Annotated in this window: 50 protein-coding genes, 1 tRNA gene, 1 pseudogene and 1 riboswitch (2 of these 53 cut by a window edge); of the genes and pseudogenes, 25 read left to right on the forward strand and 27 right to left on the reverse strand. The window is 68.2% G+C overall.

The window, feature by feature from the left end; translation table 11 throughout:
- On the reverse strand, positions 1-203 hold the start of the coding sequence (locus QSK31_RS35245) for a phosphotransferase (RefSeq protein WP_285688982.1). It extends 676 nt beyond the left edge of the window; only the first 203 of its 879 coding nucleotides appear in the window; it begins with the start codon at positions 201-203; the stop codon falls past the left edge of the window.
- 176 nt (positions 204-379) lie between these two features.
- Positions 380-1,489, reverse strand: coding sequence for a hypothetical protein (locus tag QSK31_RS35250; RefSeq protein ID WP_285688983.1), 1,110 nt, complete (start codon positions 1,487-1,489; stop codon positions 380-382).
- A 577-nt stretch (positions 1,490-2,066) separates the two neighbouring features.
- On the opposite strand from QSK31_RS35250, the gene QSK31_RS35255 reads away from it, so the two are divergent.
- The 7 genes from QSK31_RS35255 to QSK31_RS35285 all read left to right on the forward strand — a co-directional run bounded on the left by QSK31_RS35255 (position 2,067) and on the right by QSK31_RS35285 (position 7,004).
- Positions 2,067-2,510, forward strand: coding sequence for a hypothetical protein (locus QSK31_RS35255; RefSeq protein WP_285688984.1), 444 nt, complete (start codon positions 2,067-2,069; stop codon positions 2,508-2,510).
- A 384-nt stretch (positions 2,511-2,894) separates the two neighbouring features.
- The gene (locus tag QSK31_RS35260; protein ID WP_285688985.1) at positions 2,895-3,446 is read left to right on the forward strand and encodes a hypothetical protein; all 552 of its coding nucleotides are present in this window, start codon (positions 2,895-2,897) and stop codon (positions 3,444-3,446) included.
- Positions 3,443-3,865 carry an S-adenosylmethionine decarboxylase gene (gene speD / locus QSK31_RS35265; protein ID WP_285688986.1) on the forward strand — a complete coding sequence of 141 codons (423 nt, stop codon included), beginning with the start codon at positions 3,443-3,445 and terminating at the stop codon, positions 3,863-3,865. Before QSK31_RS35260 ends, speD begins: the two co-directional genes overlap by 4 nt.
- Positions 3,865-4,098: a DUF397 domain-containing protein gene (locus QSK31_RS35270; protein ID WP_285688987.1), complete on the forward strand. Its 234-nt coding sequence runs from the start codon at positions 3,865-3,867 to the stop codon at positions 4,096-4,098. Before speD ends, QSK31_RS35270 begins: the two co-directional genes overlap by 1 nt.
- Positions 4,099-4,359: 261 nt before the next feature.
- Positions 4,360-5,106, forward strand: a complete 747-nt coding sequence (locus tag QSK31_RS35275) for a hypothetical protein (protein WP_285688988.1) — start codon at positions 4,360-4,362, stop codon at positions 5,104-5,106.
- 195 nt (positions 5,107-5,301) lie between these two features.
- Positions 5,302-5,640 carry a hypothetical protein gene (locus QSK31_RS35280; RefSeq protein ID WP_285688989.1) on the forward strand — a complete coding sequence of 113 codons (339 nt, stop codon included), beginning with the start codon at positions 5,302-5,304 and terminating at the stop codon, positions 5,638-5,640.
- A gap of 152 nt (positions 5,641-5,792) precedes the next feature.
- Positions 5,793-7,004, forward strand: coding sequence for an MFS transporter (locus tag QSK31_RS35285; protein WP_285688990.1), 1,212 nt, complete (start codon positions 5,793-5,795; stop codon positions 7,002-7,004).
- Positions 7,005-7,390: 386 nt separating this feature from the next.
- Here QSK31_RS35285 and QSK31_RS35290 read toward each other — a convergent pair whose 3' ends face one another.
- Both QSK31_RS35290 and QSK31_RS35295 read right to left on the reverse strand, forming a co-directional pair.
- The gene (locus QSK31_RS35290; protein WP_285688991.1) at positions 7,391-11,674 is read right to left on the reverse strand and encodes an NACHT domain-containing protein; all 4,284 of its coding nucleotides are present in this window, start codon (positions 11,672-11,674) and stop codon (positions 7,391-7,393) included.
- 22 nt (positions 11,675-11,696) lie between these two features.
- The gene (locus tag QSK31_RS35295) at positions 11,697-12,722 is read right to left on the reverse strand and encodes a hypothetical protein (RefSeq protein WP_285688992.1); all 1,026 of its coding nucleotides are present in this window, start codon (positions 12,720-12,722) and stop codon (positions 11,697-11,699) included.
- A gap of 237 nt (positions 12,723-12,959) precedes the next feature.
- Here QSK31_RS35295 and QSK31_RS35300 point away from each other — a divergent pair, with 237 nt between their 5' ends.
- The gene (locus QSK31_RS35300; RefSeq protein WP_285688993.1) at positions 12,960-13,148 is read left to right on the forward strand and encodes a hypothetical protein; all 189 of its coding nucleotides are present in this window, start codon (positions 12,960-12,962) and stop codon (positions 13,146-13,148) included.
- A gap of 517 nt (positions 13,149-13,665) precedes the next feature.
- Here QSK31_RS35300 and QSK31_RS35305 read toward each other — a convergent pair.
- Positions 13,666-15,141, reverse strand: coding sequence for a hypothetical protein (locus QSK31_RS35305; RefSeq protein WP_285688994.1), 1,476 nt, complete (start codon positions 15,139-15,141; stop codon positions 13,666-13,668).
- Positions 15,142-15,280: 139 nt separating this feature from the next.
- Here QSK31_RS35305 and QSK31_RS35310 point away from each other — a divergent pair, with 139 nt between their 5' ends.
- Together QSK31_RS35310 and QSK31_RS35315 are read left to right on the forward strand one after the other, a co-directional pair.
- Positions 15,281-16,102: a TIGR02391 family protein gene (locus tag QSK31_RS35310; RefSeq protein WP_285688995.1), complete on the forward strand. Its 822-nt coding sequence runs from the start codon at positions 15,281-15,283 to the stop codon at positions 16,100-16,102.
- An 86-nt stretch (positions 16,103-16,188) separates the two neighbouring features.
- Positions 16,189-16,638 (forward strand): type II toxin-antitoxin system Phd/YefM family antitoxin, encoded by a 450-nt coding sequence (locus tag QSK31_RS35315; protein WP_285688996.1) that lies wholly within the window; start codon positions 16,189-16,191, stop codon positions 16,636-16,638.
- Here QSK31_RS35315 and QSK31_RS35320 read toward each other — a convergent pair.
- From QSK31_RS35320 to QSK31_RS35330, 3 genes are all read right to left on the reverse strand, one after another.
- Positions 16,601-16,972: a hypothetical protein gene (locus QSK31_RS35320; RefSeq protein ID WP_285688997.1), complete on the reverse strand. Its 372-nt coding sequence runs from the start codon at positions 16,970-16,972 to the stop codon at positions 16,601-16,603. The genes QSK31_RS35315 and QSK31_RS35320 overlap by 38 nt on opposite strands.
- Before the next feature lie 213 nt (positions 16,973-17,185).
- Positions 17,186-18,475 carry an AlbA family DNA-binding domain-containing protein gene (locus QSK31_RS35325; RefSeq protein ID WP_285688998.1) on the reverse strand — a complete coding sequence of 430 codons (1,290 nt, stop codon included), beginning with the start codon at positions 18,473-18,475 and terminating at the stop codon, positions 17,186-17,188.
- A gap of 178 nt (positions 18,476-18,653) precedes the next feature.
- Positions 18,654-19,370, reverse strand: coding sequence for a hypothetical protein (locus tag QSK31_RS35330; RefSeq protein ID WP_285688999.1), 717 nt, complete (start codon positions 19,368-19,370; stop codon positions 18,654-18,656).
- A gap of 197 nt (positions 19,371-19,567) precedes the next feature.
- Between QSK31_RS35330 and QSK31_RS35335 the strand changes: the two genes are divergently transcribed.
- Positions 19,568-20,509, forward strand: coding sequence for a hypothetical protein (locus QSK31_RS35335; protein ID WP_285689000.1), 942 nt, complete (start codon positions 19,568-19,570; stop codon positions 20,507-20,509).
- Positions 20,510-20,592: 83 nt separating this feature from the next.
- The gene (locus tag QSK31_RS35340) at positions 20,593-20,997 is read left to right on the forward strand and encodes a hypothetical protein (protein ID WP_285689001.1); all 405 of its coding nucleotides are present in this window, start codon (positions 20,593-20,595) and stop codon (positions 20,995-20,997) included.
- An 83-nt stretch (positions 20,998-21,080) separates the two neighbouring features.
- Here QSK31_RS35340 and QSK31_RS35345 read toward each other — a convergent pair whose 3' ends face one another.
- The 3 genes from QSK31_RS35345 to QSK31_RS35355 all read right to left on the reverse strand — a co-directional run bounded on the left by QSK31_RS35345 (position 21,081) and on the right by QSK31_RS35355 (position 23,713).
- Positions 21,081-21,425, reverse strand: coding sequence for a histone-like nucleoid-structuring protein Lsr2 (locus tag QSK31_RS35345; RefSeq protein WP_285689002.1), 345 nt, complete (start codon positions 21,423-21,425; stop codon positions 21,081-21,083).
- Positions 21,426-21,636: 211 nt separating this feature from the next.
- Positions 21,637-22,173 carry a hypothetical protein gene (locus QSK31_RS35350; RefSeq protein WP_285689003.1) on the reverse strand — a complete coding sequence of 179 codons (537 nt, stop codon included), beginning with the start codon at positions 22,171-22,173 and terminating at the stop codon, positions 21,637-21,639.
- Between the two features lie 196 nt (positions 22,174-22,369).
- Positions 22,370-23,713, reverse strand: coding sequence for a tyrosine-type recombinase/integrase (locus tag QSK31_RS35355; protein WP_285689004.1), 1,344 nt, complete (start codon positions 23,711-23,713; stop codon positions 22,370-22,372).
- Between the two features lie 193 nt (positions 23,714-23,906).
- On the opposite strand from QSK31_RS35355, the gene QSK31_RS48930 reads away from it, so the two are divergent.
- Positions 23,907-24,374 (forward strand): helix-turn-helix domain-containing protein, encoded by a 468-nt coding sequence (locus QSK31_RS48930; RefSeq protein WP_352244529.1) that lies wholly within the window; start codon positions 23,907-23,909, stop codon positions 24,372-24,374.
- A 494-nt stretch (positions 24,375-24,868) separates the two neighbouring features.
- Here QSK31_RS48930 and QSK31_RS35360 read toward each other — a convergent pair whose 3' ends face one another.
- From QSK31_RS35360 to QSK31_RS35370, 3 genes are all read right to left on the reverse strand, one after another.
- On the reverse strand, positions 24,869-25,858 hold the full coding sequence (locus tag QSK31_RS35360) for a tyrosine-type recombinase/integrase (protein ID WP_285689005.1): 990 nt from the start codon (positions 25,856-25,858) through the stop codon (positions 24,869-24,871).
- 34 nt (positions 25,859-25,892) lie between these two features.
- Positions 25,893-26,333 carry a hypothetical protein gene (locus QSK31_RS35365; RefSeq protein ID WP_285689006.1) on the reverse strand — a complete coding sequence of 147 codons (441 nt, stop codon included), beginning with the start codon at positions 26,331-26,333 and terminating at the stop codon, positions 25,893-25,895.
- A gap of 159 nt (positions 26,334-26,492) precedes the next feature.
- A tRNA-Leu gene (locus QSK31_RS35370) sits at positions 26,493-26,579 on the reverse strand.
- A 200-nt stretch (positions 26,580-26,779) separates the two neighbouring features.
- Here QSK31_RS35370 and QSK31_RS35375 point away from each other — a divergent pair.
- The 6 genes from QSK31_RS35375 to QSK31_RS35400 all read left to right on the forward strand — a co-directional run bounded on the left by QSK31_RS35375 (position 26,780) and on the right by QSK31_RS35400 (position 36,643).
- Entirely contained in the window at positions 26,780-28,150 is a 1,371-nt protein-coding gene (locus QSK31_RS35375; RefSeq protein ID WP_285689007.1) for a tetratricopeptide repeat protein, read from the forward strand.
- A gap of 118 nt (positions 28,151-28,268) precedes the next feature.
- The gene (locus QSK31_RS35380; protein ID WP_285689008.1) at positions 28,269-30,872 is read left to right on the forward strand and encodes a fibronectin type III domain-containing protein; all 2,604 of its coding nucleotides are present in this window, start codon (positions 28,269-28,271) and stop codon (positions 30,870-30,872) included.
- A gap of 14 nt (positions 30,873-30,886) precedes the next feature.
- Positions 30,887-31,867 (forward strand): AAA family ATPase, encoded by a 981-nt coding sequence (locus QSK31_RS35385; protein WP_285689009.1) that lies wholly within the window; start codon positions 30,887-30,889, stop codon positions 31,865-31,867.
- A complete protein-coding gene (locus QSK31_RS35390; protein ID WP_285689010.1) occupies positions 31,864-32,985 on the forward strand; it encodes a DUF58 domain-containing protein in 1,122 nt (373 codons plus the stop codon). The genes QSK31_RS35385 and QSK31_RS35390 overlap by 4 nt, the downstream gene beginning before the upstream one ends.
- A complete protein-coding gene (locus QSK31_RS35395) occupies positions 32,979-35,210 on the forward strand; it encodes a transglutaminase TgpA family protein (RefSeq protein WP_285689011.1) in 2,232 nt (743 codons plus the stop codon). The genes QSK31_RS35390 and QSK31_RS35395 overlap by 7 nt, the downstream gene beginning before the upstream one ends.
- A 179-nt stretch (positions 35,211-35,389) precedes the next feature.
- On the forward strand, positions 35,390-36,643 hold the full coding sequence (locus QSK31_RS35400; RefSeq protein WP_285689012.1) for a TolB family protein: 1,254 nt from the start codon (positions 35,390-35,392) through the stop codon (positions 36,641-36,643).
- 4 nt (positions 36,644-36,647) lie between these two features.
- Here the strand turns inward: QSK31_RS35400 and QSK31_RS35405 are convergent, their stop codons facing one another.
- From QSK31_RS35405 to QSK31_RS35425, 5 genes are all read right to left on the reverse strand, one after another.
- Positions 36,648-37,424, reverse strand: a complete 777-nt coding sequence (locus tag QSK31_RS35405) for an SAM-dependent methyltransferase (protein WP_285689013.1) — start codon at positions 37,422-37,424, stop codon at positions 36,648-36,650.
- Between the two features lie 40 nt (positions 37,425-37,464).
- Positions 37,465-38,838, reverse strand: coding sequence for an FAD-binding oxidoreductase (locus tag QSK31_RS35410; protein ID WP_502873061.1), 1,374 nt, complete (start codon positions 38,836-38,838; stop codon positions 37,465-37,467).
- A gap of 71 nt (positions 38,839-38,909) precedes the next feature.
- Positions 38,910-40,535: a diguanylate cyclase gene (locus QSK31_RS35415; protein ID WP_285689015.1), complete on the reverse strand. Its 1,626-nt coding sequence runs from the start codon at positions 40,533-40,535 to the stop codon at positions 38,910-38,912.
- Positions 40,536-40,575: 40 nt separating this feature from the next.
- Positions 40,576-41,040: an SRPBCC family protein gene (locus QSK31_RS35420; RefSeq protein ID WP_285689016.1), complete on the reverse strand. Its 465-nt coding sequence runs from the start codon at positions 41,038-41,040 to the stop codon at positions 40,576-40,578.
- 23 nt (positions 41,041-41,063) lie between these two features.
- Positions 41,064-42,005 (reverse strand): LLM class F420-dependent oxidoreductase, encoded by a 942-nt coding sequence (locus QSK31_RS35425; protein WP_285689017.1) that lies wholly within the window; start codon positions 42,003-42,005, stop codon positions 41,064-41,066.
- A gap of 119 nt (positions 42,006-42,124) precedes the next feature.
- Here QSK31_RS35425 and QSK31_RS35430 point away from each other — a divergent pair, with 119 nt between their 5' ends.
- Entirely contained in the window at positions 42,125-42,721 is a 597-nt protein-coding gene (locus tag QSK31_RS35430) for a TetR/AcrR family transcriptional regulator (protein ID WP_285689018.1), read from the forward strand.
- On the opposite strand, the gene QSK31_RS35435 is transcribed toward QSK31_RS35430, so the two are convergent.
- The 8 genes from QSK31_RS35435 to QSK31_RS35470 form a co-directional block, all read right to left on the reverse strand.
- Positions 42,703-42,837 carry a hypothetical protein gene (locus QSK31_RS35435; RefSeq protein WP_285689019.1) on the reverse strand — a complete coding sequence of 45 codons (135 nt, stop codon included), beginning with the start codon at positions 42,835-42,837 and terminating at the stop codon, positions 42,703-42,705. The two genes, QSK31_RS35430 and QSK31_RS35435, sit on opposite strands and share 19 nt — an antisense overlap.
- Before the next feature lie 321 nt (positions 42,838-43,158).
- A complete protein-coding gene (locus QSK31_RS35440; RefSeq protein WP_285689020.1) occupies positions 43,159-43,986 on the reverse strand; it encodes a hypothetical protein in 828 nt (275 codons plus the stop codon).
- Positions 43,980-45,029, reverse strand: coding sequence for a hypothetical protein (locus QSK31_RS35445; protein ID WP_285689021.1), 1,050 nt, complete (start codon positions 45,027-45,029; stop codon positions 43,980-43,982). Before QSK31_RS35445 ends, QSK31_RS35440 begins: the two co-directional genes overlap by 7 nt.
- A gap of 143 nt (positions 45,030-45,172) precedes the next feature.
- Complete coding sequence (locus QSK31_RS35450) at positions 45,173-45,475, reverse strand: hypothetical protein (protein ID WP_285689022.1); 303 nt, start codon at positions 45,473-45,475, stop codon at positions 45,173-45,175.
- A 10-nt stretch (positions 45,476-45,485) separates the two neighbouring features.
- On the reverse strand, positions 45,486-45,872 hold the full coding sequence (locus tag QSK31_RS35455; protein WP_285689023.1) for a hypothetical protein: 387 nt from the start codon (positions 45,870-45,872) through the stop codon (positions 45,486-45,488).
- Positions 45,873-46,104: 232 nt separating this feature from the next.
- The gene (locus QSK31_RS35460) at positions 46,105-47,334 is read right to left on the reverse strand and encodes a hypothetical protein (protein ID WP_285689024.1); all 1,230 of its coding nucleotides are present in this window, start codon (positions 47,332-47,334) and stop codon (positions 46,105-46,107) included.
- Positions 47,335-47,913: 579 nt separating this feature from the next.
- Positions 47,914-49,041: a cobalamin B12-binding domain-containing protein gene (locus tag QSK31_RS35465; protein WP_285689025.1), complete on the reverse strand. Its 1,128-nt coding sequence runs from the start codon at positions 49,039-49,041 to the stop codon at positions 47,914-47,916.
- Complete coding sequence (locus QSK31_RS35470; protein ID WP_352244530.1) at positions 49,038-51,182, reverse strand: bifunctional diguanylate cyclase/phosphodiesterase; 2,145 nt, start codon at positions 51,180-51,182, stop codon at positions 49,038-49,040. The genes QSK31_RS35465 and QSK31_RS35470 overlap by 4 nt, the downstream gene beginning before the upstream one ends.
- Before the next feature lie 331 nt (positions 51,183-51,513).
- Positions 51,514-51,587, forward strand: a riboswitch (cyclic di-GMP riboswitch).
- A 15-nt stretch (positions 51,588-51,602) separates the two neighbouring features.
- Here QSK31_RS35470 and QSK31_RS35475 point away from each other — a divergent pair.
- The 5 genes and pseudogenes from QSK31_RS35475 to QSK31_RS35495 form a co-directional block, all read left to right on the forward strand.
- On the forward strand, positions 51,603-52,016 hold the full coding sequence (locus QSK31_RS35475) for a hypothetical protein (RefSeq protein ID WP_285689026.1): 414 nt from the start codon (positions 51,603-51,605) through the stop codon (positions 52,014-52,016).
- Positions 52,017-52,132: 116 nt separating this feature from the next.
- Positions 52,133-54,184, forward strand: coding sequence for a DUF5305 family protein (locus tag QSK31_RS35480; protein WP_285689027.1), 2,052 nt, complete (start codon positions 52,133-52,135; stop codon positions 54,182-54,184).
- Positions 54,185-54,381: 197 nt separating this feature from the next.
- Positions 54,382-55,778, forward strand: a pseudogene (locus QSK31_RS35485) (PAS domain-containing sensor histidine kinase); the annotation flags it as partial.
- Positions 55,775-56,605 (forward strand): response regulator, encoded by an 831-nt coding sequence (locus tag QSK31_RS35490; RefSeq protein WP_285689028.1) that lies wholly within the window; start codon positions 55,775-55,777, stop codon positions 56,603-56,605. The pseudogene QSK31_RS35485 and the gene QSK31_RS35490, both read left to right, overlap by 4 nt.
- Before the next feature lie 2 nt (positions 56,606-56,607).
- Positions 56,608-57,671 carry the 5' portion of a hybrid sensor histidine kinase/response regulator gene (locus tag QSK31_RS35495; protein WP_285689029.1) on the forward strand. Its footprint extends 979 nt past the window's final position, so 1,064 of the gene's 2,043 nt are visible here — the first part of the coding sequence; the start codon lies at positions 56,608-56,610; its stop codon lies beyond the right edge, outside the window.

The raw sequence follows: 57,671 nt of genomic DNA on the forward strand, positions 1-57,671 counted from the left end.
ATCTCGTGAGCGAAGCGTTTGGCCCAGTGCCGTTCAGCGCTGCTCAGCTGCTTGACGACCACGTCATGGCCGCGCCAGCGGCCAGCGATGGTGACGGCCTTATCGGTTTGTCGCAGCTTCTCGCCTTGCTCCCAATCGGGAAGGTGATCGAGGGTGTCGACATCGGTGGAGGGCTGGGTCGGCGTGCTGGCCGTCTCGTGCACCCGACCATCCTGCTGACCGGCACGGCGCAAGTCGAGTACCCGCGCGCTGGAGCGGCGGCGTCGCTTCTCGTGTTCATCCGCCCTACTCAGGCCATGATCAGGCGAACGATGGCGAGCCCGCCGGCCGTGCTGTTTGCTCTAGCCAGTGGGCTCGCCACCCCGTTCGTCACCGTCTGTCAGCGCCGGGACGTGCGCCGATGGCCGGTGATTTGGTCGAGGTTCATCGCGACCTGCCGGTAGGTCTGCCGGCCTGTCACGGTCCGGTGGAACGGTGTGCCTTCGTCGGAGAAGTAGGGGATCGCGGTGTGCAGCAGTGTGACGGGGCTGGCGGTGGAGAGACGGCGCGCGATCGGTGTCCAATACTGGCTGCCGCCGTCGATGTCGTACCCGAGCACTGCGGTGCGATGCGCACGTTCGGGCAGGCCGAGGTAGTCGCGGTCGCCGAGGACTTTTTGCACCGAATCGGCGACTTCATGCAGGTAGGCGATGCTGCCGGGTTCGTCGAGCAGCGGCCGTCCCAGGTTCACCCACAGTGGGTACGACGACTCGTCGTTATTGTGGACGGCGATCCAGGCCGCGAACGCGTGCCAGCCCAGGGCGCGTTCGTACGCTGCGTCCCACACCTGCGGCCCGAACATCGCTCGGCCGTGCACCGCGGCCGGCGCCAGCCGGCGCCGAAGAAGACCGACTTGGTCGTGAACCCACCGCGCCAGGTCAGTTCGCCCGGCCGGCGGCGCGGGGAGCTGCGGGGCGCGGGCGGTGACCCATTCCTCGACCTGCTGCTCCTGGGGGTGAGCGGGCAGGCGGTTGTACTTCAGGCAGACGAGCGCAACGTCCGAGAAGGCGCCGCCGACCTGGTAGGCAGGTGTGAGGTTGTCCTCGTTGCCGGAGTCGATCAGCAGGTGCGTGTATGCGCCGCCGTCGCGATGCCGTCGTAGGAGCTCCAAGGTGTGGAACTCGTCGAAGTCGAGGTCCGCGGGAATCATCAGCAGGTCGACGTTGCGGGTGATCTGCTGCACCTGTCCGGGCACGAGCTGCTCCCACAGGGGCCTGAACACGACTTGGGCTTTGACGCCGCTGTCGGTCACGAGCAGGACTCGGCGCCCGGCCTGGGCCAGCGCGGCGGCGATCGGGCGGATGAACGGCAAGGTGTCCGTGTTGCCGTAGTTGTCGTCGTTCAGGAATGCCACGACGCTCACGTGAGCGTCGGCGATGCGTTGCCGGGCGACACGATAGGTCTCGCCGGTTGCCTGCGAGCGGGACACAGCGGTCTGGTTACGGCTCATGATGTCCTCCGAGTCCACGGAAGAACCCCCGGTGAGGGCCCCGCGCGGCCGATGTGAGGGTCCTTCGGACAGCAGAAGGAAACGCGTGGCACCAGGGCCTTGCTCCGTGTGGCTTCAAGGCGCGGGCGATGAGGCCGGAGGGGGCGTGCGTGTTAACGCCGTGGCAGCGACGGTAACAGCTGTGCACGTTCGGAGCGTGACAACGCGCCGGCGCATCCACCAGCTAGCAACTTCAGCTGGCAGGGCCAGTGACGCCTTGCAATGCCTGAGCCCGCCTGCGGATCGGTCGCGGGTCCGCGATCCCGCTGTGCCGAATCGGGTGGGGCCACCGGGCTGCAGGACAGCCCAAGACAGCTACGGACAGCTATATCGCTGAGATCCGAGCGGGCAGGGTCGTCAAGGAAGCGACCGACACCCAGCCCCGGGTATCCGTCTTGACCCACCGCATCCGAAGGCGCGGCTGAGGCAAGGCGGTGGACATCCGTCGGCGCGGTCGCGGCCGAGTCAGCAGACGGCGTCACCGATCACTGCTCGTGCCGCGATCCGGGGCTTACCCACCTCCCGGAATGAGGCAGCCATGAACAACACCCTCGCTCGTACCGCCGCTGTTGCCGCCGCAACGCTGGGCCTGACGTTCAGTGTGGCCACGCCTGCGCTGGCCAGCGCGGACAAGTGCAAGGGGGACGCCTACGCGAGCTGCGTGGCGGTCAACGGCAGCAAGCTGCACGTCAACTCGATCAAGAGCCGCGTCGCCCTGTACTCGCGAACGTGCCGGTACGGCCACAGCCAGGTGCTGATCAACGGCCGGCACTACGCCGACTCCAACGGCGGCAGGGACAAGGAGTACTGCTCCAAGTCGGTCTTCGGCGCCGAGGTCACCACCGGCACCTGGAACGTCAACCGCAACTACGCCAGGGGTACGAAGATCTGCTCGAAGTTCTGGTGGAGCAGCGGCTCGACCAAGCCCGGCAGCGTCAACGGGCACACCAGCTTCGGAACAGCCTGCGCCACCGTCGGCTGACCGTAGAGGCGCGGTGATGCTGCCGGCATCACCGCGCCTTGGAACCGACACCTCTCACGAGAACTCGTCTGCTGCCGCCGCGCCTCCCGGCTATGCGAGCAGCTCTTCGACTCCCGCCAACTGTCGGTAGCCCACATCGGCTTAAGCCCACGAGAACAAAGAAGGGTTCGGCATGCCATCAGCTCGATTCGGAGCCAGTCCCCACGGCTTCGGCGTCCGCGGCGTTCATCGTCGAGACAGTCCCCAGGTGTCGACCGATACCCGTCGGCAACTGCTCCGGCGAACGGATTTTCTCGGTCCGAACGGCGACGGCGCATTCGCGTATGGCCCTTCGTGCGCCGACCGCGGGCGCCTGGGCCAGCGCGGTGTGGCCGGGCGGTCGTCATGACAGCGGTCGCGCACTCTACGGTCGCCCCTCCGATCGAACAGGCCTGGGCGCTGTACGAAGAGGTCTTCGCCGAGATCAACGGCTTGGCCGCGCAGCGACACCTCATGACCCACGACGAATTCCAGGCCGTCTACCAGGACGACGAGATCCGCAAGTTCTACGCCCACGACAGGGCCGGCCGGTTGATCGGGATGGCCACCCTGACCAACAACTTGGCGGCCTGGCCGCTCATCTCACCGCCGTACTTCGCCCGCCGCTGGCCGCACTCCTACAACAGGCAGGCCATCTGGTACTGCGGGTTCGTCGGCGCCCGCCCGCACCAGCTGCACGCCTTCCGCGACCTGGTCACCGACATGTACCACCTCATCCGCAGCAACAACGGCATGGCCGTCATGGACTTCTGCACCTACAACATGATCACCCGCCGGTTGCCCGACGCGACGCTCGCACTGCTGAGCCGGCTCGACCCGACCACGCGCATGGAAGTGGCCGACCAGCAGAGCTTCATCTTCTACCGCTTCGGCACCGTCGATGGGCCGCGGCCATGACCACCACCACACAGCATCCAGGCCCGGGCGCCGAGCCCGACGGGCGCGGCATCGACGGGTTCGGCATGGAGTTGCTGCTCGATCTGTCCGGCTGCAACCCGGACGTGATCACCAGCGCCGCGCTGCTGAAAGCGTGGACGGTCACCCTCGCCGACGCGATCGGCATGACGCGCTGGGGTGAGCCGACCATCGCCCACTTCGGCGAAGGGGACCTCTACGGCTGGACCGTCATCCAGCTCATCACCACCTCCAACATCAACGTCCACGCCGTCGAAGGCAGCAACGACGCGTACATCAACGTGTTCTCCTGCCGTGGCTTCGACCCCGACGCCGCGACTGCGCTCACCGTCGAGTTCTTCGGCGCCACCGCCCACCACGCACGCGTCATCCAGCGACGCTCACCCGGAAAGGAATCCTGATGCGACACCACCTGGACACCGCCGAGTTCCGCAAATCCAGCTACAGCAACGGATCCGGTGGCAGCAACTGCGTCGAGGTAGCCCTTCAGGGCGCCGGCGGCGTTGCCGTACGCGACAGCAAGAACCCGCACGACGCGACGCTGTTGTTCACCGCCGCCGAATGGGACGCGTTCGTCGCCGGCGTCAAAGACGGCGAGTTTGACGTCGCCGGCAACCCGGGCCCGCGCACCTGACGGCACAACCCGCCCCACGCCACAAGCTCACCGTCCTGCGAGTCAGCCGACCAACCCGAATTGCGCGGCAGCGATACCAGTCCGCCGCCCTCGCAACCAGCACCGGCACCACTCACAGCGGCGGCTCAACGGACACCAGACGGGCGCGGCGAACGCGCCGCCACACCGTTGCGTCGGCCATCGGACCGGCCGTCAAGCACCCGCCGATGCATCCCACTGCCCGCGCCAACCAGATCAGAACCGACGGAGGACCACGTCACCATGCGACGACGGACCATCTCCAGGGCGATCGCCAGCCTTCTGACCGCCGCCCTGACGCTGACCGCCTGCACGACCGGCACCAAACCCGCTCCGCACCCCCGTAGCTCCTCAGCCAAGACTCCCGCGACCGCGCTCGCCGCCGCGGCGAACCGGCTCAAGGCCGACTCGTTCACGATGACCATGACCGTCAAGATCGACACAACCGACGCCGTCGTGGTCGGCGCCATGGACGCGGCCAAGAAGGCCGGCGCCTTCACGGTCACCACCACCCGCAACGGCGCCACCTCGATCAACGAATGGCGCATCCTGGGCGGCACCGTCTACCGCAAGAGCGAGGCCGCAAGCGCGCCCCGCAACGCGACCAGACCATGGCGGCGGATCAACCAAGCCGACGCCCCTGCCCTGGCCGCCAGCTTCGACGGCGCCACCATGGCCGGCCCCCTCACCCGAGCAACCGGCGTCCAGCGCACCAGCGACACCCACTTCACCGGATCGTTGACCACCACCGCGGTCGTCGACGCCCTCAGCCTGCCCACTCCCGCCACCAGCGCGAATACGTCGTTGGCACCCACCGTGGCATTTACCGCTGACCTCGACGAGCAGGGTCGCCTCATCCGCTACCACCTCGACATTCCCCGCCGCAACGGCACCACCTACCCGCTGGAGCTCACCTACGCCAAATTCGGCCAAGACGTGAGCGTCCAGCCACCGCCAGCCGACGAAATCAGCGGAGCACCAGGCCTCTGACACCCGCTGGCACCAGCGTCCGGCCGGTTCTCAACACCACCAAAGGCCGGCGGAATCGGGCCTCAGACGTGTAGTCGACAAGGACCGCACGGCCCGTCTCACAGCTCGCAAGATCACGCAGGAGGGAGAACCCCAACAACGACGAGTCGCAGCGCCATCCGACTTCTGTACCACCCACACTCGAAAGGACCAGCCATGAAAACTCGCATCATCCTGGGCGCCGCCGCGCCACTCGCCCTGGCCGGCGCGTTCATCCTCGGACCGGCCACCGCCGACGCCGCACCGTGCAAGGCCACCTCCCAGCCGGGTGCGGTGCCCATCGCCGCCGCCGGATTCATCGAGACCTCCCCGGCGTGGGTCAGCATGCGGGACGGAGCGCCGCCGTGGATCGGCGCGGCCGAGCCGACAACCGACGGCCGAGGACCGGTCGACGACCCGATCACTGTTCTGGCCGGCCGCGGCGGCTACAACAGGCTCACCGACCGAGGCTGGGGCCATACACAGGCTCCGGCGCCGGCGATGGCCTGCATGTAGAGGTCCAGGCTCGACGTCCGTGATCCGCCACCGGCGGCTGAACGCAGGGCGCGGTGATGCCGCCGGCATCACCGCGCCCTCGAGCCGGCACCGCATACAAGGCCCCGTTTGCTGCCGCCGCGCCGCCCCTGAACCTCTCGCGGAGACCTTCCATGACCACCGCCCTGCACCCCCAGCCCAGCACGACCACTGACGTCACCGATGTACTGCGCCGCTACCGGCTCGCGATCAGCCTGATGTTCGGCATCGCCGGCATGACCATCGGCACCTGGACCGCACGGATCCCCACCATCCAGCACAACATCAGGATGGCCGACAGCAAGCTGAGCATCTGCCTGCTCATCCTCGCCATCGGCGGCTTAGCCGGCATGCGCACCGCCGGCCGGTTCATCGACCGGCATGGCAGCACTACAGTCATGGTCCTGCCATCGCTGGCCCTCGGCGGGGCGCTCCTTCTCGCCGGGCACGCCCCGACGTGGACGATGCTGGCCGCCGCCCTGCTCACCTTCGGCATCCTGCACGGCACGCTCAACGTCGCGATGAACGCGGCGGCAGTCTCATGCCAGAACGCGTACGGACGGCCGATCATGACGTCCTTCCACGCGCTGTTCAGCATCGGCGGCGCCGCCGGAGCCCTGCTATCCGCCGCCCTCGCCCACATCGGCCTCAGCGTCTCCGACACCTTCGCCGCCGCCGCCGTCGCGTCCACCGCCGCGGCCGGATGGGCAATCCACCACCTCATCCCCGCACCGGTCCCGAGCCCCAACAGGCACGAGTCGACAGCCGCGGCCGGACCGACGCAACGCCGTCCGCGGACCCGGATCTGGTTACTCGGCCTGCTCGCTTTCAGCGCGCTGATCAGCGAAGGCGCCGCAGCCGACTGGGCCAGCACCTACCTCACCCGCCTCGGCGCGACCCCCGCCATGGCCGCCACCGCGTACGCGGCCTTCGCCGCGAGCATGACCATCGGCCGTCTCATCGGCGACCGCCTCACCGCCACCATCGCACCCGCCGCTCTGCTGCGCGGCTGCGGCCTGATCGGCGGAGGCGGCCTCGCCTTCGGCCTTCTGGGTGGCACCGCGGTCACCGCGATCGCCGGGTTCGCCTGCCTCGGCGTCGGCTTGTCTTGCGTCGTCCCCTTGCTGTATTCCACCGCCGGTGGCCTCGACCCGGCACGCCCCGGCGCCGCGCTGTCGCGGGTGGCCGCATTGGGCTACCTGGGCTATGTCGCCGGACCGGCCATCATCGGCGGCGCCGCCATGCACATTGGCCTCGGCAACGCCCTGCTTATCCTCCCAGTTCTCGCGACGCTGCTGGTCATCGCCGCCCCGGTTGTGCAACGCAGCCGTGGCCGGCACCACTGACCGGCGAATGCCCGCAGCCACATTAAGCTCGAGTCGGCCAAGAGTGACGGCACAGTACGTCTCATCAGTCAGGTCCTGGCGTCTGAGTTCACCACCAACAACATCGACCACCTGGTCACTGACCTCGAAGGAACCCTGCGAGGAACACCATCGTCGACAGCACCGCCACCATGTGAGCCGGCCACCTAGAGAGCCTCGTCTCCCAAGTCGCGCGTGGTGCGGTGAGCGCGCTGTCAATGGCCGGGATGGGCATCCGGATCGTTGTCCGTCAGGGCCTACCGGTAGGCATGGCCGACTCGTGCCGTGCCTCGGTGATGTCGACCCCCGGCGGAGTCCTGCATGCTGGTCGTGATCAGCCCGGTCGAGATATTCGGTACGGTGTGGTGTCAGGGATGCCGCTGTGGGGGCGGGTATATCTTCTCCAGACCAAGGACGCGTCTTTCGAGCGTTCCCGGCGCCGTCTTGTACATGACGCGGGTACGTCGTAGCTGGCCCATGCTGGTCGAGCCGCTCGATGTAGATTGGCCCGCGTGTTCCAGCCAGACCAGTGCGAGCTCGTTCCGGGAAAGCCATTCCGTGAGCCATTCGCTGTCGATAGTGAGCTCATTCCGCATTCCGCTGAAGTGGCGTGTTTGAGCGATCAAGGTCCTGTCTGCGGCCCTCCAGGAGCCGCTCCCGTCCCAACGCAGCTTTCCGGATTTAGCGCCGAACAGCGTCGGCGACGGCGCGAATAGGTGGTAGGAGGTGCGCTGGTCCTCGAACTCGCCGATGAGGGTCAGGGCGGCTGGCCACGGTGCTCGGTCGTCGGCGTGCTCGTACGGATACCGTTCGAAATCGTAGTGAATACCGAAGGGGTACTCGCCCACGTAACCGCTGGTCAGCTGTGGCCAGTGGCTGAGGTCATGGAAGTCGTGCTGTCCGGTCTCGAGCGCCTCGAAGAGCGAGGGCAGATTGGTAGTGGGTACGAGCACCGACGCCAGATCGAGCCAGATTTGCCGCCCAGCTGTGCTGTTTTGCTCGTCGGGTTTCCATCGGTACTGGCCGGCGAGGATCAGGTGCGGACGCCCGTCGATGACGGCGTTGTCCACGTCCAGGGACGGAATGGTCTCGTTGAAGACCCAGTCGCTGTCGGCCACCTGCGATGCAGCATCCCAGTTGTAGTCGGGTACCCAACTGCGCGGTTCCGGCGCCCGCCAGCCGGTGTCGAGGACCGTGGGATCGAGTCGGCGAAGGCGGACAGACTGTGGGCCACGGGGACCTCCGTCGGGACGTTCCCGCTCATCGCGAGAGCGAACGTGGTCCTGCACGACGCCGACGAGGCGTGCGAGCGCTATCCACTGGTACTTCTTGCCCAGCCGTTCGAGCCCTGCCGGAGCGTCGGGGTCGGGTTCCGTTCTGCCGGTGACGAATTGATCGAACGCGCCGTGCAGCGAAGGATCATATCCAATAGCCGCGGTGTCCAGCACAAGCCGGCGACCGACATCGATCGGATCGATGTCCTCGAAGTCGTCGAAGATCCACTCAATGACGTAGGTGTGAAAGTCTCCCTCGGTGCATGAGTGGTTGATCTGCGCGAACCCCTTCGCGTCAAGGTAGTGAAAGTCGGTATCGCTCGGCCATTCGATCGGCCAAGGGCTTTCATAGGGTGGTCTGACGTCGAGCAGCCGGCCCTCGTCGAGGGCACCTCGTTGTACCGCTGCTTCAATGACGGCGCGTCCGCTGTCACGGATCAAAGCATTGGTCGGCGGAGTACCGGCAAAAACGGCCTCCTGCACCGCTGCGGCGGTCTGCGCCCAGTCGGACACTTCGCCGGCCTCCAGGAGCGCGGCGTAGGCGATGATCAAGACTCGTTCGGCGATCCAGTCGTCGTCGACGTCGGCGAAGGCCGCCACCAAGTGCGGTGCCTGGTCTGGGCGTGTCGCCAGGAGGCGGCTCGCGGCGAGGGTTGCTCCGTCGCGCACTCGCCGGTCAGTGGCGCTGGTGCACCAGGCCAGGGCCATGATCCAGAGTCTGCAGGTATCGGCGTCCACCGCTCGAAGATCTTTGCTCAGGGCCCAACTGATCAGCCGCTTCAGCGATCCTCGGTTCTCCTGGGAGTGGTGTAACCAGGGGGCCAGGAACGCATCTCGGCGGCCCAGCGGCAATGTGCGCAGGGTTTCATGCAGAAAATCTGCGTTGAGGGGGTGGTGTGGCAGGGCGGCGTGGCGCAACAGGATGTCGAGCGCTGCGTCAGTCAGCTTCGGGTTTTCGAGCGCCGACACAACGACCATTCTTGTGTCAGCGGTGATGCTGGTGGGATCGCGCCACGGTAGTCCGGCGAGGGTCGCAGCTGTGAGGGATTCGCTGGCTGCCAAGGTGTCGGCGAGTACCGTCAGTTCGACGGCGAAACGGTCGGCAACAACAACCGACAGCGCCTCCAGCAGGCCTTGATCTGGGTGTTCATCGAGGCGTAGAAGCTGGCGCAGCGATCCCGTCGTGACGGCCTGTCGGAGCTCATCCAGCGTCGACAGATGGGAGAGCTGTTCGGAGATCACGAGGTGGTGTCCGAGCCGCTCGAACGCCATCTCAATGACATCGATCCTCTGGGACTGCTGGTTCGGTCGGCTGTACTCGGCGAGCAGGCCTTCGCTGAGCAGGGCTTCGAGCAGAGAGCTATCCACGGTGTGCTGAGACCAGACGGCCCCCAGCAGTTTGCGTGCTTCGCTGCGGGGCAGCGAGCCGTTCGTCTCGGCGCCGAGGCGGCGCGCGAGAACAGCCATCCCGTCCTGCACGATGCGGTCCCGCGCTGGCGCGCCAAGACTGCGGCTGATCGTCACGTTCTTCCTGGTCAGCAGGTGGTCAGATAGCTCACCGAGGCCCATCCGAGCTTGGCTCAAGGACAGCTGTCCAGCATCGCGCAGAGCTTCGCAGAACAATCGAAGGTATAGCGGATTGTCGAGTTCCCCGTGAACTGGTGGTGCGGCAGGTATCTCGAGGCCGTAGAAATCGGCGTACTCGTCGATCGCTTCGAACTCGACACCTTCAAATCCGCGGTGCTCGAAGCTGACCAAGTCGGTACCGTCGGGGATGACCTCTTCCTGGTAGTGCGATCGAACAGTGAACAGGACTCGGAGGTTTTCACACCGCGAGACCGTCGCGATCACACGATCCATTTGGTCGTGCCAGATGCGCCGGGGGCGCGTCTCGTTGATGGCGTCCACGACGAGCAGGACGGGCGTTCCGGCGGTCCGGCCGGCTTGGTCGAGCAGCTCGATCGCCTCTTCGCCGGTGAAGTCGGACGGCAGGTGGAGCTTCTCGCGTAGCTGCGTAAGGATGTCGGCGTCAGTGAACTCTCGTGCGTGGAGGAAGACGCTCGGGCGGCGTTCGGCCAGCCGGTCGTTGACCATGTCACAGGTTACGAACGTTTTCCCCGTTCCGGCCGCTCCGGTCATCAGCGCTGCTCGGGCCCCGAGGAGTTTGCCCATCGGTCCTGCCTGCTCGGCAAGTACCTGACGTGCGTAAGCGATGAGGGTACGCAGGGCGTCGACCGTGGCCGCTGGGAAGGCGGCCTGGTAGTTGGCATGCCACTGCCGCCAGCGCGGTGTATCCCACTCGTCCTCGAATCGCTGATCCAGAATGGCGACTTCGTTTCGTTCCGACCCGCTGGCCACATGCAGGAGGTCCGTGGCAGCCTGCTCGACCTGTTGATGCCGCGAGGCGTGCGGTCGGTCGCGAAGCTTGCCCAAGAGGTCGATCAACGTCGACGCGCTCGCACGTACCCGCTGGCCGGCCGCCGGGACAGCGCCCTGGAATGCTCTGTCGAGTGTGGAGACGTGGCCCTGGAGATCGGCAATCTGTGTGTCTATCCCGATCGCCCAGCTCGGGTCGCCGCAGAGCGCGGCAATGTGGGTGGCCGCCGGCACCGCGACGGTGAGCTCGGGCATGTAGCGTGGCCGGGCACCCTGCAGTGCCTCATCGAGCCGGCGTCTCCACCAGTGATCCGGCAGCAGCTCGACGTCGAACCAGTACCGGGTGCGAACGCCGCTCACATCGACCTTTTGCAGGCGGGCGATTAGTTGGGTGCGCCACTCGAGCACGAACTCGACCGGGTGGGAGAGGACCTTCGCCTTCCGTTCCCAGCTCTGTTTCCAGTCCTGTAGCTTCTCCAGAAGAGACTGGCCCGCCCGCGTCGTTGGCCCGGTCGGATCGACCGGGATGGCGATCACATACCGAGTCATCTGCGGGTGAACAAGTAAGGCCATATCGACGGACTTGTCGAGCTGCGCCTTGTCGACGCTCGCCTGATCGGTCCAGTATTTGGCCTGCCAACACACCTCCAGGCCGTCCGGGCGTGTCCAGAAGCATTCCACGCCGCCGTCGCCGCCCTCGCCATGAAGGCTCACGAAGCGCGCGCCGAGGTCCGGCTCATCAGCGATTGCCAGCTCGCAGACGAATTGTTCGAAGCCGGCACGTTGGCCCTGTGGTCCGAGTGATCGGATCTGTGAGAAGTCGAGGTCGGGCAGGCGCAAGGATCCTCCAACAGCAGCGTCGCGGGCCTTCTTCAGTTTGCCGGGTAGCCGCGGCGAGTGCGGTCCTTCGTACGGTATGGGGTCCGGCAAGTTGCGGACGGTCGGCCAGCCCGGCGTCGGCTCACAGTCGAAGCGGAGCGATTGCCAGGGGGTGCGTTCCATCGGCGACGTGTCACTGCTTGTCTCATCCGTGCTCGCCGGCGGTCGGCTGGTGCACGTCGGTGGGTAGATCGAGACAGCTTGTCACTCTGGGGAATGAGGCTTGCTCGAAGCCGCCGGGTCGCGTCCGGAACCAGTATGGCTGCAGCGGCTGCTGCCTAGGTCGCTTCATGATCGTGCCGTCGGGGCGGCGGGCGGGGGCGTCCAAGCGCTCAACAAGCCCATACGCGGCGAGCTGTCGGTGGGTGGCGTAGACATCGCGGTGGATGCCGTACCAGCGCCTTCGCTGGGGGTCGTTGGCGTAGACGCCTTCGCCGGCCGCGGTCGGGTAGCGAGCCTCGAGGTCGCACAGCATCAGGTAGGTGGTGATCTCGGCCGCGGACAAGACATGAACCCAACCGTTGACGAAGAACGTCGCAGGAACGGTGACCACCGCGCTGCGTCCGCTTACTGGCCCAGGCGGGCGGATCCAGGCCGGATCTATCCCACCGGTCTCACCAGCCCTCGGGATCGTATAAATGGCGTCCAGGCCTTGGCTCGGCATGGCGGCTTCCTGTAAGAGCCGGAAGTAGTTGTATCTGCCCCTGAAGTCAGGATTGCCGAGGACGACAAGGTTTTCTCTCTCCAGCACGGCCAACGCCCGGACCAGCTGGCGTCGCATACCGGCCGAGCGTTGCCCGGTCCTCGTGGCAGCAGGTAATAGGTCGACCCAGGCGGCCAGCTGCTCAGTTCGATGCAGCAGCGGTCGCGTGTTGTCGACGCCGGACCCTGGCTGCCGGCGGGCTTGGGCCTCGAACAGCGCGATCAAGTACAGCTGCAGCGCCCATCCCTTCAACGAGGCCAGCGCTGCAGCCGCAGACGCCACCACGACATCCTCCGGCCCTGGAGTCCGCGCCCGGATGAGGTCCCGGCGGACCTCATATGACGCCCGGTTCTGCCCACCGCCTTCGTGAATCCTGCGCAGCTCCTGCCGGGCACGCTCAAAGGAACGACGATGTGCATACATGGCTTCGGCCCGATCACGATGGCGCTGTTTGTCGCGGACATTCACGACCGCCAAGAATATTGTGACCGATCAGCCGAACCAAGAAGTTCCTTCGCTGAAAGGCCTACGAGGAGGCTGAGCCAATCCGCTGTCCGACCTGCTGGGACGGCCGCCGGGTATACGCGGCTGATCGGTCATAGTGCCGTTTGGCCTGCAACTCGTGCCGGTGTCATCGTTGCCCAGACCTCGAGAAACGGTGCTGGCGGATCGCCGGACCGGGAGACTCGGCGAAGGGATATGTCCGTGCAGAATCTGGTACTGATTGGGTTGTACGCCGCAGTGGCTCTGCTCATGGCGGCAGTCGTCGGCACGATCTCCGGATGGTTGTCGTGGCTCGATGACCGCCGCGTCCCACGAGCCGTACTTGTTGGCGGTTCGGCCTCCGGCGCCGCCCTTGTCCTCGCCGTCGCCGTCGCGGCCTTGCTGACCTGACACCTCCTCAGTTCCGTCAGCCCATAAGGCTCGTACTCAGCCGTAGCCAGCGAAAAGCGGGATCGCCGAAGGTCGAGCCTCGGGGCATGCCACACGGATAATGAACTGGAACAAGCGGTGATTGAGGCCGGGGGCGTCATCGACCGCGTTGCACCCCGGGATCAGACCGTGCTGCTGATGAGCTGTGTGTCGCCCAGCGTGAGGTGCTGGCCAGGCCGCCACGCATCGCCGGTTCTCCGCCGCGATCGCGCTGAAGTCAACGGTATCGACCGTCGTTGAGACGCCGTCGTAGGTTCTTCCACCGTGGAACTCACAACGGCGTCTCGCTCGCTCCGCCTCGGGCGAAGAGGTCCCGCCGAGCTCTCAAGACCTACCGAGATACGAACTATCGCAAAGTGGGGAGCGATCGCGCGCTACGGCAGCGACCACTGGCGTTAAGGCTGCGGGGAGCGCGCCTGATCGCCGACGTGGACGATCTTGACGTGTTGCGGTGGGCGACGCCCTGGCCCGGTAGCGATCAACCTTGCTGGGTCTCCGAGAAGGGGAGACGCTCCCACACCTCGGTCAGTAGGGGGTTTCGGTCGGCTGGATCGCGGAAATCGTTGAGGGCAACACCCAGTTCCCACGTCTGGCGTTCGTCACCGGTACGCGTGATCTCGTGGAGGACAGCCGCGACCGACCGTCGCTGTCCAACTGCCACCAGGTGCTCAATGTCTCGCACGGACGCGACGATCGTCGGTAGGCCTGGGGACGGCAGGAAGTCGCGGCCAAAGCTATTAGCGATGTACCACGGGTCCAAGGTCGCGACCATCCCCACGATCGGACGGCCGTCCGGTATGTGGGCGAACTCTGGTGCACGGTCGCGGACCTTGCCGAGGGTGCGGTCGAGCTGCTTAAACGCCTTGCCAAGCGTTCGCTGGTACTGCTCTTGTGCTGAAGCGTCAGCGGCGCGGGCCGCGAGCGGAGACCGGCCGGCTTTAGCCTCGATCAGGACCACGAGGTCGTGAAAAACGAGGAACTTGTCGATGCTCTTCAGGTTGTCCCTGCCCTCGCGGTAGGCGATCTCCGGGAACACAGTCACATCCGGGAGGGTGGCGAACTGGCGGCCGACGTAGTCCTCAAGCAACTCACCCATGTCGCGCGCGAACGCCTCCCTCCACCGGCCGAGGCCGAGGTAGTACAGCTCCAGCGGAGACATCCGTCGCGGGATGAGCCGGGGCACGGGCGCGAGTAGCCGGCCATCAGATAGCCGGACGAACGGTCTTGAGGTCAGCGGGTTGAACGCGTACCGGTCGAGGTGGGCGAGCGGAACCCTTCTTCGCGCGGCCTCGTCCTCGTGGCGAAACTCCTTCATGCCGGTCACGAAGGCAGACTCGATGACGGCGACAATCTCGTCCCGTGGCAGGGACGAAAGGATGCGCGCGAAGCTGGGCTGGTCCATCCAGGCGGGGTCGAAAACCCCGCTGTTGTGGTCTGCCGCGGCGACCAGCAGGATCACGATGCCGGCGGCGGTCGTCATGTCCGCGCCAACGAGTTCCCGCATCGACTCGGCCGTCACAACCTCCAAGGCCTTGCCGCCCGAGTAGTCGTCGAAGAAGGACATCGATCGAGCGATCTCCTCCATCATCGACTCCTGGTATGGGAACTGCTCGAACGCGATCCTGGCGAGGACAGCGAACGGTGAGTTCAGCTCAGGGTCACGCAGCTCGTGCTTGGCCAGGTTGTTGTGCATGCCACAGGCAGTCACCACATCGCGCTCAGTGGGCACTGCCCGCCGGTGCGCATTGCCGTTACAGATCGCGGCCTTGGCGACTGCCGCGAGTGCCCACGGCGGAGTCGCCACGTAAGCCCGAGCTTCAGGCGATCCGTCGAGATGCCCGGGTAGCGACAGAGCACGCCGAGCGACGGCGAACAGCATCGCCTCCTGGTTGAAGCGCCGCACGAAGTCGCTGAACTCCCGGTACGTGAACGTCAGGGCCGAGGCGTTGGTCACCGTCAGATCGTCTCACCGCGTCACTACCGATTTCTGTGCCACGAATGAGTGGTCGAGCCGGTTGCGCTGAAACGGCGATGCCCCGCCCAGAGATGGCGTGGCAGAGTCAAGGCCCGCCCGTCGCCACGAGAGGAGATGCGTGCCGTCCGCCGCCAACACCTCGGTGTTCGACCAGCAGCTCACCTGCTCCGTGTGCGATGTGATTGCGCAGACGGACAGGCCGGGCCTGACCGTCACGGAGCTTGAGTTGGCCCTCGTACCGGCGCGGCTGGATCATCTCGACGAAGGGCCCAACAAGCGGACGCGGCTCCTGACCACCCTCCACAACGCCCAGGTTCGCCGCGGCACCGGCAACACCCTCATCGCGTTCATCAACGCTGCGATGTCGCCGTCGCGCTACGTCCGCGACCCCCAGCGGTTCGATCAGCTCCGCGGAGAACTCAACGCGGTGCTGGTTCTGTACGGCCTCCGCATCAACGAGCAAGGGCAGCTGGCCCGCGGCCCTTCCGCGACGACCTTGTCCGAAGCAGCTCGGTTCTCCGGTGAGCTCCTCAGCGAGCTCCGCCGTCGCGGCTGCCATCCGGCACTGCTGGATTACTGCTCCGAAGAACTGGTTCGGCAGTCCCTGTTCCACGCGGTCAGCGAAGCATCCAAGAGCATCCCGGACCGCATCCGCCGGCACACCGGCCTCGCCGGTGACGGCGCCGGACTCTACGACCAGGTGTTCGGAACCAACACCACGGCTCCGCTGATCCGCATCACCGACATGCGCGATGATTCGGAAGTCAGCGAGCACAAGGGCTTCAAGAACCTTTTGGTCGGAGTGCACGGCCACTACCGCAATCCCCGGGCGCATCGCACCCGCCTCGGGTCATCCGAGGCCCGTGACGACTTCCTCGACGCGTTCAGCCTTTTCTCCTACCTGCACCGGCGACTTGACGCGGCCGGAGTTTCATCCTGATCGGGCCGAAGATTCATCTTCTACCTGCAGCCGCCCGAGACCCACCCACGACGAAAAATGTCATAGCTCCGCGTCACTATGGACCTATGGCCGAAACCGCCGTACCGCTGCCGCGTCGTCCTATCGAGCTGCCGATACTCGAAGCTCGGACTCGGTTCACTCAACTCGTACGAATGGCCTCCCTGGCCAGCCAAGTCACGGTGATCACCGATCAAGGCCGCCCCGCAGCTGCGATAGTCCCGCCGGATGCGGTGCTCAGCGACGAACCGTCCACGCTGCCCAAGGCCCGGACGGAACATGCCGCGGCCGGCTGGTTGCGCCGTATCGAACAAGTTCGAGTGGCGGTGCGCCGTCAACACGCGACGCGGATCAGCGAACTGGAACAGGCGCTCACCGAGGCCTGGGGGGTCATCGATCATGTTGCACCGCGAGGGTCTGACCGCGTGGCTGATGAACTGCGTGTAGCCCAACGCGACGTGCGCCAGCCCCGAAACATGCTCAGCGACGGGCGGCAGGGCGGCCACCCGATCGCGTAGACCGATGCCGTTGATAAGCCCCGCCTGCCAGGATTTCGCCATGCTCGTCACCTAGAGCCCCGGCGTCGAACCCGACCGCGTCCTGGAGCTGCTGCGCAGCGCCTCCGTCACGATCGAAAACGACGACGCGTACAAGGATCGATACACGACGGATCAGGCCCGTGTGCTGCGTGGCCAGATCGCGCGCTCCGATCTGGAGGAGCTGCTGCTCACGCCGACCTTCTACCGGCTCATCGACCCGGCGATGTTGAACACACCGATGGGCCTGCGCCTGCTCCATGACGAGATTGCCGTGAGGAAGGCGCAGCACCGAACAGCCGATCAGGTTATCCACAGGCCAGCCCACAAGTGCGGCGCAACTGTCATCCTTTGGAGGTCGCCGAGGCCACTCCCTCGCGGCGCCGGCCACGGCTACGTTGCAGGTGGGGCGCTTCGAGTAGCAGGCCAGCGGCACCTTGACGGTTTGCTGCCGTCTTAACGGCGGGCCGCGGATCGTTACTGCGCCGCGGCCAGCGACGTACTCCTGGCGCCGAAGGGGTCAGCGGACCTACTCGAACAGGTGGAGCCGTGGAACGCCGAATTGGTTGACGATGTCTAGGGCGATCGCCCTGGCGGCGGCGCGTACGTCTGCTGCGTCGGCATCGATGGGGAACTCGCCATTCACCGGTACTAGCTGGCGGAGCGTCCAGGAACCAGGGACGGGCTGATATCCGCCCAAGGCGATCCCGCCGGAAAGGCGATGCAGGTCGAGCACCTGGAGCGGCAGGTCCTCGGGTTTCAGCAGCTCGCACTGATAGGCCATCGGGACTTGTCCGCCAAGATGCGAAGCGTATGTCTCGGAGAGCGCCGCGAAGTCGGCCGCGAAGCTCTCAACGACGGGGCAGAGAACCTTGTGCACGCCGGGTTCGGGCTCCTCCCGCCCCCATCCGTGTACCTGCGCGGCGAGAACTGCCGACCCGTCATGGTGGAGCTCTATGTGCACGAACATGGATCGCATATCGGTGTCGTGGGTCGTAGGGATACGGACGACCCACCGTCGCAGACCTGTGCGCGGGTTCAGCCCCTCGTTGCCGACCTCACGTATGAGCTGGAACCGCTCTTGGGAGGGCGCGGTGAACATCTCTGAGGTGCGGCGCAGTACGGTCTCGAGTACCGTTCGGACGGCGCTCGCGGCAAGAGGATCAGCGACCGCGGGCAGCGGAGTTCTTGGTCGGCAGACCCCTACAAGCCACGCGGACCGCTCCATGTCCAGCATGGCGGCAGTCTCGTTAATCATCTCGGCGAGTCGCTGGCTCTGCGCCTGCCGACCGGCGAAGCGTTCTGCGTAGGCCCGCTCGATCTCCCGCTCGCGTAGCCACCCTGTCCCGGCCCCGTCGCGGAACGGCAGACCGAGTCGATCCCTGACGCCGATGACGTGCGGGGCGTCGGCACTCCGCGGGACCGCCAGGACGAGCACTTTGTCGGTGCCGTCGTCGCTTTCCAGCGGCAAACACTGCAGGCCTGGCACCATCGGGTGAATTCCGTTTGCGGCGAGCTGGCGCAGGCGACGCTGTGCGGTATCAGAGTTGTCGATCGAGGCGAACGCCTTCGCAGCTGCGGTACCGCTTTCTTCCTCGACGCCGTAGACGATCAGGCCGCCCCGCGTGTTCGCCATTGCTGCGACGTCCTTGGCGAACTCGCGTGCTGGCTCCTCGCCCTTGGCGGGCAGGGCCTTTTTCCAATCAAGACTTTCGGTCTCGGTGAGCTTCGCGTCGACCGCGGCGCGAAGCATCGCAAAGTCGAGGTCGCGCGGGGTTTCTCCGAGCTGTTCGTGGATCGATGACCAACGGATCGGCACGCGGCTGATTCTAGCGATGACCGTGCAGCTCCGATCCGCCGTCTCCTACACTGTCGCGCGACGCCGGAACTCGGCGCTGAGCTTTCAATGACGTATGGGTGAACTGGCCAAGCGGCCGCTCGCGGTTGGTGCGATGCTCTCGTCCGGCTTGACGAGTGACCGTCGATGGTCGTGTGCCTCAGGCAGATGACGATGCGGTGTTGCGGCGCGGATCTGTGATGAACGCGATGAATTTGGCTGCCAGGTCCGACGTGACGGACTGGTACATCCCGTTTCCGGTGACCATGCCGCCGAGGCCACTGATCTTGATGAGTCCGGCACTGGCGAGATCGGAGACGACCACGTCCACGAACTCACGCCGGCTGGCGAACTCTGGGATACCTTCCTCGACCAGCTGACGGCGAGATCCGGCCATGACGTCTTTCTTTATGTGGATGTTCCGCTCGGCGTACCACGCTTCTGGGTCGTTGAGGAGCGTGAGGATTTGCAGATGGGCGGAGGTGTAGTCCTCGATCCAGCGTAGGAAGATCAACTGCATGTCGGCGTCTGGCGCGCCTGGGAGAGCACTGTTCAGGACAGCGTTGCGGAGTGCGGCGATCTTCAATGCCTGATGGGTTCGGGTTGCAGCTTGCGTCGCAGACGTGACAGCATCAACAAAGTTGTCATTGGCCGCTAGATTCTCGAGGTCCAGGCCCTCAACCTCAGCGGCGAGGTCGTCGACCGCCTCCGCAAGGCCCTCCAGCCATTTCGTCATGCGGCGGTTGTAGGTGAGACTCACGGCGTACGCGAAGGCGACGCCCAGAGGCCCGCCAGCGAGCGGCACCAGATTCAGGCCGGCCTCGATGGCCTTCTCGGTGACCTCGCGACCTGCGCTCTTCGATGGCGGCTTCTCCACGGCCGAAACCGTAGCCGGTGGAATCACGTTTTGGACGTCAGGGATCACCCGGAGGTGGTCAACTCGCCGGGCTGCCTCCGCAGCGCGATGCCCGGGCCGAGGTTGCGCTGTGCGTGACCGCTTCTGAGGGAATCGGCTAGAACACGGAGCATGTCGACTGCGAATGAGCTGGTGCTAACCCTTCACACAAGTGCACAGTGGTGCATCACGGTCCACCCAAGAAAGACGACGACACCCCTATGCCTGCTTCAATCAGCCTCGAAAATCGAGACAGCCTTCAGGTCACTGCCAGTGACAAGTTCCGCCTTGACCCCGGCATCGGTGGTGCCAGGCTGACCCTGGACCTGGCAATCGATCGTGTAGCGATCCAGCCCGCTGAGGGTGAGGAGCCCACACCCGCCGATCAGGTGCGCCTGCGCGTCGCCGCGAGCCTCTTCGTCAGCGTTCGGGTCCCGCAGCAGGATCGCCTGTATGTATGTGAACTTGAGGCGGCTCATCTCATCACCGCCGTTGAGAAGACGTACGGATTCCAGATGCATGGCTTCGTCCGCGACGATCAGCTGCGCATCATTGACGAGCTCCGTGCCGGTTGCGACTTCTGGCTGACCGTTGCGATTCGCGTCTCTTACGTTGACAAAACACCTTCACGGCTGTTCCAGGCCGGTGCTGACCTCAGCATCGGCGTCGAGTCCGGCATCTGGCTGCGACGTTTGGCCGATGCGCGGCGCGGCGGCTTCTTCGAAGTCTTTGTGCCGTTGGACGGCGGCACGGATTACGCCAATGCTGAGCAAGAACTCGAGAAGGCGAAGGCTGAGCTGCTCGGCAACAACATTAACGCGGCGCTGCTCGCCGCACGTAAGGCGCTCGAGACGGTCCGGAAAGCGTGGAAGACCGCGAACATCGTGCGAAACGTCAAGAGGCGCGAAGCCGCAGATCAGGACCCCAGGCCAGAACTCAAGCGCACGGTGCCGGAAAGGTTCGCGTTCTTCGCTGAAGACCTGTTCGCGGGCCTGTCAGGGGCCTTGCACAAGGAAGAAGGAACCAAGGGTTACGAGTACAGCAGAGCTCAAGCGGTCACGTTGATCGCCAGCACTTCCGGGCTCGTTGCCCAGCTGGCCGAAGAGCGCCGACTCTCCTGACGGCTCTGCGCGACCCTCGCCATCGACAGCGGTGTACTGACTGTCGGGGTCGAAGAGGACAAGACGACGCGTAGGCGGTTCGGTTGAGGCCGTTCGCGCTCGCCGGTTTCATCGAGGGGGTGGAGCAGGCCAACCGCACCTTTGACCCGCCGCTTCACGTCGAATGTCATGAACTGGTCGACCCAGACGATGAGACCCGCGGCGTCGTCTTCATCCGGGTCCGGGCGAGCCCACTCGCCCCCCACCAGACGAACAAGCGCTACTACGGCCGCGACGAGTGCCCCACTTACAGGCTGGCCCATGCCCAGGTCAAGGCGCTGGTCCGCTGGCGCACCGCGCGGGTGGACCACGCCGCCCTTAGCCGGGCCGGCTGCAGGGTTGTGTGTATCGCCGATCGTGTCGGAGCCTGTCGGCCGACGAACCGTCGGAAACTGTCGGCTCTCCGCCCAGGCCGAGCGGAAGACGACAGGATCGACGAGTTGTGTTGAAACGTCGTTGCGAGTTCTCCCGAGTGGAAATTCGCAACGACGTCTCGTGTCGACTGTCTGGGACGGGGCTGTCCCGCTGAGATTCAGCGGGAGTGGAACGCCTCGACGACGGAACTCGGGATCCGACCTCGTTCAGAGACCTCGTGCCCGTTCTTCTTCGCCCACTCCCGGATCGCCTGGTTCTGGTCACGGCTGGACCTGCTGGGCTGAGCCGCAGCGGTACGGGACCCGATACGACCGGACGGCGCCCCTCGGCCGACCCTGGTTGCCTTCTCGAGGTAGGGGTCGAGAACCTTACGCAACTTGCCGGCGTTCTTCTCCGACAGATCGATGGTGTAGTTGACCCCGTCAAGCCCGAACTCGACGGTGCGATCGGCCTCGCCCCCGTCGAGATCGTCTGTCAAGAGGGTAATGACCTGCTTCGCCATGTAATCAACACTCCCGTTTTCGCGACCAGTTCAGTCGCCGCCGAATCAGCTTCCACCATAGTCGAAACGCGCGGACATACGTGAGTCGCCACAGGCGTTGACCAAGTCTCCAACGCCAAAGGCAGACCAATGACGCCGGCTATAAACCTCGACGGTCTATCGCGTTGCGGCAACGCCGTCAGAGCCCGCAGAATGTGCCGCTCGACTTGAGCTACTGCCGAACACCGGCGGACCGCGGCCGCGCAGACTGCCCGTTCTGTCGACGCCCACTTTCGGCCATCGAGACCAGCACACCAGCGAGACCGCTTGCCGCAACGGCCACCGGCTCGCCTGGCCCGTAGACGCTGACGACGCCACATCGGCGGCAATACCACGACACCCGCCACAGCATCATCGCGTTATCGACCAACGGGCCCAGCACCCGAAGTCGCCGCTGCCGCACCCGCAACAACCAGCCGCTTCCCGCCGCTATCGCAGCGAAGAAGAGCAGCCCGAACCACGCCGAACCGCCACCCGGATTCAACGCAACCAACTGAAGATTCCAAAGTGCCAGAAACGCCGAAATACCCAACGCGACCGCCGGCACTGCTGCTGTATGCGGTCGCTGCGGCGCGGCCAACGCGCGGGCCAAGGCACTGACATGAACAACCCGGCCGCGAACAGGCACGTCATAGCCGTACCGTCCAGTCACGCTGCCACGCACCTCGCCGGTAATACGTCCGTCCCGCACAGCGACGGGAACGCTCACCAGCTGATCAACCCGTCCGCACCGCAGGCAGTCCTGGCCACGCGAACGCTGCCGAAGCTCCTGCCCACCCACTACTGCCACACCTTCATTATGTGAATTGCAGACCAAGAAACAAGTGAATAAGAGCGGATGATGCGTGAACGACCGAGTTCATCGCCCACGCACCACCCATATGCATGCTGCGAAGGAGGACGCATCAGGCCGCCTGATCGAGGCCAGCAACGCCACTCGAACTATCGCGCTTAGGCTTCTTCACCTTCTTCCCGCCCTTGCCCGACCCGCGAGACTTCGCCACGGAGCCACCCGGCAGCCGCTCATCAAGCGCCTTGAGGCGAGCCTTGTCTCCACGAGTCAAGCGATGTCCATACACGTCGAACGTCGTCTTGATCGAAGCGTGCCCGATGTGATGCTGAATAACGAAGAAGTCCCAGCCGGCATCAATGAGGTAAGCAACGTGCGAGTGCCGCAAGTCATGAAACCGAGGCCGCTGATGCAGCCGCGTCGTACAGTCGCATGTGGAAACCGCAAGATCGCTGACACGACGTACCTTCTTCCCGTTGCCGACTTTGGGCGGCACCGGCGGATGCACACGACAGCGTTGAGCCGCAGCCACCGCCTTGTACCAATAACGAGAACGGAAATTGTTGGAGTCCCACGGCTTCCCGCCCGGCGACGTAAAGATCAAATCACCTCGGCGCTTGCCCCGCATCCGCTCGGCGAGAAGATCACTCACACTGCCAGGCAATTGAACCGGACGCCGTGACCTCTCCGACTTCGGCTCCGCGAAATTGCCGCCGCGATCCAACGTCTGCTCGACGTAAGCGACCGGCTGCGCAACGCGCAAGTCAACGGCACCCACGCGCAGACCGAACAGCTCGCCCATACGCATCCCCGTGCCCAAAGCCACCTTCACGAGGTCCCGAATCGCATCGGGACAAGCCGCGACCAAGAGGTCTGCCTCTTCGGTAGACAAGAAGCAGGCGTTGTACTTGTGTACCTTCGGCAAACCGTTGCTGCGGTGTCCGGGTCGACGCTGAAGCGGATTGTCAGCCCGGAATCGCGGAACGGCGTCACGCATAACCATGCTCAGCACCGACCAGTGCTTCGTCACGCCGGCAGCCATCAGTTCCGACGACAGTTTCACCTTCCATGGATCGAGGTGCTGGTCGCGATCAATCTCGTCAACGCGCAGGTCGCCCAGCTCGGGTACCACCCGAGCCCGGAGCAGCCGGGCGTACTCCTTGTGAGTACGCGGGACCACGTCGACCTTCAGAGTCAGCCACTCTTCGATCCAGTCCCTTAGCAGCGGAGCGGTGGGGACCGCTTCGTCCTCGCCGAGGTCCTCCTCGACCTCGTCCTTCATGCCCAAGATCGCGACGTAGACGTCCGTGTCGCTGATCTTGTGACCGCGCGCGGTCGCCAGGTTCTGGGCCGCCTCCGCAAGTTTTCCGTCCGCGAAAGTGCAGGTCTGCCAGCCGCCCTGGCGACCCGAACGCCATCGAACCTCGAACGATCGCCCACGCTTCTTCATCGATGCCATGCATCGGAAGGTAGGCCGAACAGGTGTACGCATGCGAACACCAACGGGGCATGTCGGCTCCTACTGAGCGTAAGAACCGGCAGGATGAAAGCGCTCTGACCAGCGGTTCAGTACAAACGTGCTGGTTACGCCCAGTATAACATCGAACTGGCAGTGTGGGGGTCGTGGAGCGCGCTGAACAGCATCTATTCCTATGTGTCGATCGTTGAAGTGTGGGGGTCATCGATGCTGCTGGAAGGAATTCGTGGTGGGAAGGAAGTCTACGTCGAACTTCGGTGACACTGTCTCCGAGCTGGCGGCGCAGCTCGGAATCGGTGATCTCGAGAAGTTCTTGCGTAGTTGGATCGCGATTTCCAAGACGACGTCTGGGCAGCCCGGCTCGGAGGCAGCGGGGGAGAAGCTCAAATACACCGTCGCTGAAGTATCTGAGCTCCTTGGGGTATCGCCGAGGTGGCTCGCTGATCAGTGCCGAGCTGAGCGGATCGAGCACATCCACATCGCGCGTCGCCGTTACTTCACGCACGACCAGATCGTGCGTTTGCTTGAGAAGCATGCTGTAGAGCCGTTCGATGACAGACCGGTAGATCCCGCGGTGGCCAGGGCCGTACGACGGGTACGGCAAGGCGGCCTTCGTGGGGCTGGCACGCCGTCACGGCGATAGCGCACAGGAGGTTGCCCTTCATGCCAGGATCCTAGGATGCACAGCGAGTTGTGCAGTGGTCCACACGGTCTCTTCGTCTGGCATCGACGTACCGCGGCGCGGGATGCCATTCCTCTGATCGACTTCGAGGCGCAGTCCCCAAGCACCATCGATCGATGAACTGAGCGTCCCCAATCACCGATCAAGAGACCGCCTACGGCGACCAGGACATGGTCAACAGAGCGCGGGGCCGGCCTGGGGGGACAGGCGAGCTGTTCGAATGCCGAGCTCACCCCTCTTGCCGCGCTGGACGCCATCCCCGACACGCCGTTGCCCACGTCTTCGCCGGCCACGACAGCGACCGCGGCCCGGGCATGTTCGCTGTCTACGTCAAAGCCGACACAGAAGAAGTCGCCCGGGCCTTGGCCGCCCTCACTGGCGGACCGCACCCCCTCGCCCTGGCCACCGCGACCGGTACGGAGAACCGACTTCGAGGTGCCCGCGGTGGTCTTTACTCATCGGGGGACCACCGCTGCGAGTGGATGCTGCTCGCCCGTCAGCGCCGACAATGCCTGCGCCAACTCCTGCATGCTGGCCCTCACATACGCAGCTGTCGCGCCGACGTCTCCGCCGACACCTTCGGAATGACCTGCATACGCCCGCGCAATCGCGTACCCAAAGTTGCGTTCCACCCAGGTCAGCGTCGTGTGCCGCAACCAATGCGTGCTGATCTGCTGCGACGCCACCCACGGAACGACCTTCCCGATACGCACCCACAGATGGTCGTAGTGCCGGTAGGTCAGCGCGTGACGATCGCGATACCGCAGCAGCGCCGTCCCGAACACTGCGCCACGCTGTTCCCCATGCTGCTGCAGGTGACGCATCAGGGTCGGCGACACCGGCTGCCAGCGGAACGTCCCACCCTTCTCCCGCAGCAAGATCAAGCACTGCTCGACGTCAAGATCCTCGGGACGCAACGAGAGAGCGCCACCCCGCCGGCACGCCGTCTCCGTGTGCAACCGCACCAGCAACCCGTCCAGCTCCGGGTCGTCCCCGCCGCTGACCGCCGCGACGTTGATCTCCTGCAGCTGGGCGTCCGGCAACGCCCGCCGGGTACTCGGCAATCGCTTCGGCTTGGACACCTTCAACGCCGGATTGTCAGTCTCACGCATGAATCCGTCCGCGGTCGCCCGCCGATACAGGCACCGCAACGCGGCGATCGCGTTCTCCTGCGTGCCCCGGCCACCCCGCGCGTTGCGGCGCACCTGCATCGCCGCCAGCAGATCCGCCAAGAAGCTGCGGATCTCCGACGGGCTCACCGAGTCGATCGGCCGTGACCCCCACCGCTCGGCCGCCCGATGCAGATATGTCCCGTACGACTTGCGCGTTCCAGCCGTCAACGACGCCATCACCACCGGCACGTAGTCGTCGAACGTCGGGGCCGACGACTTTCCCTGCACATCTGCGAGCAGGTCCAGCGGGGAGACGCCGATCCGCTCGAGCAACAGCCGGGCCGCGTTCAGCTCCGCCTGGCCGGCCTCACCCATCCCCATCACCGGCCAGCGCCTGGGCGTGGATCCGGCCGATCGCCTCGTCGAGCACCACCGGTGGATGGACGACGAGCAGGCCACCTTGTGGGTAGGCCGCCAGCAGGACACGGCATCCGGCCGTCAGCTCACACCAGCGTTGTGCCGCGACCGGTAGGTGAAGCGCCAGGTTCTGACGCACTTTGAAGATTCCCGTGTCGTCACTCTCGAGGCAGACAAGCTTGCCGTGTAAGTGCAACGAGAAGCGGCTCGCAGCCTGCCAGCCGAGAGCGTTCACGATGGTTCGGTCGGTGATGCGGCCGCCGCTGTCCATCGTGCTCAGGCCGTACACGGCGTCGCCGGTCCGCTTTTCGGCCAGTGCGAGCAGCGGCAGAGGGCGGCGGGCAAGCGGGGTGGTCGGCCGCCAGCGGGCGGCCTGCTCGCGATCGGGCAACGAGACGGCGGGGATCAGGTCCGGTGGGATGTGGTCAGTCATCGGACCAGCCCCAGTCGTGGGGGAGTGACCGATTCTGATCGGGTTGGAGGAACAGAAATCGGGTGGTCAGAGGCACCTGACCACCCGTACGTCGAATAAAGCACGAATGCTTCGAACTGGTGTCCGAGGGGGGACTTGAACCCCCACGCCCGTTAAGGGCACTAGCACCTCAAGCTAGCGCGTCTGCCATTCCGCCACCCGGACCTGCACTACAGCCTAGCGGGAAGCGGAAGGTGGGTTTATCCCGGTATCCGCAGCCCCTTCGAGCCGCACGAGAGAGAACTTTACACGGACACCCTTGGGGCCTGCGCGGCGGCCCGCCGGGGAAAGAGGGAACGGGCAAAAAGGGACGTTCTGACGTTTGGGTGTGGCGGGGAACGGGGGATCGCGGCAGCATGGCTCGGGTGTCGCAGCCTTCTCCGCTGGAGCCTGCCCGGCAGCGTGCTCAGTATCTGGCTGAGCAGGGTGATCCGGGTGGGGCCATCGCCATGCTTGAGCATGCCGTCTCGTTGGGGCGGGCGAATCTCGGTGAGGATGATCCGGGGGTGCTGGGGGCTGCCCATCACTTGGCTCGGCTTCATCAGATGGCTGATGACCCCTCTGCTGCTCGGCGGGTGCTGGAAGAGGCCTACGCGGCTGGGCAGTGGCGGCTGGGGGACGCTGATCCGCTCATGCTGGAGATCTCCTTCGATCTGGGGGTGGTCGCTGAGGAGCTTGGCAATCGGCATGAGGCCCGTAAGGCGCTCGGGCGGGTTGTCGAACTCGGGAAGCCTGTGCTGGGGGACGGTCACTGGGCCGTCTTGAAGGCTCGGGCCTACCTCGCGGGCAATCATGGAGCGATCGCGCACTCCGCGCCTGTGCCGGAGATGGCTCCGGAGGTCGCGCCGCAGCGGGACATCGCGTCCTTGGCCGCGCCCCGGGAAGTCAGTGCTGAGCCGATCATTCCTCGGCAGGGTGGGACTCCGCTGGTTCGGCGGGTGCCGGGAGCGCAGACTCCGCCGTTGCCTGAGGAGTATCCGCAGGCGTCACTCAAGCGGGAGGCGCCCGTCAGCCAGGCGCCGATGCAGACTGGCTGGCCGGTGGAGAGAGGGCCGGTGGAGAGCGCGCCGGTGGAAACCGCGCCGGTAGAAACCGCGCCGGTGGAAAGCGCGCAGCAAGGCGGTGGCTGGCCCGCGCAGACCGGACCCACGGCGAACGGGCCGGCTCAAGGTGGCGGCTGGCCGGGGACGCCCGAGCCCTATCGCCCGTTCGATGACCTCGCCGTTCATCGGCCCTTCGGGGGCGGCGAGTCCCCACGGATAGCAGCCGGCAAGACCGAGGCACCCGCGGCGCCCGTGTCCGCGTACTCGAGGAAGGGGCCGGCGATCTTTGCGGCTGTGGCCGCGGTCCTGGCCGTGAGTCTCGCGGTGATCGCGCTGGTCTTCGTGCTGGCCGACCGTGGTGACAAAGATGACGGTAAAGATTCAGATGTGCCAACTCTTGGGGGAGGCCCGGCGCCGGCCGGAGTGCAGGTGCGCGACTACGGGACGTCCGTCGAGATCACCTGGACAGACCCGAGTGACGGGAAGACATCCACGCTGATCACTGGCGGACACCCGGGGGAGGTACTCAAGCCGATGGGCGAGGTCGGGCCTGGGCAAACACGGTTTGAGCTGCGCGGACTCAATGATCAACTGGATTACTGCTTTGCCGTCGTGGCGGTCTACGGGGTCAATTCCTTCTCCCCGAGCGAGCAGTCCTGCACCAGCAGGCCTGAGCCCGGGAAGACCGGCTGATGATCACGCTTAGCGATCATGGTTATCCACAGGCGTGATTCGCCGGGTGTCCGCAACAGTCGATCCACCCCTATGATGGCCCCCGTTCCGGACGCTCTACGGGGAGGACGCGCAGGCTGTGACCACATCGAAGGCCCCGTGGCGTACGCGTGGCGGTCTCGTCACGATCGGTACAGTCCTCACTCTCGTGACGGGGCTGGGGCTGACCGTGCTCGGGCTCGGCGCCGCCGACCAGGCCGTCGCCAGTTTCGACGCCGCCTCCTGGGTGTGGAGCAAGGGCAAGGGTGAGGTCGCGCGGGTCAACGGGGTGACCGCCAAGGTGGACACCCGGGTCGACGTGCCGACGGCCCGTGGCCACACGATGCAGATCTCGCAGAACGACCGGTTCGTGATCTACCGGGACGTCAACTCCGGCGTGATCAGCTCGATGGACCTGACCTCGTTGAAGGTGTTCGCGACCACTCCTACCAATTCGGGGCTCGGGGTCCGCGTCGCGCTGCACGAGGACGCGGCCTTCGTGGTCGACGCCGTGCGTGGTGTGGTGCGGCAGCTCGACCCGCGCTACCTGACGCCGATCGGGCAACCTCTGAACTATCCGCCGGGCATCACCGGCGGGGTCTTCGACGGCAAGGGGCGGCTGTGGATCGGCGTCCCCAGTCAGGGGACCGTGTCGGCGATCACCGCCGCGCCGATCGCCTCCGACTCGCCTCAGGGCGGGGGAGCGGCCGGGGCCGCGGGGCCGACGCAGGTGGCCACGACCTCGGTGGCGCCGCCCAGCCATGACCTGGCGCTCTCCACGCTGGAGGACGGCGTGGCGGTGCTCAACCGGACGACGAACGCGCTGACCACCGTGCGCGGCGAGCAGAAGAAGACGACGCAGCTGCCGCTGGCGGGGCCGGGCACCGTGGCCCCGCAGACGTGGGGGCTGTCGATCCCGGTGACCGTGCCGGACGCGCGGCAGGTCTACACCGTGCGCGACGGCAAGCCGGGGCCGAGCTTCCAGGTGCCGGGTGACGGGCCGCAGCTGCAGGCCGCGGTCGCGTGGGAGGGCTTCTTCTACGTCGCCGAGGAGGACACTGGCAAGGTTCACGTGTTCGACTCGCAGGGCCGCGAGCAGAAGAGCATCGACGTGCCGAACCCGGGCGGGCCGCTGGAGCTCGAGGTGCGCGAGAACTACCTGTTCATCAACGCGCCGGGCGCCTCGACCGCGCGGGTGGTCGACAACGCGCACCGGGTGCGGACCGTCGACAAGTACGCCGACGACGTGCTCGGCGGCGACACCCCGCCGCTGCCGGACTCACCCCCGCCGCCGCCGAAGCCGAAGAAGCCCGAGGTCGCCAAGCCGGGTGCGCCGCGCAACGTGCGGGCGGCCGCCGGCAACGCCGAGGTCCGGGTCTCCTGGCAGTCGGCGAACCCGAACGGCGCGCCGATCACCCGCTACGTGGTCACCGGCGACGGCAAATCCTTCCAGGTGGGGGCCAACCAGCGGTCGGTGAACGTCACGGGGCTGGTCAACGGGCAGACGTACCGGTTCGAGGTGCACGCGGTCAACAAGAAGGGCGACGGGCCCTCCAAGAGCAGCAACCCGGTGAAGCCGACCGCCGAGGTGCCGGACGCGCCGACCGCCGCGACGGCGCAGGCCAAGGCGGACGGCTCGGTCGTCGTGTCGTGGCCGCCGGCCAACGGGCAGGGCCTGGAGATCAAGCGGTACTCGGTGACCGCGATCTCCGAGGGCGGCAGCGCTCCGGCCGGCGAGGCCGACGGGGCGGAACTGGCCATCAAGGCCGGTGAGCTCGAGTACGGCAAGCAGTACGCGTTCACCGTGGTCGCGATCAACGAGCGGGGCGCCGGATCCAAGGCGTCGCCGGTGAGCAACAGCGTGGTGCCGTTCGCGAAGCCGGAGAAGCCGGGGAACGTGGACGCGGCCACGGTCGGCGGCAAGAAGGGCGCGATCAAGGCGTCCTGGTCGCCGTCGGCGGAGAACGGCCGGCCGATCACCAAGTACGTGGTCACCGCCGGCGGCCGCTCGGTCGACGTCACCGGCGGCAACACCGTCACCATGGACGGGTTCGCCGACGGTCAGACCGTCAAGGTCGAGGTGCGCGCGGTCAACGAGGCGGGGGAGAGCGAGCCGGGCACCGCGACCGCCCGGACCGTGGCGATGCCGAAGGTGACCATCACCGGCGGGTCGTCGACGTTCAACACCGGCACCATCACCTTCAGCGTGGACGCGGGCGGCGGCACGGCGTCCTGCACGGTGAAGGCGACCGGCGCCGGGTCGGCCGACGGCAGCTGCTCCAGCCTCAAGGTGACCGGGCTCAAGCCGAGCACCACCTACGAGTTCACCGTCCGGGCCCGCAACGCGGCCGGCTACGTCGACGCGAAGCGCGACATCGAGACCGAGGACCTCCTCGGCACCGCCACCTGCAACAACGGCGAGAACGGCGAGACCGCCACCTACTGCGACAAGGACCGGGACGGCCGCAACGGCAACGAGATCTTCTCGGTCACCCGGCAGGACGACAGCAAGCAGACCGGCTGGGCCAGGCCCGGCACCCGGCTCAAGGCGCTCTGCAAGAAGTCCGGCGAGTCGGTGTACGCCTACATCTACAACCACGACAAGCGCAGCACCTGGTGGGTCAAGATCAACTCGGGTTACATCCCGTGGGCGTGGATCAACCTCGACGGCGGCGACGACATCAACGACTTGCCCACCTGCTAGGCGGTACGCACCACATGACCACAGAACCGTTGCCGCCTCAGCACATCCAGGGCTTCGCCCAGGTCGCCGCGCAGCTCGCGGAGCGGATCGGCTCAATCGTGCTGGGCAAGCCGGAGGTCGTCCGGCTCGCCCTCACCGCGCTGTTCGCGCAGGGGCACGTCCTGCTCGAGGACGTGCCCGGCGTCGGCAAGACCACGCTCGCCCGGGCCCTGTCGGCCAGCGTGCGGGGCCAGTGGCGGCGCATCCAGTTCACGCCCGACCTGCTGCCCTCCGACGTGTCCGGCGTGACGATCTTCAACCAGGCCAGCCGCGGCTTCGAGTTCCACCCGGGCCCGGTGTTCGCCAACATCGTCATCGCCGACGAGATCAACCGGGCCTCGCCCAAGACCCAGTCCGCGCTGCTCGAGGTGATGGAGGAGCGGCGGGTCACCGTCGACGGCGTGCCGCACCCGGTGCCGCAGCCGTTCCTGGTGGTGGCCACCCAGAACCCGGTCGAGATGGACGGCACCTACCGGCTGCCCGAGGCACAGCTCGACCGGTTCCTGGTCAAGCTGTCCGTCGGCTACCCGGACGAGGACGTCGAGGTCGAGGTGCTGCGCGGGGCGGCGAACCGCTCGACGGACACCCTTGAGGCGGTCACCGACACGGCCACCGTCGGCGAGATGGTGCGGATGGCGCTGCGGGTGCACATCGCCGACCCGCTGTACATCTACGCCGTCCGGCTGGCCGCCGCCACCCGCAACCACCCGCAGGTCCGGGTCGGCGTCAGCCCCCGTGGCGTGATCGCGCTGACCCGTGCCGCGTGCGCCTACGCCCTGATCAGCGGGCGCGGCTACGTGCTGCCGGAAGACCTGAAGGCGCTCGTCGAGCCGGTCTTCGCGCACCGCGTCCTGCTGTCACCGGACGCGCAGCTGCGTGGCGTCACCGCGGCGGAGGTGCTGAACGACGCGATCAAGTCGGTGCCCGTGCCGCTGCCCGACAACCAGCGCGTATGAGAGGCGTCACCGCCCGCGGCTACGGCGTCGCCGCCGCGGCGGTCGTGCTGCTCCTGGCCGGGTTCCGGTTCGGGTACCCGGACCTGGTCGTGATCGGCGTGGCCGCGGTGCTGGCCGCCGCGATGGCGGTCGTCTTCGCGCTGTGGCGTCCCACCCTCAAGGTCGACCGGCACGCCGACCCGGACCGGGTGGCCCGCGGCGACCCGGCGACCATGAACCTGACCGTGCACAACGCCAGCCGGTTCCGGGCGGCCAGCCTGGTCGCGGTCGACCGCTGCGGCGGCCGTGACGTGCCGGTTCCGCTGCTGCGGCTGCGTCCCGGCAAGGACACCACCGAGACGTACGCGGTCCCCACCGAACGCCGCGGTGTCGTGCCGGTCGGCCCGCTGCAGGTACGGCGCTCCGACCCGCTGGGACTGATCGAGCTGGCCCGCGGCTACGGCGGGACCACGACCGTCTGGGTGCATCCGCGCATCCACCTGCTGCGGGCGGTGCCGGCCGGCCTGTCGCGCAGCCTCGACGGCCGGATCGACAAGGTGCCGCACGGCACGATCACGTTCGACTCGCTGCGGGAGTACGTGGTCGGCGACGAGATGCGCCGGGTGCACTGGCGCAGCTCGGCGAAGGTGGGCGAGCTGATGGTGCGCGAGCAGCTCGACACCAGCGAGCCGACCATCGTGGTGCTGCTCGACGACCGCACCCAGGCGCACCCCGATCCCGAGACGTTCGAGTCGGCGTGCGAGGCGGCCGCATCGATCATCGCCGCCGCCGTCCGCGAGGACCTCACGATCGGGCTGCACCTGGTCAGCCAGGAGAAGACCGGGCCCTACCTGGACGTGCTCACCGAGGTCGAGCTCGAGGACGGTGACCTCACGCCGAAGGTCCGCCACCTGCGCACCCAGCGGCTCGGCGACACGCTGGTCTTCCTCACCGGCCCCGGCGGCCGGCACGACCTGGGCGCGGTGGGCGCCCTGCGGGGCCCCTACCCGGTCGTCATCGCGGGGCTGTTCGGCGACCGCGACGCCGCCCCGGTCACCGCCGGTCACGGGATGATCGTCGTCGAGGCGGCCGACGGGCTCGAGTTCGCCGGCGCCTGGGACGGTGTCCGCGGATGGTGAGGTGGCTGCGGGCTGCGGTCGTACCCCTCGTGCTCGTGCTCTTGATCTCGCTGTCCGGCCTGGTCCTGGGGCGGATCTACGCCGACGACCTGCTGCTGCGACTGGTCGCGGGTGCGGCGCTGGGCTCGGTCGCGGTCTCCGTCGGGGTGCGCCGGCTGCCGTCGTGGACCGCCGCTCCGGCGTCCGTGTTGCTGCTCGCCGGTTACACGCTGTTCGCGCTGAACGTCGCCGCGGACCGTGCCGCGCTCACCGACCCGCTGCTGTCCATCGTCCGCGACTCCCTGGTCAACGGCATTCCGCGGCTGCTCACGGCCATGATCCCGGTGGAGGCGACGCCGGACACGGTGGTCGTGCCGATCGTCGCCGCCTGGCTCGCGGGGCTCGCCGGCGCCGAGGTCGCCCTGCGCGGCGGCCGGATCCTGCTCGGCTGCGTCCCGGCCGCGGCGCTCTACGCGGGCGCGCTCTACGTCGTCGGCCCCAACGCGTCGGCCGCGGGCTGGCCGTCGGTCGCCTTCGCCGGTCTGGTCGCGGCCGCACTGGCAAGTTCCCAACCCCTTGACGGTACGGGCGCAGCAGACGTGCCCGTTCCCACACGCGCGATCATGCGGGGGCGCGCGCTCGCCGGCGCGGCCGCCGGGCTGACGGTGGTGGTCGCGCTGGTGGCTCTGGCCGGGCCGTGGGTCGCGGGGCACGTCTCGGCGACCCCGGTCGACCCGCGCCGATACGTCCAGCCGCCGCAGGTGGACAGCCTGGACGAGAGCCCGCTCAACCGGATCTCCGGCTGGGCACTGACCCCCGACGAACCTCTGCTCTCGGTCGAGTCGTCCACCGACAAGATCCGGCTGCGCCTGGCGGTGCTGTCCGACTACGACGGGGCCACGTGGCGGGTCGGCGCCACCTACCGCAACGCGGGACGGGTGCTGCCGACGCAAGCCGCCCCGGCCGGCGCGACCGTCGACGAGGTCAAGCAGGAGATCACGGTGGACGGGCTGACCGGGCGGCTGCTGCCGGTCGTCCCGACGCCCAGCGAGGTCGAGGGCGCCCGGGTGGCGTACGACCCGGCCACCGGCACCCTGATCCGGCCGGAGGAGCTGCGGCCCGGCGTGCGCTACTCGGTGACCTCCGAACGGCCCACCGCCGACCTCAACCTGCTGCCCGAGGCGGATTCGCCGACCGGTGCCACGGTGGCCCGCTTCCTGGCCGTCGGCGCGAACGTCCCCGAGCCCATCCAGCGGCTCGCCGAACAGCTCCAGGAAGGCAACGGCGCCGCCTTCGACCGGGCCACCGCCATCGAGGAGTTCCTGGCCGAGCACTACCGCAAGGTCAGCGACGCGCCGAGCGGGCACGCCTACCCCAACCTGGAGTACTTCCTGTTCGGCCCGCGCGACCGCGGCGGACAGGTGGGTACCTCCGAGCAGTTCGCCGCGTCGTACGCCCTGCTGGCCCGGCTGACCGGCCTGCCCAGCCGGGTCGTGGTCGGCTTCGACGTGCCCGCCGGCGGCCGGGTCACCGCCGCGAACGCGCTGGCCTGGCCCGAGGTCCTCTTCGACGACCTGGGCTGGGTGGCGTTCGACCCGATGCCCAAGAGCAAGGACCCGCGCCCGGTCGAGGAGGACTTCACCCCGAAACCGACCACGCCGCCGCCCCCGCCGTCCGAGGCGCCGCCGCCCAGCGACGAGCCCAGCCAGTCGGCCGGCCCTGCGGTGCTCGCCGATCGCGGCGACGGCGGCCCGTCAACGGTGGTGCTGGCCGGTGGCGCGTCCGGGTCGGCGTTCCTGCTGCTGGCGGTGGCCGCGTTCGCGATCGTGACGTTGCGCCGGGGCCTGCGGCGCAAGCGTCTCACCGACGGGCCGCCGGACGAGCGCATCGCCGGGGCGTGGCTCGAGTTCACCGACGCGTTGCGGCTGGCCGGCAAGCCCGTACCCCAGCATCTGGCCGCCACCGAGGCGGCCGCGCACGCGGCAGTCGTCCCGCGCCCGATGCTGCGCCGCGCGGCCCCACCACCGCAACCGGCCGATCTGCCGGCCCTGGACGGCCTGGTCGACGGGATCAACACGACCGAGTTCGCGCCCGGCATGGCCGACGAGGCCCAGGCGCGACGGGCCGCCGACCAGGTGGTGGCCTACGCGGACGCGCTGCGGCAGGACCGCTCCTGGTGGCGGCGCGCCTGGTGGACGGTGCACCCGGGCCCGCTGCGCTGGCACCGCCGGCCGCGCGACGAGTAGAAGGGTGTCGGCTTACCGGCCGAGGTGCACGAACGACGCCCAGAGGCCCGGTTTGGCGGGGAAGCGCTGCAGTGGGGGTGCGGCGTTGAGGTGTTGCACGGCGTACGCGGCTTCGACGCCAGGCGCACACAGCGACCACATCGCTGGTCCGGTGGGTGCACTGCGGGGACGATGACCCGATGAGGTGGCGGCGTGGCGTTCCCGTGATGGGTCTGGTGGCGACGGTTGTCCTGTCCGGAGGGGGTGCGGCGGCCGCGGCGCCCGGCGGAGGATCCACGGAGCGGGTCAGTGTCTCCTATCGCGAGGCTCAGGCCGACGGCGACAACTACTGGCCGGTGATCAGCTCGGGTGGACGGTTCGTCGTCTTCGGGTCGTACGCGCACAACCTGGTTCCGGAAGGCAACGGCGGCCTGTATGTGCGCGACCGGCTGACCGGGACCACCACGCTGGCCGCTCAGGTCCCCGTTCCCGCGGAGGCCGCGATCACCCCGGACGGCCGATTCGTCGCCGTGGTCGCGGATCCCGGATACCTGTACGTGCGTGACCGGTGGACCGGCGCCTGGACCGAGGAGCACAGCGCGGCCGACGGGCCGGATCCCGGGGTGGTCCTCGCTCCGAAGCTGAGCGCGGACGGCCGGATGCTGATCTTCGCGTCGACGTCGCCGACCACGGTGCCGGGCGACACCAACCGCGCGATGGACATCTTCGCGAAGGACCGGCGGACCGGGACCGTCACTCGGATCAACGTGTCCAGCGCGGGGGAGCAGGCCAACGGCTGGAGCGGGGATCCGGCGCTCAGCCCGGACGGACGGTACGTGGCGTTCACCTCCTCCGCCGCCAACCTGGTGCCCGGCGACACCAACGACACCCCGGGCGATCCGTACGACGGGTACGACGTTTTCGTCCGCGACCTGCGCACGGGCACCACCAGCCTGGCCAGTGTCGCGCCGGACGGCACCCAGTCCGACGGCTCCGGCAGCATGTACCCGGCCATCAGCGCGAACGGCCGCTACGTCGCCTTCCGGGCATTCTCGCCGCCGCCCGGACCCGGCCCGCGACAGGAGGCCGACCTCTTCGTACGGGACCGCTGGTCGGGCACCACCGAGGCGATCACGTCCGGTGACGGCGCGAGCTGGGAACCGGAGATCAGCGCCGACGGCCGGTATGTCGCGTACCACTCGGAGGCGGCGAACCTCGTCCCCGGGGACACGGACACCAACGGCACCTCGGACATCTTCTTCCACGACCGGCGGGCCGGAACGACGAGGCGGCTCAGCGTCGGCGTGTCCGGCCGGCAGACCGACGGCGGGTCGCTCTACGCCTCGATGACCGCGGACGGCAGCGCCGTCGCGTTCATGTCGGGGGCGACCAACCTGGTACGCAGGGACACCAACGACAAGGCCGACATCTTCGTCCGGACGACCGGCCGGTAGCCCGTCACGGCTTGCGGCCGACACCACCGAAGTGCGAAACGTCCTCGATGCCGCCCCCGGCGTCGGGGCGCCACGCCGAGCAGGTGACGATGCCCGGCTCCAGCACCTCGAGGCCGGCGAAGAACGACTCGACGCCCGCCTTGTCGCGCAGCCGCATCTCGGCGCCGCCGGTCGAGTTCCACAGCCGGACCGCCTCGGTCATCGCCTCGCCGTGCACCTCGGTGGTCGGATGCGACACCACCAGGTAGCTGCCCGGCGGCACGGCGTCGATCAGTTGCCCGAGGACGGCCTCGGCCTGCTCGTCGGCGATGATGAAGTTCAGGATGCCGAGCAGCATGATCGCGACCGGCTTGTCGAAGTCCAGCGTGCGGGCCGCGCCCTCGAGGATCGTGCCCGGGTCGCGCAGATCGGCGTCGATGTAGTCCGAGACGCCCTCGTCGGTGCTGGTCAGCAGCGCACGGGCGTGGGCGAGCACCAGCGGGTCGTTGTCGACGTAGACGATCCGCGCGTCCGGGGCCACCCCCTGCGCGACCTCGTGCGTGTTGTTCGCGCTCGGCAGGCCGGTGCCGATGTCCAGGAACTGCCGGATGCCGGCCTCGCCGGCCAGGAACCCGACCGCGCGGTGCAGGAACTCGCGGTCCGCGCGGGCCGAGGTCACCAGGTCCGGGACCAGCGCCAGGATCTGCTCACCGGCGGCCCGGTCGGACTCGAAGTGGTCCTTACCTTGCAGCCAGTAATTCCAGATCCGGGCGCTGTGGGGGATCCCTGTATCGAGGCTCACGCCGCGACACTCTAATGTGCCGGGTCGATCTCCGAAACGGTCAGACGCGCACGATGTTGTGGTTGATCCGGAACATGTTGTCCGGGTCGTACTTCTCCTTGACGGCGACGACGCGGTCGTAGAGGTCGGCGCCGTAGACGGCACGCAGCTCCGCCGGGGTGCGCCCCTCCTCCGGCGACACGAAGTTGACCATGCTCCGCGGGTCCGCCCACGGCGTCAGCCGGTCGACGCAGGTGGCCAGGTAGCTGTGCAGGAGAGGCGCCGTGTCCGGACCGCCGATGCCGAGCGCGAAGAACTGGAACGGCAGGCCGCGTGAGGGCACCGCGTCCGGGACTTCGGGCGTACGGTCGAGGGCGCCGCCGAGCGGCCGGATCTCGACGGCGACCAGCGGGCACCCCGAGTCCGGCCCGGCCAGGTCGAGCAGCGCCGCGAGCGTGGCGTCGGACAGCTCGCGCAGGCCGAGGCTGCGGTCGTAGTAGGGCAGCGGGAACGCCGGGTCGTTGTGGACGGTGCCGGACTCGGCGTACGGAATCTCCGCGATCGTGTCCAGAACCGTCGCGCCCAGCGCCCGCATCGGCGTCAGCAGCCGCTCCCCGTCCGCCGCCGGGCCGACGTAGGTGAAGCGCACGTGCACCGTGAACGACCCGCGCAGCGGTTCCGGGATCTCGGGCAGGGGCGGCAGCCGCAGCACGCTGATCGACGTGGTGGCCGCGTCCGGGAGCGTCGCCGCGAAGTCCCGCCAGGCCGGCAGCACCTCGGCGAGGCGCTCACCCGCGAACCAGAGCCCGCCGCCGTACACGGTGGCGACCGGGAAGACCCCGAACTCCATCCCGGTGACCACGCCCAGGTTGCCCCGCGAGCCACGCAGGGCGACGAACAGGTCCGAGTCGTCGGTCGCGGTGACGGTGCGCAGGTGCCCGTCCGCGGTGACCACGTCGATCGAGGTGATGTGATCCGAGGCGTACCCGAAGGGCCGGCCCAGCACCGGGCTCATGCCACCGCCGAGCAGATAGCCGACCGCCCCCACGGTGGGTGACGAGCCGTGCGCCGCGGCCAGCCCGTGTACACCGGCCGCGGCGGTGATGTCGCCCCAGCGCGGCGACCCGGTGATCCGGACGCTGGACGCCCGCGGGTCGACGGTCACCGACGTCATCCGGTCCAGGGTCAGCAGCAGCTGGCCCTCGCCGGTACGCGGCTGCAGATGACCGCCGCCCCGGGTGGCCACCGCCAGCCCGTTCCCGGCGGCGAACCGGACGGCGTGCTGCACGTCGGCGGCCGTGGCGGCGCCCACGACGACGGCCGGCGTCAGCGGGGTGTTCAGGTTGAAGGTGGCGCGCTCCTCGTCGTACCCGGGATCGCCGGGGACGAAGACCGGGCCGGCGAGGCGGCTTCTCAGTTCACTCAATGTCTGCACGTCGGACTTGGACGCAAGGGACGGAACGTTGTTCACCGCCCGTGTGGATCTTCACGCGTCGGAAAGCCGACTCAGCCGGCCTCGACGCGGTTGCGGCCGGTGCGCTTCGCCCGGTAGAGGTTCTCGTCGGCGTGGCGGGTCGCGGCCGTCAGGTCGGCGTCCGGGCCCACCGCGGCGACGCCGATGCTGATCGTGATCGGGCGGCCCGGCGCCAGGTCCGGCCAGGTCATGGCGGCCACGTGGGAGCGCAGCAGCTCGCACCGGGATGCCGCGTCGGCGAGGTCGGTGGCCGCGAGGGCGATCAGGAACTCCTCGCCGCCCATCCGGGCGACCAGGTCGGTGTCGCGTACCGAAGCCATCAGCTCGCCCGCGATCCGCTGCAGGACCAGGTCGCCGCTGTGGTGACCGAAGCGGTCGTTGACGTCCTTGAATTTGTCGATGTCGACGACCGCGACGCAGAGCGGGCCGGCCGCGGCCATCTCCGGCAGGCGCTGCTCGGCGTGCCGGCGGTTCGGCAGGCCGGTCAGGGAGTCCTCGCTGGCCTGCCGCTGCCAGGTCAGGTTCGACCGTTCCAGCTCGGCGCTGCGGACCCGAGCCAGCTCGGCCTCCAGGCGGGCGTTGTCCAGCTCGAACTGGTGCACGGCCATGCGGGCGCGGGCGGCGGCGACGTCGCTGTGCGCGGACCGCTCCATCGCGTGGTAGGCCTTGTACGAGGCCAGTGCCGACTTGTGGTCGCCGAAGCTCTCGTACGCCTCCGACAGGTCCCGGTGGACGGCCATCGCCATCGGCGTCTCGCCCGCGGCGACCGACTGGTCGAGGGCCTCTTGCAGGCCGCTGATCGCCTCGGCGTGCCGTCCGCGCATCAGCCGCAGCTGGGCCTGGTGCTGGAGTGTCCCCAGCTCCACCGAGTGGTACCCGTGGGTGACCGCGATGGTCCGGGCCTCGGCGATCATCTGGTCCGCCGCTTCGAAGTCGCCGCCCAGGGCGCGCAGCATGCCGTAGTTGTCCAGGCTGATCGCGACCCGGAACGGGTTGCCCGCCTCCCGGGCCAGCCGCAGCGCCTCGTCGACGTGGCCCAGCGCGGCGCGCAGCGTGGTCTCGGCGCCCGCGTTGTCGCCGGCCGCCCGCCGCCGCGACACCTGGTGCACCGCGTTGTCACCGAGGTTGTTGAGCACACAGAACCGGGCCTCGGCGTCCATGCTGGTGGACATCTGCAGGGCGGTCAGCAGGTAGGTGGTGCTCAGGTCGTACTGGCCGAGGCTGCCGTGCACCACGCCGGTGCGGTTGTGCACCCAGTAGAGCAGGTCCTGCGCGCCGAGCCGGTGCGCGATGTCGCGGCCCCGGGTCAGCACGTCCAGGGCCTCCTCGTGCATGCCCAGCTCGTTGAGGCACATGGCCTCCACGGTGAGCACGTCGCAGATCGCGGCGTCGTCGCCCAGGCCTTCCAGCAGCGCGACCGCGTCCCGGCAGGCGGTGACGGCCCGCTCCTGCTCGCCGAGCCGCAGCAGCTGGTTGGCCATCGACCGCAGTGCCGCGGCCCGGCCGGCGTCGTCGTGCTGGACGGTGGCCAGGTCGGCCGCCTGCCACGCCAGGTCACAGCCGCCCCGGTAGTCACCGGCCAGCCGGGCCTGCTCGGCACGGTCGAGCAGGCCGGCGACGGCGGTGGAGGACAGCACGGCGGGGGCGGATCCGGTCACATCGCTGTTATCGACCCGAAAGCCCGGCAGTTGAGGAAGCTTAGAAACGGGCCGCGAGCGCCCTCAGGGTGGCGGTGATGCCGTGTGCGTTTTTGGGCGGGAACTTGAGGATCTCCATCACCCGCGGCGACCGTGACGTCGAGTAGTCGAACGTCTCGGTGACCTCGGTGACGCCCGGCGTGGTCTCGGCCAGCTCCCACCGCCACCGGTGCCCGAGCGGGTGCTGCCACTCCACCAGCTGGTCGGCCTCGAGCCCGGTCACCACCGAGGTGATCGAGTACGGCAGCCCGTACTGTTTCATCCCGACGGTGAACCGGTCGCCGGCCTTGAGCGCGTGCGGCCCCTTGACCGGCACGTCCCGCACGGTCCCGGAGCCGTCCAGTTCCGCGTGCCGGTGCGGATCCGCCACCAGCGCGAAGATCTCCGCCGCCGGTGCGTTCACCAGCACCCGCCGGCTCACCCGCCGAGGTCCCGAATCCACGCTTGTCACTGCCGCTTCCGTCATGCGGCCACCGTAACCCGTACCGATCAGGCCTTGACCAGCGGACGCAGCGCCGCACCCACCTGGGCGACCACGCCGGGGCGGTGGCCGTTGCGGATCAGGTTGATGGTGAGGCCGTCGACGCCGGCGCCGAGGACCTTCTCGTTCAGCTGCTCGGCGACCTGGTCGGGGGTGCCGAGGAAGGCGCGGTTGCGGCGGTCGTCGGGGATGGTCTCGCCGAGTTCCTTCGCCTCCTGCTCGGTCTCGCCGACCATGCCCATGACCAGGTAGCTGGTCTTCAGCGTGGCCGGGTCGCGGCCGATCTCCTCGCACCGCTCGCGCAGCACGGACACCTTGCGCGCCAGGTCGTCCACGTCGCAGATGATGTTCATGTGGTCGGCGAAGCGCGCGGCCAGCCGGAACGTCTTCTGCTCGCCGCTGCCGCCCAGCATGATCGGGACGGCGGACCGGTACCGCGGGTTGTTCATGGCGCCGCGGGCCGTGTACCACTTGCCCTCGAGGTTGCCCTCCTCGCCACGCAGCATCGGCGCGATGATCGTCAGCGCCTCCTCGAGCCTCTCGAAGCGCTGGCCGAAGGTCCCGAACTCGTAGCCGAGGTCGTGGTGCTCCCGCTCGTACCAGCCGGCGCCGATGCCGAGCACGGCCCGCCCGTGCGAGACCACGTCGAGGGTGGTCACGGTCTTCGCGAGCAGGGCGGGATTCCGGTACGTGTTCCCGGTGACCAGCGTGGACAGCTGGACGGTCGAGGTGGCGGTGGCCAGCGCCCCGAGGGTCGTGTAGGCCTCGAGCATCGCGTTCTCCGGCGCGCCGATGCCCGGCAGTTGGTAGAAGTGGTCCATCACCAGCACCGTGTCGAACCCGGTGGCCTCGGCCTCCCGGGCCTGGGCGACGACGGTGTCGAAGAGTTCCTCGGCCGGTACGCCGGGGTAGGTGAAGTTGGGGATCTGGTATCCGAGCCGGATGGTCACGACGCCTCCGTGCGATGTCTGCCGATGTTGCGGTGCCTGCTGATGCTGCGATGTCTGCCGATGTAAGAGGGCTCTCACATGTTAATGTAAGAGCCCTCTTACGAGGAGGCAACTGAGACATGGGTTACCACCACGGTGACCTTCGGGCCGCGCTGATCGAGGCGAGCTTCGGGTTGCTGGCCGAGTCCGGTCTGCACGGGTTCTCGGTCGCCGCGGTCGCGCGCCGGCTCGGGGTGAGCTCGGCTGCGCCGTACCGGCACTTCCCGGACCGTGATCACCTGCTCGGCGCGGTCTCTTCGGCGGCCGCGCGCGATCTGCGCGCGGAGATCGTCGAGGCCACCGACGCCGCCGGCGACGACGCGGGGGACAGGCTGGCCGCGGTGGCGGGGGCCTACGTCACATTCGTGACGCGTACGGGCGCGGGCATCACGGTCATCTTCGCGGCCGGGCTGTCCGAGCTGGTGGACGAGGAGCGCCGCGAGCGCACCCGGGCCCTGATGACCACGATCGTGGACCTCGCCGTGGCGGCGGGACCGGGTTCCTACCAGGATGTCATCCGGCTCGTCGAGGCCACGATCGCCGTGGCGCACGGCTACACGTCGCTGCTCTTCGACGGCTTCTTCGCCCGCCCCGACGGCCACGCCACCGATGTCGCCGCCGCCCGGGCCGTCGAGACCGCGCGGGCGCTGACCAGCTCTCAGGCTCGGCCGCTGTAGTCCCGGACCAGCGGCAGGAAGACCTCGTCCACGATGGACACGATGCTCTCGTCCGTGGCCGGTCGCAGGTGCAGCAGCGCCTCCCCGCGCAACAGGTCGAACGGCAGGTCACGCACGCGCTGCGGCAGGCCGCCCGGTCGCCGCCCTCGCGCTCGGCGACGTCATCGCCAAGGTCAACCCGGTCGACGCCGAGCTGACCGCCGACCCCCTCAACCCCAAAACCGCTTTCCTGGCGTACGAGCGACGGCTGCGCCCCTTCGTCGACCGCAGCCAGGCGCCGGCGCTCCGTTCCGGCTCGAACGTCCTCCCTCGGACGGCACGCGACCTGCGCCGCCGCAACCTGAAGTTCCGTGCGGCGCCCTGGCTGCAACGCCTCGGCCTGCTGAACGTGCTGTCCAGCGCCCACGTCCGGGACGCCTCGAACGACTTCGCCCTCGCTACGAGCGGCCGGTGAGCGGCGCCGCGGACCGGGCGACCTGCTCCTGCCAGTACCTCTCGAACGGCAGCGCGGCGACCCGTTCCGCCTCGGCCCGGATCTCCCCGTCCAGCCCGGCGATCAGCCCCCGGTTGGCGTCGAACCAGCTCAGCAGCGCGACCACGGCCTCCGGCTGTCTTTGCTCGGCGGCCAGCACATCCAGCAGCACGCGTGCCAGGGCCGCCGCGTCGGTCGTACCCACCGGAAGAAGCGCGAGAATCCCGCGCACCGCGCCACCGGGCCGCTCCGGGATCCGCAGGATCCGGCCCACCAGGCCGGGCACGTCGGACTCCGTGCGCAGCAACAGCTCGAACCCGGCGACGTAACAGATCGCCGGCTTGCCCCGCAGGCTGCTCTCCACTCCGTCGCCGTCCCCGGCCCAGCCCCGGATGACCTCGACCGCGAACGGCAGATCGTCGAAGGCGTCGATCAGCGTCCGCACCACGGGCGGCTCGCCCAGCACACACAGCACCGGCGCCGGCCTTCCCGAGCGTGCCTGATCCCAGTAGGGAACCTCGCGCAACGAGTCCGGTGGGAAGGCCGGCCCGTCCGGGTCCAGCCGTCTCTCCGGCGGACGGCTCGTCTCGCCCTGAACGGTCACCGGCTCGCCGGCGCCGAAGAGCACGCGACCAGGCTCGATCTCCGCGGTCACCCGGTAACCCGTCCCGCGCGCGGCGGTTGCCGCAGGAGCGTCGGCCACCACCCGCGCGGTGCCGGTGAACGCCGCCGACGCGGACTCGACGACGGTGAGCCAGCTCGGCGGCTCGGGTGAGCGGCGCGACCTCACCACGTCGAGTGCTCCTCGGTCGCGACGTCGTTGGCGACCGGGTCCTCGTGCAGCGGCCAGATGCCGCCGGAGCCGTCGCCCGTACCGGTCACCTTGGCCCCCGAGGCCGGATCGGCCGTGACCACGCTTGCCGCCGGCGAGCCCGGGTTGACGGTGACCGTGGTGCCGTAACCGACCTCCCAGTCGGCGTAGCTCAGCGGGATGGCCGTATCCGAGTTCTTGTCCTTGACGGCGAGCCAGCTGCGGAACCGGTCGCGGCCGTCGGTGCGGACCAGGTGCTGTTCGTCGGCGCCGCTGCCCAGCTTCCACGGCTGGGTGGAGCTCGGGGTGTCGGACATGGTGCTCACCTTGGTGCTCGGGTCGGTGGCGGCGAACTGGTCGACGGTCTCCGGGCCGTACCACGGCACCTGCCCCGCGTCGCCGTCCCGCACCGGGATGGCGCTGAGGGTGTCGGACACCTTCTTGCGGTCGCTGAAGATCTGGGGGAGCAGCTGCTCGAACAACCCCGGCGTGTGTCCCGGCGGCTCGTAGTAGAAGTTGCGCGTGGACTCGAAGACCGTCTGCAGGAAGCCGATCTCGTAGTCGCCGATGCGGGCGGCCGGCCCGGTGGCCGTCACGCTGCCGGTGGCGCGGTACCGCTGGCTCGCCACCCGCAGGTCGGCGCCGTTCTTGGTGAACGCCAGCGGGTTGGCGACCGTGGCGGCGAAACCGCTGGAGGTGAACGTGACGGCGCCGGTCAGCGATGCCGCCCCCGCGCCGAGCCCGATCACCGACGCCGCGTTGGCGATCGCGCTGTCGGTCGTGGAGTACCGGGCCGCGTCGCCGGAGCGGCGGCTCGAGGAGGCGCCGAGGGCTTGCGCGACGGCCCGGTTGCCGGCCGTCCCCTGCAGAGCGAGCAGCGCCCGGCTCGCGGACGCCGGCGGATCGCCCCGCTCGGACGCCGCGGTCAGCAGCTCGTCGTCAAGCTCGGCGCGGACCCGGTGGGAACCCATCCGGTCAGTGTGTCCGTCCAGGTCGAGGCGGGCAAGGACCGCCGGGACAGCCATCCGGGCAGGCTACAGCGGATCCACGGTCGACCGGTCCGGTCAGCAGGGAATGCTCCACGGCCCCGATGCCGGACGACCTGGCGACGCCCTACACTTCGCGACGCAGCGGCGCCCCGCCCGAGTGGGCGCCGCTGCCCTCTGTCTCACAGGCGAAGGAGGGCATTGCCGCCGAGCATGATCAGCATGCCGACGGCGATCACGCCCCAGGCGATGCCGAGCCGGCGGGACGCGGTCTCCGGCCGGTTGTCGGCCATCGCGCGCACCGCGAAACAGACTCCGGCCAGGTTGACCGGGATGCCCACGACCAGCAGGCCGAGCACCGACCGCGGGGTGCGGTCGCTGTCCTGCGCGACGAGCAGCGCGAGCATCAACGGCACCGCGACCGCGAACACGACCGCGGCGAGCCCGCCGGTGAACCGCATCGACCGCGTCGGGTCCGAATCCATGTCTGCCCCTTCAGAACAACGTGATGATCAGGCCGAGCTCGCGCGCGGCGGTGTCGCGGCAATGGTCGGCGAAGGACCGCAGATCGGCGAGCACCCGGGCGAACGCGCCGTCATGCGGGTCGCCCTGCCGCACCTTGTAGACACCGTTCCGGGCCATCTCGGCGACAGAGAACCCGCGGCGTGCCGCGGCGACGTCCAGGGCGTCGATCCGGTCCGCCGTACCGGCCGGGAACGCCGGATCCGAGCACCGCCGGCTTCCGGCGAAGCGCTCGTCGCCGAACCGGACGCCGAACGACGGGTAGTCCTCGGCCGTCGCCCGCAGCGCGGGGTCGGCGCGGATCGCCCGCACCGGATCGGCGTCCAGCGGGACCGGGATGCTCTTGAAGTCGAGGCCCACGCCGCTCACTTCAGTAAGGGGTCATCCGTGACCGACGACCGATGTGCCGGCGGCGCCGGATCACGAGGCTCTGGGGATATCCGCGTTGACAAGATCAAGGACGTTCCGGACATCGCCGGCGAGTGGTACCGGGAGATCGTCTCATGGGCCGCCGCCACGCCCGGGGCGGGCCAAGACCTACCAGGACGCCGAGTGCCCGTCCCGGACCTTCACCGACCTGACGCCATCGTGGTCACGGTTCCAAACCGCGGTCGTTCAGCGCCGAGCCGAGGAGCAGCTCCCGGTTCTCCCAGGCCAGCGCCAGACAGGCCGCCCCGGAGGGGGCCAAGGTGTGGCCCAATCGTTCGACGGTGCTCTGTGTGAAAGGGATGTTCTTGATAACGCCGCCCTCGGAGTTCTCCTCGACCACATCGGGAAAAGCTGTCGAGAAAAATTCCTCGTCGAACACGGCCACGGTGAGCCAATCGGCCGTTAATGTCAGAGGGTCGAGGCCGAAGCCAAAGCAGTAGACGCTGAGTTTGTCGTCCTGAATGCCCTGCTCGAGTCGGCCGAACAATCCCTGGTCGTAGTCAATCGGCCGACCCGATTTAGCGCCGGAGTATTCATCCTCACCGAGCAGTTCCTCGGCGAACTCTCGCATCACATTTCGCCAGAGATTCAAGTCGTCCTCGAGGTAGCCCTGGGGCATCCTCGATGCGGGCTGAAAGGCGCCGGCCGGAATTACCTGATAGAGGTCCGTGGCGATCGCCAATGCGATTCCACTGCGTTCGTGCAGGAAGATGATGGGATCTGCGGCCCGGCGCCTCACGATCGTCAAGGTGCCGATGGACGGAAGAACTACACGACGATCCATCGCCAGTGCGTCCCGGAGAAACTCGCTGCGCAGGCGGAACTTCTGGCCGACTTCGACCGACATCTCGTGGGCCAGGGCTTCCGAAACGTCGATCATGTCGAAGTACTGGCACATGCCGAACGTCACCCACGGCGGATCGGCGGTCAAATCGAACGCGGTCATTCGGTAACTGGGCTGGTTGCGGAAGATGCCGGGCGGGCACAGTGCGGCCATCGCGGAGCTGTAGGAGTCAAAACGCTTGCCGGGTGCCCGGAACGGCAGAACGTGGCGGGTCAAATCGGCGATGGCAGGGTCGGTGCCGGCGTCATCCGAATCCCAGCGGCATTCTATGTCGGTGAGCTTGACGGGGCTCTCGACGAGCCACCGTTTTTCGGCGAGCAGGGTCGTTCCGGCGACCCGGAACAGGTTTTTGTCAGCACCCAGATGGATTTCGGCTGCTCGCTGGCTGAGCCGCAGCCGGCTGGCGTTCATCTGCTGTCGCTGGTGAATGAACTCGGCCTGAGAACTTTTCACCTTGCGCTCGCGCGCCGCCGGTCTCAGGTTGAACAAAATGGTCACGCCGAGCGCGACGAGGCCGACCGCCGGACCGACGAAGGCTAGCGTTTCCATCGAAGGCTCCCAAGACTTTGAGATCAGATTTTCGATTGTGCGGCGCCCTTTACCATAACGGCGAGGGTCAGCCCTGCCTGACAAGCCGGCAGCGCCGCCTGCACGCGGTTCCGCAGACCGAGGCGCGCCAGGATCAGGCGGCGACCTCGCCGCGGAGCGCGCCGATCGGCAACGCGCGGACCGGTCGGAGAAAGGCGCGAGGTGACGCTGTCGTGTGCGCAGACCGCCGACAACGTGCCGACCAGGGCGACCACCAGTGCGGACGGCAGGGCGAACGCGAGGACCAGCCCGCATGGGCTGGCTCGGGCCGGCTATATCGAGGTGCCCCGGGATCCGGATCTGGCGTATGAGTTCCTTCAGGTGCAGTGGCGGACCAGCCAGCACCACGGCGTGGAGATTCGGAGAGGGCGATGACGTCGACGTCGCATTGCCGATGCAGCCGAAGAACGACGCGGCCACGCCCGGGTGCGAGCGCAGGCCGGCCGCAGGGACACCGCGACACACCGGCCGGACACGGACCGGGACCGGCTCCGCGAGGAACGCGACCATCTTCGCCAGCACTCCGCCGGCCCGGAAGAGCTAGTCCGGACCTACGCCGTCGTTCGACGAACTCTCGATCGAAGATCGAGCCCTGCGAGACCGGGCTCGGACATCGTCAGCAACTGTGGCACCGCTCGGCGACACCGGCCGGTCCTGAGACTGTCCGGCGAGATGTTGCCTGGCCCGGTGCAGAGCGGCGGTGACGCTGGGTGCCGGAGCGGTGGGTGGGCTGGTTCCGAGGAGGGCCGTGAGGCCATGGGTGACCGCGTCGGGTGGTACGCATCGGGCTGCCAAGACGTCGTTGAGCCAGTCGCACTGCTCCGCGAGCAGGGTCGGGTCGTCCAGCAGCAGCGTGACGCAGGCCATGTCGAGCAGGTGCGCCAGGTCCGCGCGGGTGCGGTCTCGTTTCTCGGGGGAGTAGTCGTCGACGACCGGCATCAGTGAGGCGAGGGCGCCCGTCGCGTCGTCGGCCCAGCCGGACAGCAACGACTGCCCGGCCCGGTAGGCGTCCAGTCGGGCAGTCACGTCGTGGGTCGGCGTGTGCCGGGGCCGGCGGGTCAGCAGTTCGACCGCCCCGGCCGCGTTCGTTGCCCACCCGTCCGCCCCGAGCGCCCGCGCCCGTCGGGGGCCGTTGCCCAGTGCCCGCCCGCCGACGTAGACCGGCAGTTCCAGGGCGCGGATGGCCTGTACGGCCCGCATCAAGGCAGGCAGCGCCATCGGCACCGCACAGCTGAGCAGCACCGCGTCGGGCCGGTGCCGGACCAGATGGTCGACCAGGATGTCGGTGGGGTGCGAGGCGCCGAGGAAGCGCACCGGCCAGCCGTGGGTGACGAGCACCTCAGCCACCATGCGCGCTGGCAAGCTGTGCCAGTCGCCCTCGGCGCAGGCCAGCACCACCTCGCCGTGCATGCGGGGGGCGTTGCATTCGGCCGCGGCCGCCGAGAGCCCGGCCTCAGCGACCGCGGTGGCCGTGTGTTCGTCGACGACCGTCCAGACGGCCGTCTGCCACAGCGATCCGACCTGGGTCATGGCCGGTGCCAGCCCCTCGTCCACCAGTTGGTCCAGGGCCATGCCGTTGCGGATGAGGGTGGCGCACTGCGCGGCGGCCGATCTTCGGTCGGGTGTGGCCAGGTCCAGCAGGAGCATGTCGGCCAGGGGCAGGCTCACGTGGACAGCACCTCGACCGCCAGTTCCGGTTGACCCGGCCGGGAGGCCAACTCGAAGCGGTCTCTGCCTGCCTGCTTCGCGGCGTACAGCGCGATGTCGGCAGACAGGACGGCGGTGCTGAGGTCGCCCGCCTCCACGGCGGTCACCCCGGCGCTGAAGGTGACGGGATGCATCCGCTCGGAGTGCCACCGTCGGCGCAGGTTCTCCAGCGCCTTGAGCACGCCCTCGGGCGTGGTGGCGGGCATGATCAGCAGAAACTCCTCGCCACCGAGCCGGAATACCAGGTCGCTGGAGCGCAGGTGCTGGCGCATCGCCCGGGAGAACGCGACCAGTATCCGGTCGCCCTCCGCGTGACCGTAGGTGTCATTGACCTGCTTGAAGTGGTCCAGGTCGACCATGGCGATCGAGTCCGCGTCGTGCAGCTTCCGGACTCGGGCCAGCCCGCGGCGGTTGCCCAGTCCGGTCAGTGGGTCGGTGTCGACCTGGTCGGTGAGCCTGGCCAGGCGGGTGGCCCGGTCCGCGGCGGTCCGGGCGTCCTCGACCAGGCGGGGCAGCAGTCGCTCCAGGTCGTGCCGGGCGGGGCTGCCGACGGGGGCGACCGGCAGGAGCGGATCGGCCTCACCGAGGCTGACGTCGATCGGGATCGCGTCGGCGGGGCAGCGCATGGCCGGCACGGTGGCGCCGCCGAGGTCGGATACGGCACGCATCAGTACGCCGACCGCCTGTTCGACCGAGTCCACCCGCAGCAGCGCGCGGGCGCCGTCAAGGAGGACCTGCGTGGTGTCTTTGGCGGTGCCGGTGGACGGGGCAGGACCGCGGTTCTCGGTGGCGACGGGCCGGGAGTCCAGCCATGCGTCCAGGTCGGCTGCGGGCATCGGCCGGGCGAACCAGTAGCCCTGGCCGCGGACCACACCCGCGGCCAGGAGGAGGTCGACCACGGGTTGGGTCTCGATACCCTCGGCGATCACGTTCAGGCCCAGTTCGTTCGCCAGGTTCAGGATGGCTTTCACGATGGCGAGGTCCCGGACGTCGGTCTCGATATCGGCGATGAACGCACGGTCAATCTTGACGACGGTGGCCGGTAGGCCCTTCAGCGACGCAAGGCAGGAGTAGCCGGTTCCGAAGTCGTCGATCTGGCACTCCACCCCGGCGGCGGCCAGCCGTCGCAGGACCGTGATCGCCCGCTCATCGGCCATCGCCGACTCGGTGACCTCGACCGTCACCAGGCCCGTCAGCGCGGCCAGCGTCGTCACCAGCCGTTCGCAGTAGGCCGGGTCGACCAGGCAGACGACGCTCAGGTTCACCGCGCACGGCAGCGACCGGCCTGCCCGCGCCCAGGCGTGGGCCTGCTCGGCGACGGTGTCCAGGACGACCGTGGTCACGGCGCTGATCAAGCCGTACCGCTCGGCCAGGTCGATGAACTCGGCCGGCGGTACCAGCCCGCGGACGGGGTGCCGCATGCGCACCAGCGCCTCCACCGAGACCGCCTGCCCGGTCCGCAGGTCGACGATCGGCTGATAGTGCACCTCCAACTGACCGGCCGCGATCGCCACCCGCAGTTCCGCCACCCGCAGTTCCGCCGCCGGCCCTGACCGGTCGCCGGCCTGGTCCCGCGCCGAGGCGTCGTACAACGCCCAGGACCAGTGCCCGGAATTCGCCGTATGCATCGCGGACCTGGCGCCGCGGAGTAATGCCGGTCCGGATGCCGGACCGGCCGACCACGACGCAACCCCCACGCTGGCCGCCAGCTGTACCCGGATGTCCTGGCCGGCCTTGGCCGGGTCGGTCAGCACAGAGATCAACCGGGTGACCGGGTCGTCCGGGCCGGCGCCGGAGGCGGGGGCGAGCGCCGCGAAGACGCCCTCGTCGATGCGGGTGACCCGCCATCCGAGGCGGTCGAGGCCCGTCAGCCGGGTCGCCAACTCGCCCATGACAGCATCGCCGGCGGCCGTCCCGAACGCGACGCGGATGTCCCCCCTGAGGTCGTTCAGACCCAGCGTCAACATTACGACCGGCTGACCGTCGGAGGCGGTCCGGACGCGAGCGTCCAACTCGCGTTGGAACTCCCGACGGCGCTTCAGGCCTGCCAGGTGGCGCATCTTCCGCGGTTCGCCGCCGGGCCGGCGCCGTGATGTCGCCATGGATTCCCCCTGTAGCGCACCCGGCCGCGCTCGGTTTCTGACCTTCTGATCGGCATCGGAGGTGGGTCGCTTAATTTTCAGACCACGTCCGCTACGACGCCCGGCCCCCCGACGTGATCACCGCCCAAAGACGAGAACGCGGCCGCATCCACAGCGAACGCCACCAACGCCGGGCCCGGCCGGGCGGACAGCGCGTCGGCGGGCGGGCTCGGCCGGCCGCAACCCAGTTGCACTGGGGCGGGCACGTGCATCGCTACCGGCGGGGCGCAGATTTTGGGGTGCACAGAGACCGGCGTTCATCTGGCCCCCGGGCCAACGTGGCAGTCGGGTCTATCGATAAGGGCAAACCCGGTGCGAGTCGGGGACGCAAAGTCACGGGACCGTCAGGTCAGCCGGACTACCGAAAGAGAGCAGAGCCCCATGAACCTACCGATCAAGCTTCTCGGATCATTGGCAGTGGCCGGCATGGTCGCCGCCGGCGGCACCGCCTTCACCGCGTCCGGCGTAACCGGCCCGGCTATCACCACCCAGGCCGTCGGCGTCGGCTCGGCGATCCAGACCGTCACCGGTGCCGCCATCAGCACTGTCCACTACAACGCCACCGAGGAAGACATCGACTCGATCGCGTTGGTGTTCGCTGCTCCGCTCCAGCTCGGGTCCACCGTCGATCTCGGGGTCTACAGCGACGCAGGTACCACACCGATTGGCGCGGCTTCGGTCGACTGCGTCAACAACGTCGGCTCAAACCGCCTCAATTACCTCTGCACCATCACAGCATCCGACGGCGTCGTCACCAGCGCCACACTGAAGCAGATCACCGTCACGGTCGCCTGAGCGTGGGCGGTCTCTGACCGATGACTGTGATGCCGGTTCGCCCCCTTTGGGGCGGGCCGGCATCTGGGCTTTGGTAGCGTCAATCCGGGGTGGGCATGCGCCGCAGACTGTGGCTGGTGGTGACTGTGGTCCTGGCCGGGACCTTGGTCCTCGGCGGGTGGGCCGCACTGACCCACCGGATCTCCTACGTCGTCACCAACGGCGTCAGCATGCAGCCCCTCTACCGCGCTGGGGACCTCGTCGTCGTGGTGCGCTCCTCCTCGTACCACCGCGGTCAGATCGTCGCCTACCACGGCGGGGGCGTCACCATCCTGCATCGCATCATCGGCGGCGACGCGGACGGATTCACCACCAAGGGCGACAACAACCAGTCCATCGATCCCGGGCACCCCAGGGCGGCGGATCTGCTGGGCCACGCCGTCCTGCACATCCCGGCCGGCGGCATCTGGCTGCGGCGGCTGACCAGCCCACCGGTGCTCGCCGGCGCCGCGTTCATGCTGGCGATGGGTACCGGCACCGCCGTGCGGCACCGCAGACGACGGAGGCTACGCATGGCCGGCACGAACATCGAACCGCCCGCGGCGCCGGGCATGACGGCGGCACTGGCCGCCCTGCGCTCACCCCGGCTGCGCGTCGCCGCGCTCGTGCTCGCCGCGCTCGGCCTGCCCGGCGCTGCGCTCGGCATCGCGGCGTGGACCCGGCCGCCGTCTCGGTCCGTGCCCGCGCCGCAACCCCCGGCCCGCACGGTGACCTTTTCCTACGCGACCACGGTCGAACCCACCGCGGCCTACGACGGAACCGTCGTCACCTCGCCGGATCCGGTGTTCCGCACGGTGGCCAACGACATCGTGGTCACCTACGCCTACACCGGGCCACCCGGTCAGATCTCGGTGGCGGCCCGGCTGTCCAACGCCAGCGGCTGGCACTCCACCGTGCCGCTCTCACCCGGACGGTCCTTCTCCGGCACCGCCTACACCGGCACCGTGCACCTGGACCTGGACGCGCTGCAGGCACGGGCCGATACCGGCGCCGAGGCGACCGGGATGGGCTCGGGCGAGGTGGAGGTGGCCATCGTGGCGCGCGTCGCCACCGCGACCGGGACGCCGTTCACCCCCGCGCTGAAACTCAAGCTCACCCCGGCGGTGCTGACCGTCGCCGACGGCGGCCTCGTCGTGACGGACCCCGCTCCGAAGCCGACCAGCATCGTCGTTCCTCAGACCCTCGCCGCCGGCGGCCGGGATCTCGTCCGAGTCTCCACCGCCCGCGCCGTCTCGGCCGCGCTGCTGCTGGGCTCCCTGCTGGCCATCGCCTTCCTGGTCGCCGCCCGCCGCTACCGCCCGGTCGCCGAGGAAGAGGACATCCAGCGGCGCTACCGCCCGCTGCTCGTCGAGGTGACGCCGACAGCGCCCCCGGCCGGGCGCCAGGTCGTGCGGGTCACCAAGTTCCGCACGCTGGTCCGCCTGGCCGAACGGTACAGCCTGCTCATCACGCACTGGCCCACCGAGGACTCCACCATGTTCTCGGTGCAGGACGAATCGACCACCTACTGGTACGCGACCGGCTCCGGCACCTGGCCGGTGCCGATCACCACAGTGGCCGTACCCGTGGCTGCTCCGGCCCACGAGGACACACCAGACCCGTCCCATTGGGAACTGTCCATGCCCGAGGCCAAGGACGACGTGACCGACCTGGCCAACGGGTCGCTGTTTCAGGAAGAGGTCCGGTTCGCGATCGACACGACCGGCGGCACCCGGCTGTGCCTGATGCTCATGGACCTGGACGGGTTCACCGCCGTCAACGACGAACACGGGCGAGCGACCGGTGACGCGGTGCTGATCGAGGTCGCCGAGCGGCTGCGGAGGGCGGTGCGCCCCCGCGATCTGGTTGCCCGGCTGGAGGCCGACAACTTCGGGATCCTGCTGGAAAATGTCGGGCACGCCGCCGTCGAGGGCATCGCCAAACGCATTCTGCGCATCGTCAACGAGGCTATATCCATCGACGGCCGCACGCTCAGCGTGCAGGCGAGCCTGGGTATCGCGCAGTCTGACGCCGCCCAGGACGCCGCCACGCTGATCGAGCACGCCGGGGCCGCCCTGGTCGCCGCAAGGTCCACGGCCCCGGCCCAGGTGGCGTGGTTCGCCGGCGACACCGAGCCCGAATCGCCCTGAATCGCGTTCTGCCGGATTCTGGTTCCGCCCCGGCACCGCATCAGGCCCGCCACGACCATCCCCGGTCACGGGATCCGGGCAACCTCCCCCTCGATCGGCCACGCTCACTATCATGAAATAGCGTAGCTTTTCCGACGTACGGGGATGGATAGGTGGTTGCCGTGTTGGAGCATGCGTCACGGGCAGCGGACGCGGTCCTGGAGGCGGCACCGGACGCCATCGTCGGGGTGGACTCCGGTGGTCGGATTCTGCTGATGAACGCGCAGGCCGAGCGTCTGTTCGGGTATGCCGCGACGAGTTGATCGGTCAGACCGTCGAGATGCTCGTCCCAGCTGTGGCTCGGGACATGCACCGCGGGCATCGCGCTGCCTACCTCACCGACTCCGCCAACCGGGCCCTCGGGTCCGCGCTGGAGATGGCCGGTCTCCGCAAGGACGGCAGCGAGTTCACCATCGAGATCGCCCTGTCGGCCGTCAACACCGACGAAGGCTTGATGGTCGTCGAAGCGGTCCGCGACATCAGCGACCGCAAGAACGCCGAGGCCAAGTTCCGGTGGATGATCGAGGTCGCCCCCGACGCCATCCTCGGCGTCGACACCTCCGGATCCATCGAACTGGTCAACGCCCAGTGCGAGCGCCTGTTCGGGTACGGCCGCGACGATTTGATGGGCCAGCCGGTCGAGATCCTGCTCCCGCTCGGGCTGCGCCCGGTCGATGCCGGCCAGGTCGGCGCCGGGACCGAGTTGGCGGCGCTGCACAAGGACGGCACCGAGATCCCCGTCGAGGTCAGCTTGAGTGCCCTCGAGACACCGGGCGGGCGCCTCACCATGGCCGCGGTCCGCGACATCACCGATCGCCGCCGCTTCGAGAAGCTCCTGCGGGAACAGAACATCGAGCTGGAACGGGCCAGCCAGGCCAAGGACAACTTCCTGGCCAGCATGAGCCACGAACTACGCACTCCGCTCAATGCCATCATCGGCTTCACCGGCACGGTCCTGATGAAGCTCCCCGGGCCGCTCAACGCCGAGCAGGAACACCAGCTACGCCTCGTGCAGACCAGCGGCAAGCACCTGCTGTCGATCATCAACGACCTGCTCGACCTGGCGAAGATCGAATCCGGCCGCGTCGAGATCGCCCTGGAACCGGTCGACTGCGGCCGGGTCGCCGAAGAGGTCGTGCAGTCACTGCAGCCGACGGCCACCGGCAAGGGCCTCGTGCTCTGCGTCGAGGGATCGGACGCACCGGTGATCGCCATGGCGGACCGTCGTGCGCTCGGGCAGATCCTGATCAACCTCGTCAACAACGCGATCAAGTTCACCGACACCGGTGAGGTCCGAGTGTGCGTGATCCCCGCCAACGGCGAGGGGCTGCGCATCGAGGTCCGCGACACCGGGCCCGGCGTGCCGGAGATCGACCTTCAACGGATCTTCCGGGCGTTCGAACGCAGCGCCGCAACCACCAAGGCGTCCGAGGAGGGCACCGGGCTCGGGCTGCACATCTCGCACAAGCTCGCCGAACTGATCGACGCCGCGATCACGGTGACCAGTGTGGTCGGCCAGGGCAGCGTCTTCACCGTCACGCTGACCGGGCCGTGACACAGCCCGCCTCGGGCGCCCGCATCCTGGTCGTCGAGGACACCCCGCACAGCCTGCAGCTCATGCAGTACATCCTTGAGGCGCACACCCACACCGTCGTCGCTGCGGTCACCGGCGAGGAAGCAGTCCAGTTCGCCCAGGCGTCACGCCCCGACCTCGTCGTCATGGACCTGCAACTACCCGGCATCGACGGCTACGAAGCGCTGGCCGCCCTCCGCGCGACACCGAGCCTGGCCACCGTGCCGGTCGTGGCGGTGACCTCGTTCGCGATGGTCGGCGACCGCGACCGGGCACTGGGCGCCGGTTTCGATCACTACATGACCAAGCCGATCGACCCGGAGACCTTCGCCGCGGAGATCGGCGCGCGCCTGCCCGAGGGCCTGCGCGGACACCCTCCCGTCCCCGACGAGGACCACCACCGTGGGACTGCCGAACCGGAGTTCGCCGGACAGTACACGGTCGACGTCCTGGCCCTCGACGATTCCCCGATCAACCAGACCCTGCTGCGCAGCGTGCTGGAACCGCACGGTTACCGGGTGCGGACCGCGCTCACGGTCGAGGACGCGATCGCCGCCGTCGAGGCCGAGCAACCCGATCTGGTGCTCTCCGATATCCACGTCGGCCGGCAGTCAGGCACCGAACTGCTGTCGTACCTTCGCGGCGTGCCGAGCCTCGCGGTCCTGCCGTTCGCGTTCGTGACCAGCACCGCCGACTGGCAGAGTCCGCTGATGGACGGCGGCGCGGCTCCCGTCATCAACCGTCCCATCGAGCCGGCGGCGCTGCTCGAAAGAGTAGGCGCCCTGCTGCACAGCAATTCCGGATCCTGACCGTGGCCATCATCCTGGTAGTCGATGACCACGCCACCAACCGCGAGCTGGTGCGCACCGTCCTCGGATACGCCGGACATCAGGTGATCGAGGCCCACGAGGGTGCCGAGGCCCTGTCGATGGCCCACGCTCAGCACCCGGACCTCGTCCTGACCGACATCCTGATGCCGGGCATGGACGGCTACGAACTGACCCGGGAACTGCGGGCCGCCGAGGACACCGCCCGCACCCCGATCGTCTTCTACACGGCCAACTACCTCGAGGCCGAAACCCGCCCCTTCGCCGAGGCCAGTGGCGTGGCCCGAGTCCTGCTCAAGTCCTCGGATCCACAGGAACTCATGCACACTGTCGACGAAGTGCTCGCCGAGGGCCGGACATCCGCGGGATCCGTCGACACCGCCAAGGCGGACCAGAGCTACCTGCGCGCGGTCAGCGCGAAACTGTTCGACAAGGACAAAGCCCTCAGCGATACGGAGACACGGTTCCGGCTCATGGCCGACGCCTCGCCGGTCGGCATCGTCTTCGGCGACCACGACGGGTACGCCAACTACGTCAACACGAGACTCACCGAGATCATCGGCCGGCCCGCGGAGGATCTGCTCGCCCTGGGCTGGCTGTGTTGTGCCGGCGACGTGGACCACGATGCCATTCTCCGTGTGGCGCGAGGCCGTGAAGCCCGCGACGGCCGAGACCAGTACCGCTGCCGCGTCGAGCAGCCGGGCGGGAATGTGCTTTGGGCCAACGTCCAGGTGAGGGCGATCCACGACGAGGACAGCGAACACGCCGGTTTCATCGCCACCGTCGACGACGTGACGGCCCTCGTCGAAGCCGACGAGCGGAGCCGGGCCGCGGAACGCGGGCAGGACGTCGAGGCCAAAGACCGGGCCACCGAACGGCTGGAAAGCCTCAGCACGCTCGCCGGCGGCGTCGCCCACGACTTCAACAACATCCTGGGCTCCGTTCTCGCGTTCGAGAACTTCGTCTCCGAGTCCATCACCGAGCTGGCCGCGACCGAACGGCTGGACGCCGAGACAAGCGTGGCCCTGCTCAGCGATCTGACACAGAT

It is taken from the genome of Actinoplanes sp. NBRC 103695 (genome assembly GCF_030269485.1).
In the GTDB taxonomy this organism is placed as follows: Bacteria; Actinomycetota; Actinomycetes; order Mycobacteriales; family Micromonosporaceae; genus Actinoplanes.

What these genes read in the sequence shown, in the direction of transcription:
- QSK31_RS35250 (WP_285688983.1), bottom strand. Translation starts at nt 1,489, where the DNA reads ATGAGCCGTAACCAGACCGCTGTGTCCCGCTCGCAGGCAACCGGCGAG.
- QSK31_RS35255 (WP_285688984.1), top strand. Translation starts at nt 2,067, where the DNA reads ATGAACAACACCCTCGCTCGTACCGCCGCTGTTGCCGCCGCAACGCTG.
- QSK31_RS35260 (WP_285688985.1), top strand. Translation starts at nt 2,895, where the DNA reads ATGACAGCGGTCGCGCACTCTACGGTCGCCCCTCCGATCGAACAGGCC.
- speD (WP_285688986.1), top strand. Translation starts at nt 3,443, where the DNA reads ATGACCACCACCACACAGCATCCAGGCCCGGGCGCCGAGCCCGACGGG.
- QSK31_RS35270 (WP_285688987.1), top strand. Translation starts at nt 3,865, where the DNA reads ATGCGACACCACCTGGACACCGCCGAGTTCCGCAAATCCAGCTACAGC.
- QSK31_RS35275 (WP_285688988.1), top strand. Translation starts at nt 4,360, where the DNA reads ATGCGACGACGGACCATCTCCAGGGCGATCGCCAGCCTTCTGACCGCC.
- QSK31_RS35280 (WP_285688989.1), top strand. Translation starts at nt 5,302, where the DNA reads ATGAAAACTCGCATCATCCTGGGCGCCGCCGCGCCACTCGCCCTGGCC.
- QSK31_RS35285 (WP_285688990.1), top strand. Translation starts at nt 5,793, where the DNA reads ATGACCACCGCCCTGCACCCCCAGCCCAGCACGACCACTGACGTCACC.
- QSK31_RS35290 (WP_285688991.1), bottom strand. Translation starts at nt 11,674, where the DNA reads ATGGAACGCACCCCCTGGCAATCGCTCCGCTTCGACTGTGAGCCGACG.
- QSK31_RS35315 (WP_285688996.1), top strand. Translation starts at nt 16,189, where the DNA reads ATGGCCGAAACCGCCGTACCGCTGCCGCGTCGTCCTATCGAGCTGCCG.
- QSK31_RS35345 (WP_285689002.1), bottom strand. Translation starts at nt 21,425, where the DNA reads ATGGCGAAGCAGGTCATTACCCTCTTGACAGACGATCTCGACGGGGGC.
- QSK31_RS35355 (WP_285689004.1), bottom strand. Translation starts at nt 23,713, where the DNA reads ATGGCATCGATGAAGAAGCGTGGGCGATCGTTCGAGGTTCGATGGCGT.
- QSK31_RS48930 (WP_352244529.1), top strand. Translation starts at nt 23,907, where the DNA reads ATGTGTCGATCGTTGAAGTGTGGGGGTCATCGATGCTGCTGGAAGGAA.
- QSK31_RS35385 (WP_285689009.1), top strand. Translation starts at nt 30,887, where the DNA reads ATGACCACAGAACCGTTGCCGCCTCAGCACATCCAGGGCTTCGCCCAG.
- QSK31_RS35390 (WP_285689010.1), top strand. Translation starts at nt 31,864, where the DNA reads ATGAGAGGCGTCACCGCCCGCGGCTACGGCGTCGCCGCCGCGGCGGTC.
- QSK31_RS35395 (WP_285689011.1), top strand. Translation starts at nt 32,979, where the DNA reads ATGGTGAGGTGGCTGCGGGCTGCGGTCGTACCCCTCGTGCTCGTGCTC.
- QSK31_RS35400 (WP_285689012.1), top strand. Translation starts at nt 35,390, where the DNA reads ATGAGGTGGCGGCGTGGCGTTCCCGTGATGGGTCTGGTGGCGACGGTT.
- QSK31_RS35420 (WP_285689016.1), bottom strand. Translation starts at nt 41,040, where the DNA reads ATGACGGAAGCGGCAGTGACAAGCGTGGATTCGGGACCTCGGCGGGTG.
- QSK31_RS35430 (WP_285689018.1), top strand. Translation starts at nt 42,125, where the DNA reads ATGGGTTACCACCACGGTGACCTTCGGGCCGCGCTGATCGAGGCGAGC.
- QSK31_RS35445 (WP_285689021.1), bottom strand. Translation starts at nt 45,029, where the DNA reads ATGGCTGTCCCGGCGGTCCTTGCCCGCCTCGACCTGGACGGACACACT.
- QSK31_RS35450 (WP_285689022.1), bottom strand. Translation starts at nt 45,475, where the DNA reads ATGGATTCGGACCCGACGCGGTCGATGCGGTTCACCGGCGGGCTCGCC.
- QSK31_RS35460 (WP_285689024.1), bottom strand. Translation starts at nt 47,334, where the DNA reads ATGGAAACGCTAGCCTTCGTCGGTCCGGCGGTCGGCCTCGTCGCGCTC.
- QSK31_RS35470 (WP_352244530.1), bottom strand. Translation starts at nt 51,182, where the DNA reads ATGGCGACATCACGGCGCCGGCCCGGCGGCGAACCGCGGAAGATGCGC.
- QSK31_RS35475 (WP_285689026.1), top strand. Translation starts at nt 51,603, where the DNA reads ATGAACCTACCGATCAAGCTTCTCGGATCATTGGCAGTGGCCGGCATG.